Genomic DNA, 56,079 nt, shown 5'->3' with positions numbered 1-56,079 from the left:
GCAATCTTGGTCTGGCGGATTCGGTCGACGCCGGCTTCGTCAAGGCTGGAGAATTCGGAAGTGCCTGTGTCGCTCGCGTGCGGGGTGGGGTCCGCTGTTGCGCCGCCCATCCGGCAGCCTGCCAGGACCAGGATGCCGGTCAGGACAAGGAGCACGACGGCGGCCTGCCGCCTGGATCGCGGGGCGGGCGTCGCCGTCGGTGACGAAGGACGTGATTTCACGGATGTCTAGGGCTTGCCGGTGGAAGCGATGTTGGCCGCAGCGTCCGGGGTGTAGTACTTTCCGGCCAGGTGCACTGAATAGATGAACGTCATCCGGCCGGTGTCGTGGTTGGAAAGGATCTCGGCGGAAAATACTGTTCCGGTCTTGTTGCCCATGCCTGGGTACCACTCGTCCTTGCCGGATCCGTCTTTGAAATCGGGACCGATCTCTTCTGCCTCTTCCAGGGCAATGAAGCCTAGTTCGTTCGCCGCGCGCCGGATTTCCGGATTGGCGTCCTGGGCGTCCGGGTAGTTGATGAAGATATCGACGTGATCCACAATATTGTCCGCTCCGGGACGGATGCGGATGGTGTCCGTTTGCATTTCGACCACGCCGCGGGGGGTGGTCATGGTGACGTCGATCAGTTTGTCGGAATCTGTGGCAACCATGGCTCCGTCGGAGCCTTCTGCAAACCCGAGGGTAGACATGTCCATCGGCAAGTTGGTGAAGTCGAAGACTGCCCTCCGGCTGCTCTTGATGGCTTCGATGCCTTCGGAAGTGAATTGGGAGTTGCCGTTAGCCACGATCGGTTCCTTTTTGGTTGGGTCTGCACCAGGGATCACGCCGCAGCTAGTCAGTAGCGCTGCGATCAAGAGGGCGAGGACAAGGCGTGTCTTCACGGGGCACCCACGGCCTGACGGACTTCCTTCGGCACCATCCGGTACTCCTCCACTCGGTTGGGCATGGGATTCACCATCTCACCGTAGGGGTCCTCCTCGCCATGTAACCAATCCTCGTAAGCGCCAAGGGTGTCCTGCTCAATGAGGCTCCAGCGGTCTTCACGGTCGGAGATATTGCCATGGTGGACGTCGATGCCGGCGGGAGGAAATCTATTCATGTCGAAGTACGGGTCCGCCGCCGGGAACTGCTGGTAATAAGAGTTGGCACCTTCGATGCTTGGTTCGCCCAGCACGGTCATGGCCTCGGTGAAGACCACGCCGGTGGCGCGTCCGCGGATGTTGTCGTAGTCGTCAGCGATGATGTAATTCTGCTCCTGGTCGGCCATGTTAAAGGACGCCTGGTGGAGGGCCGTCTGCTGGTCGGGACTCAGTTGGTGGTAGCCCTCCGCTGTCGAATAGCGCGGAACGGAATCGATACTGGTCCACGCCTCGTTCATGCGCCGGCTGACAATACCCGCCTCCTCGAGTCGCTGGATTTCGGCCAACCCGCCTTGTTGGTAGGCGAAGTGCTGTGACCCGATATCGGAGAAGATTTCTTTCTGCATGGCCAGGAACGTCGTTTCGTAGAATTCCAGTTCAGCGGTGCTGAAATTGGCCAGTGCAGTGAGCGCGGCCTGCCTGACAGGGTCTGGTCCTGCCAGCAGGGGTGTGATGTCCGTGCCTGCCTGTGCCATGTTGTTGAGGAATGCAATGTCCTCGAAACCGGCGATGAACGTTGGCCCCACCTGGTTTGCCATGCCGATCCACTCCATTCGTGGATCATTCTTGTAGAGCTCGGCGTAGAAGGCATAAACCCTGTAGATGTCGGCGCGGTTGTGGTCCACGCCCCGGGACGGATCCCAGCGGTTGGGATCAATCCCAGCCTCCCGCATAGCGGACTCACCCCAGTACTGCTGAAGGAACTGGCCATAGCTGTTCGCCTTGCCGCCGGGACCGGTCGGCGCCATGGCGCCGGAGTCCACCAGGCCGTCCAGGACACTCTTTGCGGCATCGGCGTTCGACTGACTTTGCCGGACCCACTGCTGGAATTCCTCGGATTGCAGGTAGCTGTCGCGCTCCTCAGGAGTCATGCCGGCAAGCCTGTCCGTCAGTTCCCCGGCGGCGTTGCCAGGGGAATTTCCGCCGCTGACTGTGCCGGGTCCACCGCCTGAGCTGCTCCCTGGTGAACCTGCGCTGGCCCGGTCCTGCTGGGCTGCGTTCTCCAACAGCGCTTTCGAAGCCTGCTGGATGCCGGCGGCGGCGGTCCTGAGCGCCTTGGCATGGGTACTACTCCAATCGGCGCGGAACCGTGCCCCATCGTTGCCTTTCCACGGGCTGGAAGCGATGGAGCTGCCCAATTGTTGTCCCAGCTGGTCCATCCGGGTGGCGCCATTCGCAAGATCTTTCGCCAACTGACGCAGTTGCGCCACGTCAGCGCCGTAGAAATTCCCCGCCATTTTTCCCCCTGAATGGATTCCCGTTCCAGCCTAGCGGCAGAGGACACTGACGGGCGATGGGCAGGGCTCCCCACCGCAAGTACCAGCGCCCGGGCTCACCCCTGCAGCAGCCCGGTGGTGCGGTAGGAGATGACTTCGCGCAAGAACATGCTGGTGGAGGTGCGGACGATTCCCGGGCAGAGCCGGATCTCCTCGGACACGCGGTAGAGGTCGTCCGGGCTGGTGGCCACCACGCGGATCAGCAGGTCGGTGTCGCCGGCAGGGGCGTGGCATTCCAGGACCTCGGGGATCTTGCGAAGCGCCGCGATGGCTTCGTTGAGGTGGCTCTGGTCCAGTTCTGCACTGACGGCTGCAGCTACGCCGCGGCCCAGGGCTGCGGGGAGCACCCGGCTGCTGTTGTGACGGAGGGCGCCCGACGCCGTCATCCGCTCCAGGCGCGTCTGCACGGTCCCGCGCGCCAGGCCCAACCGCTGGGCAAGCACCATGATGGGGACGCGTGGGTCCTCGTCCAGGGCAGTGAGGATGCGCTTGTCCGTGGCGTCCAATTGCTGCAATCTGATCATTTCCTGTCGAGATGCGGAGCGGTTAGTAGTCAGATTGACTAACGAACCGCTTGCCGGTTGTGCCAACTGTATGGCGTCTGCTCAAATAGTGGCAACAAGGGCAGAGGCTACCGCCGATCCCCGCAGGCTACAGGAACCCCGGCACACCACCCGGAAACTGGACACCGCCTCCCGCAAGGAGGACGCCGCTGATTGACACTTGTTCACACCACGGTCATTCTGCACACACGGCAATAGCCCCTGAGCCACCGACGTCGGATCCCCGAAGTCATCGGTAGCTGAGGGGCTCTTGTGCTGTCCGGACTAGGGTTGATCCATGACCCCAGCCGGCCGCTTTGCCCCCAGCCCCTCCGGTGAACTGCATGTAGGAAACCTCCGCACCGCGATGCTCGCCTGGCTGTTCGCCCGGTCCGCCGGGCGCGACTTCCTGCTGCGCGTCGAGGACCTGGACCGCGCACGGGCCGGCGCGGAGGCGGAGCAGCTCCGCGATCTGGAGGCCTTGGGCGTGACGTGGGACGGCGCCGTCGTGCGCCAGACGGACCGCGGAGCCGTCTACGCCGAAACGATCGGGCGGCTGTCTGCCGCAGGCCTCACCTACGAATGCTTCTGCACCCGCCGCGAAATCCAGGAGGCGCCGTCAGCGCCACACGCGCCGCAGGGCGCCTATCCGGGCAGCTGCCGGGACCTCGATCCTGCTGAGCTGGAGTTCAAACGCTCCACCCGGCCAGCCGCCATCCGGCTCCGCGCCGAGGTAACGGAGTACACCGTGCGGGATGTGCTGCACGGCGATTTCACCGGCGTGGTGGACGATTTTGTCCTCCGCCGCAACGACGGTGTCACCGCTTATAACCTGGCCGTCGTGGTGGACGACGCAGCACAGGGCATCGACCAGGTGGTGCGGGGCGATGACCTGCTGCCATCCACGCCCAGGCAGGCATATCTTGCGTCGCTGCTTAATATTCCCGTTCCGGAATATGCGCACGTGCCGTTGGTGGTGAATTCCGACGGTGCCCGGCTGGCGAAGCGCGACGGTGCCGTGACGCTGGCCGACCTCGCCCGCGCGGGTGTTTCCGCAGTTGATGTCCGGGATCTCATCCTGCATTCCCTGGGGCTGCCAGCCGGGACGCTGGAACATGCACTGGCGGCGTTCCGGCCGGCGAGCCTCCCGCGGGGACCGTGGGTGTGGACCGGCCCCTAGAGCCTGTGCGTCGTTGGCTTCGCCTGGCTGGCGGTTCTGTCTTCGACTTGTGGGTGGCGATCGAGTTGGCCTCGTCCTGCCACGGCACGGAGGGGTGCGCCATGATGATCTGCAGTTCCGGGAAGTCGGCTGCGACCGCGTCCAGCAGGAGCGGGTTGGAGTACGCCAGTTTGATGCCATAGCCGTCGGGAAGGCCCACCATGAAGACCCTGCTCCGCAAGGCGGTGTGGGGCGACTCCGCGTAGGCTGAAGCCATGTCGGAACCCGAATTCACTGAAGCAAATCTCCCTCAACCGGGATTCACCGTCGAGACCGCGAAAGTCCTGGCCGAGGTGGCCCACAACCGGCAGAAAGACAAGCTCAAGCGGCCCTACCGTGACCATGTGATTGCGGTAGGTGATGCCCTGGCAGATTTCGATGACGATATCCGGATCGCCGGTTATCTTCATGACATTGCCGAGGACACTCCCATCACGCGGCAGGCGCTGCTGGATATGGGCGTTTCCGGGCGGGCAGTGGACATCATCGAGCGGGTCACCAACCGGTTGCACGACAATCCCGATGATTATCAGGCCGGAATGCACTTCATCGCCGAGGACCACGATGCAGCGTTGGTGAAGATCGCGGACAATGCCCACAATTCCCTGCCCGAACGGGTCAGGGCTCTGGCCGCGAAGTGGCCGGACAAGCCTCCCGTCACCAAGTACCGCGATGCCCGTCCGGTGCTGTACGCCGCCGTCGACGTCGAAGAAGTCCGCAGCATCCTTGCAAGGGTGAATCCCTGGCTGCTGGCGGAGCTGGATGACAGGTTGGACGAGGAAGACGACACGGACTACGAGAACCTGACGTACGACGACGCCCCAGTGGTTGAGCCCGCCGCGGTGGTCGAGCCCGTCGAGACCCCAGCACCGGCGGACACTACGACGAGCGTTGAGAAGTAGTCTCAGCCTCTAATTTTTCCAGAGCCCGATGCAGCCGCTCAGAGCCGTGGCGCTTCGATGATGATCGAAACGCCCAAGGCCAGCACGATGACCAGTAGGCACACCGGCACCGACGCGCCGGCTGCAGCCAGTCCAATTGAGCCGGCCAACGCCACCAGCACGCAGGCCGCCACGGTGATGATGGTGCGGTCCGCGTCGACCATCACGCTGTATAGCCACGTCAAGGAGAGCTTGAACAATGCCACGGGAACCGCGATGCTCGCGACGGCCGCTACCCCGCTGATGTGGGCTGCATGGTCAATGTAATAGGCAGCCACGCGCAGTCCAGCGCCCGTGGCTGCGATCGCCGCGAAGATAGGGATGTGGCCGTAGCCGAAGAGATACGACCTGTGCCGACGCAGATGGAGCGCGCGCCCCGCGGGCAGCATGAAGTAGATCCACCACATGCCGAAGGCCAAGGCCGTGCCTCCGAAGCCGACAAGGGCCGCGTCAAGGCTCCAGCCGTGATTTGCCACGATCGCCCGCAGGGTTTCAATCGCCCCGATGAGGCATTCACCCAAGGCGATGATGGCCAGCAGACCGTAGCGTTCGGCAATATGATGCGCGTGCCAGGGCGTCCGGGTCTTGCCTCGAAGCCCGCACCCACTGCGCCACAAGAGCCAGGCGCATTAGTACGTAACCTCCGACGATCACCCTGTTATCCACCTGCACTCCCTCCACGAGGGAGCGGAACATCGGCTCGATTCCCATGGCCAGGATCAGGACCCCGACGATCTGGACCATGGTGACCACTCGGAACACCCAGTCGTCGGTGTCGTAGGCGCTCGCGAACCACGTGAAGTTGATCCAGGCCCAGATCACGGCGAACATCGCAAAAGAGAACCCCAACAGTCCTGCGCGAAGTGGGCTTCTGCGATTTCGTGGGCAAACTGGCTGCTGGCCACCCCGAAGGCAATGACAAAGGTCAGGTCGAAAAAGAGTTCCAGCGGGGTGGCGGCACGGTGCTTTTCATGCGGATCCCGGCCGCCCATGCGGGAGAGCGAGCGCCGGAGGGGGTTCGAGGACATGGTTCAAAGATTACCGCCGGGGCGGTCGCCTGCTCTAGGGCGCACAGGGCTGCGGTTCACAAGCCACCGCCTGGGCCTTCCGGCGGTGGCTCTTCGAGGGTTTGCAGAAACGGGGCCCACCCCGGTAAGGCGCGCTCCAGCATGGTTATGCCTAAACTGGGCTCCCTCAAGGCGGCAGGTTTTTGTTCGAAATCGTCGGTGGGATCAGGACCATGCGCTCGCCGTAAGAGCGTGGCTGGCCAGATTGGTGGTTCCCAGTCGGGGTGTTCGCTGGCGTAGTGCCGTCCAGTCGGTGATCTCCAGCCGGGTGGTTCGTTTTTGGTGGCGGCGGTGGGTGTCCATGGCGTGGTGTGTCTGAGCCGGTGATGTTTAGGACACGGCGAACCGAGATTCTTGATACTGGTGGTGCCGCCGTGGGCCCAGGCGAGGATATGGTCGGCTTCGTTGTCCAGGGAGTGGTTGCTGCAGCCGGGGAACGGGCACTTCCCGTCCCGCAGCCTGAGCCATTGGCGTTGGGCTTTCGTGACGCGGTAGCTGGTCCGCCCGATTTCCAAGGGAGCACCGTCGCGTGGATCTGTCAGGACGCGGTGGAAGGACTCGGCGCCGTCGGCGATCAGTTGCCGGGCCATTGGCGGCGGGATCGGCCCGTATCCGTCCAGGGTGGCCGGTTCATCGGTGACACCCAGCAGGGAGAGCACCGGGACCGTGACGAGCACCTGCGCCCGCGGCGACGGAACACCCCCGATTAGTTCGCCAGATGGGTCACCGGTGTTGCCGAGGAGCCAAGCGGCGGCGATGTCGGCGCGGAGCTGGCTGAGAGTCCGGTCTTCGTCCGGGCCTTGGAGCGCTCTTGCCGCGCTGGTGGTGCGTTCCCAGATCCCCGCGGCCTGATCGGCGGGGAGGTAGGCGGAGAGCCAGGCCATGCCGTGGCGGTCCGGGGCGTACTCGAGCCGCCGATCCTGGAAGCTGCGGGTGTGGCGCTTTTCGATGCTGACCGGGTGGTGCCGTTCCCGCCAGATCCGGGCCTTGTGCCGGAACCGGCCAGGGACGAGCTCCCCGGCCGGGCAACCCCGGGCAGGGTTCACGGCGTCGGGGTCCAGGAAGTGCGCCTCGAGGGCTTGGGCGCCGGCAGGGTCCAGGTTCACGGTTTCGTCGACCATGATCCGGGCGTGTTGCCACGAAATCGTCCCGCCTTGCAGCGCGGACATCGTCAAAGGCAGGCTAGTGGTCAGGTCGTGGGCCTCAGCGAGCAGGGCACCGGCGGCGCGTTCGCTCACGGTCAGCACGCATGCCACCTCCGCGACCACTGCCATTTCCTGGGCGGCGTGGTCCTGCGGCGACGCCGCTGGCGATGCCATAGCCTGTCCCGCTTCGCTGTAACCGGCAGTCAGCCGGACCTTCAGGGCGGCCATTTTCGCGTCCATCCGGGAGGCCTCAGCCAGCCCGTCCAGGAAATCATCCGCCAACTGCCGCAGCGGGCCAGCATCACCGGACCCAGTCCTATCCGCCCCCCGCACAACGACAGCAAGCGCAGCGACACAAGCCTCAACGGCCTCCAACGCCTCCACTGCCGCTCTGCGTTCCATACTCAAAGCATCCCAGGACGCACTGACAATCACCGCGTGAATGAATGCCTATGTGCATAACTCTGCAGCCACGCGGAACCTCACGGCAGGATCCGGGCTTCCAGCCGGCCCACTCCGGCGAGCTGACCAGTTGCTTTCTGAGGCCGCGGCTGTCTGGGCCCCAAGTGTCCGTTCGCGTCGCAGCGCCGGGGGTTAGACCCGCCCCAACGCGTCGATGTCCTCAAGGAACAGTTCGTGGACCTCCTGGCTGACGGTGGTCCGGGTATCGCCGATCGCGTCGAGGTAGTCCTCCGTGCAGGGCCCCTTCCGGACCGCCTCGCGGACTGAAACACTGCCCCCGGAAGCCGCGCCGCCGTCGTCGTACACTGCCTTTTCCAGCGCGCGCTGGGAGGCGCTGCGGGCGGCGTACTCAATGTCCGCGGGGGAGAAGCCCTCGGTCCGTTCCACCAGCAGCTCCACGTCCACGTCGTCCACAACGGTGGCCGGGATGAAGCGCTGCCACATGGCTTCGCGGGCCTGGCGGTCAGGCAGGCCGATGGGGATGACGTAGTCGAACCGGCCGTGCCGCAGGAAGGCGGTGTCCAGCGCGCGGATGAAGTTGGTGGCGCACACCAGCAGGCGGCCGGGCTGTTCGCGGAACGCGGGGATGATCTTCAGGAGCTCGTTCGTGACGCCCTGCAGGGGCGACGGCGGTTCACCCGAGCGCTGGGAGGCGATCTCTTCCACCTCGTCGATGAACACCACGCAGTGCTCCAGCTCCGCGATCTCCAGGAACGTCTCGCGCAGGGCACCGGCGAGGCCCTTGGGATCGGAGGCCAGACGGGAAGGGAAAACCTCCACGAACGGCCACTCGAGCCGGGACGCGATGGCCTTCGCAAACGTGGTCTTGCCGGTCCCGGGAGGACCAAAGAGGACAACGGCGCGGGGCGGCACTACGCCGTATTCATCGGCGAGGTCGGCCTCCGCGAGGGGCAGAACCAGCCGGCGCTCCAGGAGTTCCTTTTCCTTGCGCATGCCGGCCACGTTTTCCCACAGGTCCCGGGCCAGGACCCGGCCACCCAGCTGGCCCAGCGCACCCAGCTCCTGCCGCTGGACGGGAATGGTCCGCTCGAAATAGCGCAGGTTCTTCTTGAGCGCGAAGCCGCGGCTGAGGAACGCCTCCACCCGGGTCTCGGCTTCGGGCATCAGGGCGGAGAGTTTGTTCAGGCCGTGCGGGGCCATGCGGTTTTCGACGGCGGCGAGCAGCGAGGTGCCTATCCCGCGCCCGCGGTATTCAGGCAGCGTGGCCAGGAAGACGATCCAGCCCTGGTCATGTGCGGCGCGCCCGACGGCGGCGCCCACCACCTGATCGCCCTGCACCGCTACCACCGCGTGGTCCTTCTCGCAGGATGCCAGCACCTCGGAGAGGGCATAGACGGGCTCCACATCGGTGGCCTTGAGCGACTCCCAGAGGTGCAGGATCCCGTCCAGGTCTGCCGAATGGAAATCCCTGATGCGCCAGTTGGTCATGCCGTGTCTCCCGGGTGGTTCGTCGTTGAACTGCACAGTTGAATCGCGCCGTGAGGTGCTCTGCTGAGCATAGGTGATCGCGCACCCGCGGGGGGTTGCGGGTGCGTTGCGTTACGCGATTGCAGGTTCGGGAGCTACGGCTTGGCCGTGTCCTGGCTCTTGGCTTTGAGACCCTTCCAGAGATGGTGCGTGCCGTGGCTGCCATCCGTGTGCACCACAAGGACCGGGCAGTCAGCATGTGAAACGCAGGCTGAGCTCACAGACCCCAGATGCATGCCCCGGAAACCGCCGTGCCCGCGGCGGCCGACCACAAGCATCGCGGCGCCGGCTCCTGCTTCGACCAGTTTGGCCGGCGCCGGGCCGCGGATCAGCTCCTGGCTGATGTCCTCGGGGGCGTCCGGTCCGAACGCTTTGTCGAGGCTCTCGGCCAGGATCTTGGCTGCGGCCGCTCGGAAAGCCTCGAAGTCCGGCGGAACGTAGCCGGCATACATCTGCGGAAAGTCCCAGCAGGCTACTGCATGAATGCGGGCGTCCAGGGCGGGCGCCAACCGGGCCGCGAAACGCAGCGCCTGTACTGAGGCATCCGAGCCGTCGACGCCTACAACAATCTTTGCTTCCGGGGTGTCCATCACGGTTCTCCTTGAAGGGTGGAAACGAACGACGACGGCACCTCGGGTCCTGTGCAAACGGTACCGGGTGTGCCGCCGTCGGACTCTGTTGCTTGGTCAGACCTTGACCGGGACGGGGTGGACCTCGTCCGCGGGGTGGCCCGCGCGCTCATGGATACGCCGTACGGCGTCCGCTGAGGGGGCATCGGACAGGCAGTAAACAAGACCTGACTCGGGATCGGCCCAGGCAGACTTGAACTCAACGCTCTCGTCGCTTTGAATGGCAAGATCGGCGTCGTGGGCCGCTTGAAGGGCTTCCTGAGTGATTCCGACCATATTCCGATGAACGTCCATGAATTCCGGCATGTTGCTGATGCTCCTTAACTGGGTTCGCCGTTGAAACAGCAGGATGTGGCTGACGTTAGACCAGCGCCTCTCAGCCGTCAAGAGGGCGCGTTGACTCATCAAAGATGCCCGCGTAGCTGCTATCGAAGAATCATTTGGTAATGCCCGCGTAGCGGCGCGTCTGCTGGGGTGGTATCCGCTGGCCCGGCACTGTGAGCCATGGAGCTTTCGATGAGCGAACGCAAGGCCGTCACGAAGACCACTGCCCTCCGATATGCCCGGTCGGACCGTGCGGCCAAGAAGACCATCCTGGACGAGCTGTGTGCCCTGACGCTTTGGCACCGGGACCATGCGCGTAAGGCGCTGCGGCAGGCGCTGGTGCTCAAGCAGGTCAAGTCCCGGCCGCCCAGGCCCGCGCTCTATGGCGAGGACGTGATCGAGGCGCTGCGGTTCTGCTGGGCCGTGCAGGGCACCCCGTGCGGGCGCCTGCTGGCCGCAGCGCTGCCGGATTTGGTGCCGCGGCTGCGCCGGTTCAAGGAGTTGGCGATCGAGGACGGGACGGCGGCGTTGTTGCTGAAGATCGCTCCGGCCACCATCGACCGCCGGCTCAAGGGTGACCGGGACAAACTCGATCCAAGGGGCCGCTCCCACACGAAGCCCGGAACACTGCTCAAGGACTCCATCCCGATGCGGACCTGGGCCGAATGGGACGATGCGGTGCCCGGCTTTGTGGAGATTGATCTGGTTGGCCACGAGGGCGGCAATTCCAGGGGTGAGTTCTGTTTCACCCTGACGATCACTGACATTTCCACGGGGTGGACCGAGACCCGGTCGGTGCGGAACAAGGCCCAGAAGTGGGTGTTCGCCGCGATCAAGGAAGCCACCGCGGCGTTCCCGTTCCCGATCCGGGGGATCGATTCGGACAACGGGAGCGAGTTCATCAATTGGGGGCTGCTGCGGTGGTGTGAACAGGAGCAACTGACCTTCACCAGGTCCCGGTCCGGGAACAAGAATGACGGCGCGCATGTGGAACAGAAGAACTGGCATGTTGTCCGGCAAACCGTCGGATACCACCGCTACGACACGGCGGCCGAACTGGAACTGCTGAACCGGATCTGGGCGTTGCAGGGGCGGCTGACCAATCACTTCGGACCCCAGCAGAAACTCGTCCAGAAGATCCGGACCGGCGCAAAGATCAGCAAGAAATATGACCGGCCGGCAACCCCGTACCAGCGGGTCCTGACCGACGAGGGCACGGTCCAGAAAGGTGTGAAGGCGAAGTTGAGGCGGGAGAACAAGCCCTTGAATCCGGCGGCAATCCAACGTCAGGTTCAAGCACTCTGCGCTGAACTTCTCACCCTCACCACGGCCAAGCAAGGCCCCAAGAGCCAACCACCCATCCGGGCACAATCAAATGATTCTTCGATAAACGCTACGCGGGCATCTTGACATGATTCCTCGGGGAGGGTTCCTGAGCGACGACGGCGCCACTTGAGGTTCCGTGGAATCAGAACCTCAAGTGCCGCCGTCGAGCGTTACTGGCGCCTTACTTCCTGAAGGTTTCCGCGGCCGGGTTGGCGATGACGGGGGCGGTGCCGGTGAAGCCCTGGCGGGTTTCGGCGATTTCACGGATGCGGGTGCGGCAGGCGTACCAGCCGACGACCATGAGGGCGGAGGCGATGGCCGTGACGAGCATGGTGAGGGGTGAGTCGATGAAGACCATGATCAGCACGCTGACGAGGAAGAGGAGGGAGAGGTAGCCGGTGTAGGGGGCGCCGAACATCCGGAAGGAGGGGCGTTTGAGCCAGCCTTTGTTTGCCCAGCGTTGGAGCTGGAGCTGGCAGAGGACGATGGTTGCCCAGGTCATGATGATGCCCACGGAGGCGACGTTCAGGACGATTTCGAAGGCCTGTGCGGGTACGAGGTAGTTCAGGGGGACGCCGAGGAGGGAGACTCCGGCGGTGATGGCGATGCCGCCGTAGGGGACGCCGGCTTTGTTCATGCGGCCCGCGAATTTCGGGGCGGAGCCGTTCACGGACATGGAGCGCAGGATCCGGCCGGTGGAGTACAGGCCGGCGTTGAGGGAGGAGAGTGCGGCGGTGAGGACCACGAGGTTCATGATGACGTCCACGCCCTGGATGCCGATGGATCCGAAGAATGTCACGAAGGGGCTGACGCCCTTTTCGTAGGAGGTGTAGGGCAGCAGGAGGGCGAGCAGGATGACGGAGCCGACGTAGAAGACGGCGATGCGGAAGACCACGGAGTTGATGGCCTTGGGCATGATCTTTTCCGGGTTCTGGGTCTCGCCGGCGGCGGTGCCGACGAGTTCGATGGAGGCGTAGGCGAACAGGACACCCTGCATGAGGATGATCATGGGGAGCAGGCCGTTGGGGAAGACGCCGCCGTTGTCGGAGAGGAGGCTGAGGCCCACTGGCTGGCCGTCCACGGGGGTGCCGAAGATGACGAAGTAGGTGCCCACGATGAGGAAGATGACCAGGGCGGCGACCTTGATGATGGCGAACCAGAACTCGAGTTCACCGAAGACCTTGACGGAGACGAGGTTAAGGGCGAGGACCACCACGAGGGCGATCAGGGCCCAGGCCCACTGCGGGACGGCGGACATCCAGGGGATGTAGTTGCCGAAGAAATTCATGTAGAGCGCGGCGGCGGTGATGTCCACGATGGTGGTGGTGGCCCAGTTGAGCCAGTAGAACCAGCCGGAGACAAATGCGGCCTTCTCGCCGAAGAACTCACGGGCGTAGGACACGAACGAGCCTGACGAGGGGCGGTGGAGGACCAGTTCGCCCAGCGCCCGCAGGATCAGGAACGCAAAGAAACCGCAGACGGCGTACGCGATGACCAGCGACGGGCCGGCGGCGTTGAGCCGGCCGCCGGCGCCGAGGAACAGGCCGGTGCCGATCGCGCCGCCGATGGCGATCATCTGGATCTGCCGCGGCTTGAGGTTCTTGTGGTAACCCTTGTCCTCCGCGTGCAGGGCCGATTCGGTGGCGTGCGCCTGGGGTGGGACCGTGTGGTCCGTGATGGGGGAATGTGTCATGGAGGTGTCCTTAGGGCTGTTTGCTGAGGTTCGCCAGGCGCTCAGGACTGAGGAGTTCCTGGAGCTGGGCGGCGGTGAGCAGGCCATGCTCGAGCACGAGCTCGGCCACACCCTTGCCGGTGGCGAGTGCTTCCTGGGCGATGGCGGTGGCGGTGGCGTAGCCGAGGTGGGGATTAAGGGCTGTGACCAGGCCGATTGACTGTTCCACGGTGAGGCGGAGGTGTTCGGTGTTGGCGGTGATGCCCCGGACGCAGCGTGCTGTGAGGGTGCGGCAGGCTGCTTCGAGGTGGGAGATGCTCTTGTGGAGGCTGTGGACAATGATGGGTTCGAAGGCGTTGAGCTGGAGCTGCCCGGCTTCGGCGGCCATGGTGATGGTGACGTCGTTGCCGATGACCTCGTAGGCCACCTGGCTGACCACTTCCGGGATTACCGGGTTGATCTTGCCGGGCATGATGGAGGAGCCGGACTGGACGGCCGGCAGGTTGATCTCGCCGAAGCCCGCACGCGGGCCGGAAGAGAGCAGGCGGAGGTCGTTGCAGATCTTGGAGAGTTTCACGGCCACGCGCTTGAGCACGCCGGACAGGTGCACGAAGGCGCCCACGTCCTGGGTGGCTTCGATGAGGTCGACGGCGGTGACCAGGGGGAGGCCGGTGACCTCGGCCAGGTGCCGGCAGGCTGCCTCGGCGTAGCCGGCGGGGGCGTTCAGGCCGGTGCCGATGGCTGTGGCGCCGAGGTTGATTTCGTGGATGAGCAGTTCCGCCTCTGCCAGGCGCAGCCGGTCCTCGCCGATGGTGATGGCGTAGGTGCCGAACTCCTGGCCCAGCGTCATGGGGACGGCGTCCTGCAGTTGGGTGCGGCCCATCTTCACGACGGTGCGGAATTCCAGTGCTTTGGCGGCGAAGGCCTCTTCGAGTTCGGCCAGTGCGTCCAGCAGTTCCCGGCCGGCGAAGATGGTGCCCAGTTTCACGGCGGTGGGGTACACGTCGTTGGTGGACTGGCTGAGGTTCACGTGGTCGTTGGGGTGCAGGCGGGCGTAGCCGCCTTTGGGGTGGCCGAGGATTTCAAGGGCCCGGTTGGCGATGACCTCATTCGCGTTCATGTTCGACGAGGTTCCGGCGCCGCCCTGGATCACGTCCACCACGAACTGGTCGCTGAGCTGGCCGTTCATGACGTCGGTGCAGGCCTGTTCGATCGCCTGGCCGCGTTCGGCATCCAGCAGTCCAAGTTCGCGGTTGGTGCGGGCGGCGGCAAGCTTCACGGCGGCCAGTCCCCGGACCAGGTGCATGTTCGAGGACAGCGGCTGCCCTGTGATGGGGAAGTTTTCCACCGCGCGGAGCGTGTGGACGCCCCAGTAAGCGTCGAACGGGACGTCCCGGTCACCCAGGAGGTCGTGCTCGGACCGGGTTTCCGGTACAGCATCCACGGTTCGCAGGTTGGTGCTCAGGTTGGTCATGAGGGTCCTCACAGGGCTACGTTGACGGGCGTGGACAGGAAATCTGTAGGCTGCAGCAGACCGATTTTGTGGCCGCCGCCCAGGACGGGGGCGGTGCCGACGCCGGCCAGCGGCGCGGTGTCCACGCCGAGGGATTTGAGTACGTGGACAGTAGCGGGCATCCGGGCGCGGTCCCCGCCGTCGGAAATCTTCACGGCAACTGCGCGGCCATCCGGCAGGCCTACCAGCTGCACACCTTCAAAGCCGTCCTTCGCCACCGCCCCCGGGAGTAGCCGCATCAGCTCGGTGACGTCCCGGCGCTCACCGGCCACCATGTCAGGGTGTTGCCGCATGGCGAGTCCGACGGCGGCTTCCGCGAGGAGCGGGGCGGTCCCGCCGTCGTCGGAGGTGCTGATTGGGGCCGCGGCGGCCGCGATGGTGCCGAAGGCGCGGGCCATGCCGCGGAGGGTGAGGGCGAACAGCGGTGTGCCGCAGCCATCCGTGCTGCGGGCGAAGGGCTCCTCGCCGGTCAGCTCGGCGACGGTGGTTCCGATCAGCTGCTGCAAAGGGTGGGACGGGTCGAGATAACCCTTGACCGGCCAGCCGTTGATGACGCACGTGGCGGCCATGGCGGCGTGCTTGCCGGAGCAGTTCTGGGTCAACTGCGTGGCGTGGAAGCCGGTGCGCAGCCAGTCCTCGCGTTCGCTGGTGCCATAGGGCAGGTCGGTGCTGTTCTCGAGGTCGCCCACGTTAAGCCCGTGCATGGTGAGGATGCGCTGGGTGCCGCCGCGGTGTTTGGCTCCGCCGGAGTGGCTGGCTGCGGTCAGGGCGAGCAGATCCGCAGGGAGGTTCAGGCCGGCGCGGACCATGGCTACAGCCTGCAGGGGCTTGAGGGAGGAGCGCGGGTAGAACGGGGCCAGGGGGTCGCCAGCTGTCGCCAGGATCGAGCCGTCCGCTGCCGTGGCGATGGCCGAGCCGTAGTGGACACTTTCCACGAGGCCGTCGCGGGTGGCGAGCACCAGGGGTGCGTGCCGGGGGAGCGTCCCGGATTCGGTTGCGGTCCGGGAGCCGCTTGCGGCGGTGCCGGTGGCAGCGGTCTGGGCAGCGGAAAGGGCAGGGGCTGGCATGGAGTCCTAGGGCTACTTGTTAAGGATGGAATCGAGGGCCACGCCCACGGCGCGCAGGTGTTCGGCCATGGCCAGGCTGGCGGCCTCGGCGGAGCCGGCTTCGATGGCTGCGAGGATCTGCTGGTGTTCGGTGTCCGACGCGTCCTGGCGGTCGGCCACCATGTTCAGGGTTTCTGACTGGAAGGCCAAGGCTCCCCGGATGTCTGCCACCACGCTGGCGAACACTTTGTTGCCGCTGGCGCGGGCGATGGCGGCGTGGAAGCTGGAGTCGAGGGCAACCCAGGATTCGGGGTCCGTTTCCGTGGTCATGGCGGCGACGATGTGCCGCAGCGTCTCGAGTTCCTCATCGGTCCGGCGCTGCGCGGCCAGTCCTGCTGCCGGAACCTCGATGTGCGGGCGGGCCTCGGTGAGGTCCCGGGCGGAGTAATGACCCAGGGTCAGGTCATTGGCAACCTTGTCGGCGACCACAAACGTGCCCTTGCCGGTTTTGGTGACGGTCAGGCCCAGGGCGGTGCAGGAGCGGAGTGCCTCGCGGATGACCGAGCGGCTGACACCGTACTGCTGCGCGAGCATCGCCTCGGAGCTGAGTTTGCCGCCCACGGCCGCGGTGCCGGACTCGATATCGGTGCGGATGGCGTTGAATACTGCTTCCGCCGCGCTGAGCCGGGCCAATGGCCGGGCTTCGGACGGATGGGCTTCGGACGGCTGGGCTCCGGGGGGCTGGTGTTCGGAGGGCTTCGCAGGATGTCCTGCTGTCCGGCTGTCTGACAGGTTCACGACTCAAATATGGCACGGGTCACAGTGCGTGTCAATGTGGTGCAGGATTTGTTGCTGTTGTTCCGGGAGGAGTGCGGTCGGCGTCGCGCCCCCAGGCCAACCATCGCTGTGAAGGCATCTTCATCCTTAATTCCTGGTGTGCATCGATTTAAATCAATCGCTTCTCTGCTTGTGAAGTTTCCTTGATTTCTAGGGGTGGAATGGTTCATGCTCTTAATTTTTGTCGATGCCCTGGTGAAAGTCTGGAACGTTGAAGCCTATCGAGTTTCCCGAGTTTCCTTTCAGCTCCCCACTGTCCAAGGCCATCGCTTGAGCGTTTCCGAGCTGACTTAGGGGACGGGACCACGCCTCCGGAGGTTTTCGCGCAGCTGCGATCGCTCTTCCAATTGCTCTCGAGCATCATGAGCGCGCGCATAGAGGGAAACCGGACCTCGATTGTGGACGCTGTTTCGGGAGTGCAATGGGCATTCCGTTACGACGACGTGAAACAGGGCGACGATGTTCAAGAGATTGTCCAGCTCCAGAAAGCAACGGCATTCGTTGATTCTGCGGTTGAGCGAGGGACGCCGTTGAGTCATGGCTTTGTGCGCGAACTTCATCGAATCGCCGTCGCGGGGCTGGAACGCGAAGGTGATCGGACCCCGGGTGCTTACCGGGTGTCCGACGTGACGATTAGTGGATCCGCCCATCGGCCTCCAGCCCACGGCGACGTCCACAGCAACATGACGGCTCTCCTTGATTTCATCAATGCGGAGATTGACCAGAACTATGAGCTCCTGAAGATTGCTCTTGCGCATCATCGTTTTGTGTGGATCCATCCATTCGGGAATGGAAACGGTCGCGTTGGTCGATTGCTGACGTATGCGGCGATGAGGCGGCAGGGCTTTTCAGACACCGGAGGCTACCGTGCTTTGAACCCCACCGCTGTCTTTGGCGAGAACCGGGATTTGTACTACGAGAGGCTGGAAGACGCCGACTCGCTCGAACCTGAATCCTTGATCCGTTGGTCCACCTACTTTTTGGAAGGCCTGCTTGCCGATCTCACGAGGTTGTCGAAACTTGGAAACAAGGGCTATGTGACGGATGCCTTGCTCGTTCCAGCAATCAATCGGGGGCTCCAGACAGCACGATTCACGACTGGGGAGGCCCACACGCTGACGATCATCGCCCACAAAACGGCGGTCAAGGCCATCGACCTTCAGCCAGCATTCTCCGGGTCGCCGGCCTCTCGCAGCCAGGACATCCGGAAGCTCCTGGACCGGGGAGTGATCGAGCCAATCGGTGACGGGAAGAGGACTTACCGGCTTCGCTTGGCACCGAGTGAGCTGACGCCACTTCTCGTTCGGGAACTCGACCGAGGGGGTTCTTGCCACGGATTCTCCGAGATTCCGAATAGTGCCTGCTGCTACGGCTGGCCGCCGTACGATTCAAGCGTAGGAATTCTCTGAAGGGCTGATCGGCACGATCGTGCCGTTCGGCCGTTTACATGAGCAAATGCGAAGGCTTAAGCTGACTGTGAGCTGGATTCGGAACGATCGTACCTATTGGAGTTGCTCATGGCCGACGCATTTGGGGATCAGTTGCCTTCAGAGGTCCGCTCGCGCCGCATATCGCTGGGCCTGACCCAACAGGACCTCGCCGACATGGCCGGGGTCTCGGAACGCTTCGTCAGGTTCGTTGAGCAGGGCAAGCCAAGCGTCCAGCTGGATTCCCTGCTGGCGGTCCTGGACACGCTGGGCCTGGAGCTCCGGATCACCACCAGGACCAGCAAGGGTGCACGCGCACTCGCAGGCCACGCCAGCGGTCAGGAACCACAGCGATGAAGCACCGCATCGCCGACATCTACAAGGCGGGCGTGCTCGCCGCGCGGCTTGAACGGCACGACGGCGGCACCCGGTTCAGCTACGTGGCGGCGTACCTCGCGAGCGGGGGACCCGCCGTCGCCAGTTCCCTTCCGCTCACCGGCGCCCCCGTCGATTCAGCGGCGGGGGCGGCGCCGCCCTATTTCACCGGCCTCCTGCCGGAAGGCCGCCGGCTCAACGCGCTGCGGCGGTCCATCAAGACGAGCGCCGACGACGACCTGTCCTTGCTGATCGCCGCCGGCGGGAACCCGGTGGGCGACGTCCAGATCGTAGGCCACGGCGAAGCGTTGGACCCGGACGAGCACGCTGTCCAGCTGGATCCCAAGCTGCCGGTTGACTTCGACAAGTTGCTCGGCGATCCGGACCTGATCGACCCCGTGGCGCTGGCCGGTGTGCAGGACAAGCTATCTGCCGGCATGATCTCGCTCCCTGTTGCCAGCGCCGGCAAGCGGTTCATCCTCAAACTCAACGCCCCCGAATTCCCGCACGTGGTGGAGAACGAGCTGGTGATGTTCCGGTATGCGGCCAGGCTGCGGATTCCGTTGAGCCGGGTCCGGCTGATCCGGGATGTCGCGGGCCGGCCGGGGCTTCTGGTGGAACGCTTCGACAGGGTGCCCATCTCCGGCGGCGGGCCGGACGACGTCCGGCGGCTGGCGGTGGAGGACGGGGCCCAGGTCCTGAAGCTCTACCCGGCGGACAAATACAACGTGGCTTATGGCCAGGTCTGCCATGCTCTGGCCGACTACTGCTCGGCGCCGCTCCCGGCACTCCGGAACCTGGCCATCCAGGGGGCGTTTGCGTGGCTGAGCGGCAACGGGGACCTGCACGCCAAGAACGTTTCTATGGTCCAGCAGCCGCACGGGGAGTGGACCATCGCCCCCGTCTACGACATTCCCTCCACCGTGGTCTACGGGGACAAGACCCTTGCGCTGACCCTGAACGGGAAACGGAGCGGGATCTCGCGCCGCCACTTTCTGGGCTGGGCCAAGGACCTGCGGCTCACCGATCGCACAGCCGCCCAGGTGGTGGAGCTCGCACTGAAAGCGTCAGGTCCGCTGATCACCGACCTGGAGACAGGCACCGCGTTCGCCGGGCTCGGAGGTCCGGAGAAGAACGACGGCGGCGGCTCGCCGTTCCCTGACATGGTCACCAGGGCGTGGGTGAAGGAGCTCAAGCACCGCAGGCGCTTGCTGGAAGGCTGAGGCACCCGCGGTGACTACCGACGTCGTGCGTGGCTAAAGGTGCTGGATGCCTGCCCGCTGCATGGCGTCCTTGTAGACGTCAACGCTCTTGGCGAGGAGATCCTCCTGTTTTGCTTCAGAAACAGCAAAGGCCCGCCCGCCTAGCGCGCTGGCCTTGTAGATCTTGATGCCGCTGTTCTTCAGGGAAGAATGGTAGGTCTTCTCGAAGAGGGTGAGGAACGTGGAGGCGTCCGTGCCGTGGGCGATGACTGCGGAGACACGGCGGTTGATCTTGAGGAACTGCCGGAAGGGCCGCAGACCGTCAGTCTTCTCCTGGACGTTCAGCGCCGACGGAAGCTCCGGATCCCGCACCCACGGGTACGCATTCCACGGCATCACATAGCGCGGATCAAGCTCGGCATGTTCGTAAATCTGGGTGGCGCGGCGGGCGGCTTCGTCGTCGTTGAAATGGGAGACGAAGCCGGATTCGGTGCCCTTGCCGGGACTGACGTGGAGGCTGACGATCCGGCATTCGTCCTCGTCGTGCACGGGGTCGATGTAGGGGACGACGGACCCTGGCTTCTTTTCCATCAGTTCATCGCAGAGCTGCGTTACCGCCGCGATGTTTGGTTCCTGTAGCATGGCCTTTTTTTCGTCCCAGTCAATCGTCACGATCTCTCCCTCAGCAGCACGGCGTCCAGAAACAGGCGTCTAAGCCCACTCTACGCTTTTGGACGTTTAGGTGCGCAGTGCAAGTTAGCTCCGGACCGGCGCCTGGCCGGGTAACGTCATCATGATGAACAGGAAAACGCTCAAGTCCGACGGCTTTGCCGGCTTCCGGAGCTTCGACAGCCTTGAGATCATGAGGGTTCCGCAGGGCACCGGGGTGTTCGCCGTTCTTCGGCCGAATGAGTTCGAGCCGCATTTCCTGAAGATCAGCACCGCCGGGACCTTCAAGAAAAAGAATCCAACCCTGCCGGCGGAAGCCATTCTGGCGGAATGGGTGGACGGCGCGGACATTCTCTATGTTGGCAAGGCCGGGCCGGGAAGCAAGGGCAACCGCGGCCTCCGGAATCAGATCAAGGAGTTCCTGGACTTTGGGAGGGGCAGGCCGCCGGGCCATTGGGACGGCCGGCTGATCTGGCAGCTGACCCACACGGATGAACTGATCATCGCGTGGAAAGAGTTGCCCGCCGAAGAAGTGAACCAAGCCGAGGCCGGGTATCACGCAGCCTTTGTTGCGGACCATGGCCGGCTGCCGTTCGCGAATCTCGTGCAGGCCAAAGTGCGGAACTAAGAGCCCTTGAGCCGTTCCATCTCACGGCGGTCTTTCTTGGTAGGACGCCCCGCGCCACGGTCCCGCTGAGGGAGCCCCAGCGCAGGTGCCACTGGCCTTGGCGGCGTGTGGTCAGTGAAGCAGTGTGAAGCGGCCTCCGCACCCACGCGTTTGGCGATCAGGCGGCGGACCTCGAGGGTGCGTTCGAAGCCGGACATCCGCACAGTCACTGTATCGCCAGTGACCAGCGTGGCCGAGGCCTTCGCCGGGCTGCCGTTCAGCCGCACATGCCCGGCCCGGCACGAAGCGGTGGCTGCCGAGCGGGTTTTGTAGGCGCGGATCGCCCACAGCCATGCATCAATGCGGACGCTGGCGGGGGAGGACGGAAGGCTGGTCATGGCTGGCACCGAGTATACGGTGTGACCGGTCAGGGGCAGCGGGTCAGGGGCCGGCCAGAGGAAGCCTGATCCTCATGGTGGTTCCGTCCGGGGCCGTGCTGGCGATCTCAACAGTCCCGCCAGCCGCGGTGGCGACGTCGCGGACAAGGGCCAGCCCGATGCCGAAGCTTCGCTGCGCCCGGGCTCCATCCGGGCGGGGGGTCCTGACGAACCGCTCAAAAATTCTGTCACGTTCGACGCCGGTGATCCCGCTTCCGGTGTCGGTCACGTCGATCACTGCGCTGCGCTGGCTCGCTGCCGTGGCGAGGGTGATGTGGCCCCCGGGCGGGGTGTGCGCGAGGGCGTTGTCGGCCAGCGCCAGCACGGCTCGGCGGAGACTGTTCTGATCGATTCGGACGAGCGGACGGCCGTCGTGGGTGACCGAGATGTCGATGTCCATGTCCTGGGCGATTTGGCGGACGCTGTCGGCCACAGCCGCCGTCACCGCGGCAATGTCTATTGGCTCAGCCGGCGCGTCCGCAGCGCCGCCGGTTGCGGCCAGCAGCAGCTCGTTGACGATGGCCGTCAGTGTTGAGGTGTCCTCCCGGATCCGCGCCAGGGCATGCTCCGGTTTCGAACCTGGAGGGGCGTCACGCTGGGCGAGCTGGATCCGCGCGTCCAGAATTGCCAGGGGCGTGCGCAGTTCGTGGCTGGCGTCCTGGACGAATCTGCGTTGCAGCGCCATCGCCTCACCCAGCGGGCGGATGGCACTGCGCGCGCTCAGCCAGCCGATCACGCCGGCAAACACGATCCCGGCTGCCCCTGCGATGACCAGGGCTTTGAGCAGGTCCTTGTAGTCCAGGTAGGCGTAGTCCGCCACCGAGCCCGCGTTGCCGGGCAGTTCAGGGTGGGACAGCTGATTCGTGAGATAGATTGCGGCTCCGGCCAGGAGGCAGATGACCATCACAGCGCAGGCCGCACTGATGCGCACGGCGATCCTGAGTGAGGCCTTGCGGAGGGTGGCCTGGTCCGGGTCGACCGTGGGCGCAGTGTTCTCATTCATGGCCGTCCCCGATCTGGTAGCCCACGCCGTGGACCGTGCGGATCACGTTCCTGGAAATCTTGCGGCGCAGGTGGTGGACGTAGGTGTCGATCACGCTTGGCTGGTCTGTGGGAGGGAAAACAGAGCGGATGAGCTCGTCCCGGCTGAAGACCCGGTCCGGTTCCATGGCCAGCGCGGCCAGCAGATCGCACTCTTTGGCGGTCAGCGTCACCAGCGGTCCGTAGACGGACCGGACGGAACGGGCGACGGCGTTCAGCTCCCAATCGCCGATGCCCACCGTTTGGTGCACCTGGGTGTAGCTGCGGGTCAGGGCGCGCAGGCGTGCCCCCAACTCCCCGGCGTCGAACGGTTTGGTCATGTAGTCGTTGGCGCCGGCGTCGAGGCCACGGACTTTCTCCTCCGTGTCGCCCAGCGCCGTGAGGATCAGCACCGGCGTCGAAATTCCGTTGTCCCGCAGCGCGGCAATCAGAGTGATGCCGTCCATGACGGGCAGCCCGCGGTCGACCACCATGACATCCCAGGGCTCCCCGAGCGCGACGCTCAAGCCAAGCCCTCCGTCGGCCACCAGCCTGATCCGGTAGTCGCTGTCAAGCAGTTCGGCGATAAGCGGCCCCAGGACGGGATCGTCCTCGACAAGGAGCAGGGACGGCCGCACATCTGTTGTCATGGGGCTATTCTTCCGTGGCCAGCACTTCCGCGGGCTCCTTTTCTGGTTCGTCCACAGGTTCGTTGACCGGGGTGCCCCGGTTCCTTCGGCGTTTGAGGAACTCAATGCCCCACGGGATGACGGAGACCAGGACCATAGCCACGGCAATCAGGTCGATATTGTTGGCGATGACATCGAAATGTCCCAGCCAGAACCCCAAGAGAATCACCGACGCGGACCACGCCACGCCCCCCACAAGGTTCCAGAGCGTGAATTTCCGGTAGGTGTAGTGGGCGATGCCGGCGGCCAGCGGGGCGTAGGTGCGGATGATCGGAACAAACCGGGCCAGCACGATCGCCGAGCCGCCGTGGCGGTGGAAGAACTCCTCCGTTTGGGTCAGATGGGAGGTCTTCAGGATCCGGGCATCATCTTTGAACCACCGGCGGCCAAACTTCCGGCCCAGCAGGTACCCCACCTGGTCGCCAGCCACCGATGCCGCGGCGACAACGCCGATCAGCACAGGCAGCGTCAGGTACAGCTGCTGGTGCAACAGGCCTGCCGTGAACAGCAGCGAATCTCCCGGCAGGAAAGGAAAGAGAACGCCGGATTCGATGAACACCATCCCGGCGATGACCGCCAGGGCAGCCGGTCCCAGGCCCTCCAGGAGACCGGCGGGATCGAGGGGTGAGGAAGCGGCAGCGGAGGCCGCCACAGTGGCCAGTGCATGAAACGTCTGCATGATGCCTTTCGTAGGGCAAGAACTGCTAGAGAAGGAACGGCCGGGTTGCCGCGTTGACGGGCAGGCGCTTCCAAGCCCGGGGCGCCAACCAGTTCCAGCACCCGGTCAGGAGCATCACGGCCGCGCTGCCGGCCAGAACTGACCCCACGACGTCGGACGGGTAGTGGACGCCGATGTACAGCCGCGACCATGCCACGGCGGCGGCCACCACCACACCGGCAACTGCCGCGAAATTCGCCCAGCGCGTCCCGCGGGCCAGGAAGTACACAGCGAACGCAAGCGTCACCGCGAAACTGACGTGACCGCTGGGAAAACTGTCAGCCCCGGTTTCCGGCGCCAGCGGGTCGAACAGCAACGCCGGATCCGGGCGCTGCCGGGCCACAAGGATCTTGAAGAATTCGCTCGCCACCCATCCGGACACGGCCACCAGGCCGAATGCCACAGCATTGACCGGCGCCCGGCGCACGAACAGCAAAACAAGGGCGACAACGGCGATCAGCAGCACCCCCACCACGGGGCCGAACAACAGGTTCAGGGCCATGGCGACGCCGGTCAGCAAGACAATGTGATGCAGGCTGAGGTTCTGGTCCACCCCCAGCTCGCCCGCGCTGATGCCGGGAACGTCAGTAACGGCGATGCCAAGGACGACGACGGCGGCGGCCAGGAGGATCCCCCACAGCACCCAGAGCCGGGCCTGTGGCAGCACCAGGAGCCGCGTCCTGCCACCATTATGGGCGGAGGCCGCGCGGTCTGATGGAAAACTTCGATCGTGGACGGTGTCAGGCATCAAATACTCCGGCTGGGTCTCTGCGGCCAGCTGGCCGCGTCCAGATAAGTCTGCGCCGCCCATTTTAAGGATTCCTTAAGAAGTGGCCTCAGGCCTGGCTTGCCGGGAGTTTTCAAAGGAAGGTCCACGATCCTTGGGCCGTGCCCCCACTCGAAGTTATTGTTGGCGCCTGGCAGATCGAGTGCTGGACCACATCACCACAGTTGCGGCGTCAGGCGCGGTCTGGTTCCCGGGCGCACTCCGGGACCAGCAGCTGGCCGGGGACCTCCTGTGGTTCATCTGCGAGATTGTGGACCTGCCGCTGATCATCCTGATGTTCATGCGGTTTTCGAAGAGCGACAAACGTGAAGCACGCAGCTTTGACGACCTCACCAGGAACTTGAAGACCTCACCGCGGAGCACCTCAGGCGCGGCCGCTAAGAGATCAGGGTTTCGGCAGCGGTGTCCATGTGCCTACGGATCGTTAGGGACTCCCACTCCAGAGAGAGGGGGCTACAGCTGCGGCTGCCGCAGGAACCCTTTCAGGCTCAGCGGCTCCCGGCCGGTCAGGGTCCGCACGTCGGGCGACAGTCCTGCCAGCTCGCCCGCGGCAATGGCCGTGTACGTGCTCACCCAGGCATCAACCTGCCACGACGGCGCCCCGTAGGGCGCCCGGGATGCGTAGGCTTCCTCCACCGATTCCGGGTGATAGGTGACGGTCCGCCCCGTTTCCGCGGTGAGGACTTCCGCAGCGCGGGCCAGCGACAGGCCCTCGGGCCCGCTGAGGTCGTAGGTGGTCCCCACATGGAGTGCGGGATCCCTCAGCACCGTCACGGCGGATCGGGCCACGTCCTCGCGGGCAACTGCAGAAACCGCGCCATCCCCAGCGGGCCCGCGGATTACGCCATCCTCACCAGTCAGGAGCGGCAGGAAGTCCAGGTAGAAGTTGTCCCGCAGGAACGTGAAGTCCATCCCGGACGCCCGGATCCGCTGCTCGGTGGCGTAGTGGTCCCGTGCATGCGTGAAGGTGGCCTCCGGGGCGGCGCCGTAGAACGACGTGTAGACAACATGCTGCACTCCGGCGGCTGTGGCGGCGTCGATGAAGCTGTAGTTCTGGGCCAAGCGGTCCTCGGCCTCCGCCGCGGATACCATAAACAGCGTCTTCACCCCCTCCAGAACCTGGCCGGCCAGCACGGTTTCCGCGTAGCTGAACACCAGCGGGACTGCGCCTTCGAGCTCCGGCGCCCGGCCGGCGTCGCGCACCAGCAGTCGCTGGGCCGTGCCGGCTTCGGCGAGCTGCCGGGCCACCATCCCACCCAAAAAGCCGGTGGATCCGGTCACAGCCAGGTCTGGCAGGGACATCACGGGTCTCCTACGCTTCGCGCGTGGCGGGGGACTTGGTCTGCGCCGGATCGCGTTCCGCCAGCGAGCCGATGGCGTCGTCGATCTTCTTCATGGTCTGCGGCTCCAGAGTCACACCCGCGGCGGCCACAGTGTCCGCTATCTGCTCCGGGCGGGACGCACCCACGATGGCCGAGGCCACGTTCGGGTTCTGCAGGACCCAGGCTACCGCGAGCTGCGGCATGGACAGGCCGGCTTCCGCGGCGATCGGTTTGACGTCCTGGACACGGGCCAGGACGTCGTCACGCATCCAGCGCTCGATCATCTTGGCGCCGCCCTTGTCATCGGTGGCGCGGCTGCCTTCAGGAGCAGGCTGGCCCGGTAGGTATTTTCCGCTCAGCACGCCCTGCGCCATGGGTGACCAGACGATCTGGGACACGCCCAGCTCCTCCGACGCCGGCACAACCTCGGCCTCGATGACCCGCCACAGCATAGAGTACTGCGGCTGGTTGGAGATCAGCTGGAAGCCCAGTTCCTTGGACAGTGCGTGGCCTTCGCGGAGCTGCCCGGCGGTCCACTCGCTGACGCCGATGTACAGCGCCTTGCCCTGCCGCACGATGTCCGCGAACGCCTGCATGGTCTCTTCCAGCGGAGTCTCGAAGTCGTAGCGGTGGGCCTGGTAAAGGTCCACGTAATCCGTCTGCAGCCTGCGGAGCGAGCCGTTGATCGAGTCCATGATGTGCTTGCGGGACAGGCCCAGATCGTTCTTGCCCTTGGGGCCGGTGGGGCCGTAGACCTTGGTGAAGATCTCCAGGGACTCGCGGCGTTCGCCCTTCAACGCCTCCCCGAGGACGGTTTCCGCTGCGGTGTTGGCGTAGACGTCCGCCGTGTCAAAGGTGCTGATGCCGGCGTCGAGCGCTGCCCGCACGCACTGCGTGGCGACGTCGTTCTCCACCTGCGAGCCGTGCGTCAGCCAGTTGCCGAACGTGATTTCTGAGACTTTAAGGCCGCTGTTTCCGAGATATCTGAATTCCATGGTTTCCACGCTAGCCGAGATGGTTGCTCCGGGTAAGGGCTTCCAGGAATGCGCGACGGCGGGACGGCGGCCCCGGCGTTCAGCGGCGGCGGAGGTCCGCGTACTCCAGGGACGGCACTATTGCCCCGGCGTCGCGCTCCACGAAGTTCGTCCCGGGCGGCACCAATTCGTCGATTGCATCCAGTACGGACTCGCCAAGGAGGGTGTCCGCGGCCTTGAGGTAGGCCCGGAGGTGCTCTTCGGTGCGCGGACCGATGATCACACTGCTGACGGCGGGGTGGTTCAGCGCGAACCCGATGGACAGTTCCACGAGTGAGACCTCCAGCTTGTCGGCCCGCCGTGCCAGCGCGTCCGCGGCAAGCAGCTTCCGCTCACTCGAAGGTCCGGAAATGTCGTAGCGTCCCGGGAGTGAATGCACTCTTGTTGGCGGTTTCCCGGCGTCCAGGACAAACTCGCCGGACAGCCAGCCCCCGGCCAACGGGCCGTACGCCAGCACGCCCAGGCCGTACTGCTGCGCAATGGGCAGGACATCGCGCTCGTTGCCGCGGACCAGCATCGAATACGGGGCCTGGTTGGCAACAGGCGGGATCAGGTGGTTGGTGGTGGCCAACCACTGCGCCTCCACGAGTTGCGCCGGGGTGAACACCGAGGTGCCGTAGTAGAGGATTTTTCCCTGCCGGATGAGGTCGTTCAGGGCGGTGATGGTCTCAAGCACGTCGGTGTTGTAGTCCGGCCGGTGCGCCTGGTACAGATCGATCCGGTCCGTCTGCAGCCTGCGGAGGCTGCCCTCCACCGCCTGCATGATCCAGCGCCGCGAGTTCCCGGAGTGGGCGGGGTTGGCGCTCATCTGGCCGTGGAACTTGGTGGTCAGGAACACGTCGTCCCGGCGGCCGCGGAGCGCGCGGCCCACCACCTGTTCGGACTCACCCTGGGAGTACACGTCGGCGGTGTCTACCGCGGTGATGCCGGCGTCAAGGGCGGTCTGGATGATGCGGATGCTTTCATCCGCGCCGGTGGGGGCGCCGCCTGTTGGGCCACCGCCCAGTGCGCTGCCCGGGCCCTCGCCGAAGTTCATGGTGCCCAGCGTGAGCGGGCTGATGGGCGTGCCTGACCGGCCGAACACGCGCAGTTCACTGAGGCTCATCCCCGGCTCCCCACAATCGGTGGTCCACGCGGATTGCTGTGGATCGTCACGACGCTACACAAATTCGGGGCCCGGCAGCGGGAATGTGCCATACTCCTTCGCTTTTCGTAGCAAGGGGTAATGCGGACCGGAGCAGTGACGGTTTGTGACGCCCGGGTGACGCCCTGTCCTCAGCGCCGGTCGGCAGGCAGCTTGGCCTTGAGGACGTTCGCGTGGCCGGACAGCGACACGAGCGAGCCGGTGTCCAGCAGGGAGAGCGGCGCGGGGGCGGGCGGCTTCGTGAAGGAACGGGCGGCCCCAAGGGCGGTGTTCTCATGGCTGGCGTTGTCGCGCCCAGGATTGTCCTGATGCAGCGCCGACTCCACCAACGGAGCCACCGCTTCCACTTTTGCCGCGGGGACGGAGGGGCCGGGAAGGTCGCGGACTGTGACCTTGATTTCCGGGGTGGCGGCACGGGCGCGCGCCATGGCCCGGGCATCCGCCTCGGCCACCGCGGTAGCCCAGTCCTCGGCGAGCACCGGCGGCTCCTTGCGGGCCGCTGTGAGCAGCGGGTGATGCTCCACCGCATCGTGGAAGCGCGGCCGGAGTTCGGATGGTTTCAGGAAGTTGCGGCCGTCTCGAAGGGCCTGGCGCCAGTCGTGCGGCGAGCTCACTACGGCCACGGCAGCCACACTGCGGGCGCGAACAGTGGACAGGGCTGCGCCTGCCATCGTCCGCAGCGGCCCGGCTTTCGCGCCCAGCGCCGCGGCGCGGGCCGGCTTTCCGGGAGTGGGGGCGGCAGCGCCGTCGTCGTGCGTTGCTTCGGGGGCGTCCGACGGCGGCCCGGGCTCCCCGGTCAGCCGGACCAGGGGGAGCGTTTTGTTTTTCGGGAGCCGCCCGGAGAGGGCCATCACGGTCAGCACAAGCAGCCGCCCGACGCCGGCAAGCACCAAGGTCAGGACCACCAGCAGGACCAGGCCCAGGAACATCAGGAGCGCCAGGCCGAGCGTGCCGAAAAAAGTCAGGTTGAGAGCGATCGTCGTCGAATCTCCCACGTCATCTCTCCTATCTGCCGGCGGCGGAGTCCGTCCCGGCGCCCATCACCACGGGCAACAGCCCTCCACCACCTTACGGACTATTTTTCGGTCCTGCCCCCGCGGGGCGGGGTGCGCGTGAGGTTGTTTCGAAGCTGTTACCGGATATGACGACGGCGCCTGCGCTTATAGTCGGAAGGGATCCACGAGGCCGCCGGAAAGCGGTCCGGACAACCCGCGACAGGAGCACCATGACCGAGAATCCGATCAACGCCGGCCCCTGCATTTGCCTGTCCGGCGAGTCTTACGCGGACTGCTGCGGGCGCTTCCACAACGGCGGTGCCGAAGCCGCCACGGCGGAGCAGCTCATGCGCTCCCGCTACACCGCGTTTGTCCTGCTCAACGCCGAATACCTCCGGAAAACCTGGCATCCGGATACCGCGCCTGCGGAACTGGAACTGGACCCAGCCATGGAGTGGCGCCGCCTGGACATCCTGTCCACGAACCGCGGCGGCCCGCTGGATACTGAAGGGACGGTGGAGTTCAAGGCCCATTTCCGGCACGGCGGCGAACGCGGAGTCCACCACGAAATCAGCCGCTTTGTCCGTGAGAACCGGCGCTGGTACTACGTCGACGCCGCCATGCCCGCCTAGCTCCCGTTGTACGTTTCGTCCGGGGTGAAGCCGGCGCGGTCCACCTTGCGGTGGAAGTGCATGCCCGCCAGGCCGCCGAGCACGGCACCCACCAGCGCGACCAGGGCAACCACGACGGCGGCAATGATGCTGGTGAGCGTCAGTTCGCCTTCGTTGATGGGGATCCGAGGGAAGCTGTTCAGATTGGCCAGGACGTTGAACTGCTGGCCGGCGACGATGCCCAGCAGCGCAATCACAACCGCAGCGATCAGCGCCCAGATCCACACCATAAAACCCTGCCGGGCGCCGTTGAACCGTGCCATCCGGCCGGCGACGTAGCCGCCGGAGTAGTAGGAGATGAGCAGGACCACCAGCAGGACGATGATGCCTACGAGCCCGACGGCGCCGTTTGTCGTCAGCTGGTTGACGGCCTCGTTCACGTCGGTGTTGTTCGCCAGCCCCACCGCGGTTCCCGCTGCGGCCACAAAGGCTGTGAGCAGGACGGCCATGCCGGTGGCGGCGAGCCAGCCGAAAAAGGCCGAGCCCACCTTGATGCCGCCGAACTGTTCCTTCTCCCTGGCTACGGCCGTTTGCTGGTCGGTCAGGCGCGCATCCGTCAGGCGTGGATCCAAAACCGGAGCGTCGGTCACCGGCGCCTGGGCTGCCGGGGCATAGCTCTGCTCGGCATAGCCCTCCTCGGCATAGGGCGCCGGCGTCTGATCGAAGGCGCGCGTGGGCTCGCCACTGGCGAAGCTTTGGTCACGAGCAGTTTCATTCCGTAGATTCTCGTTCCGCGTGGTCGGCGGAAATCTGTCCTCTGGGTCCGTTGGGTTGCTCATGGGTCATACTCAACCACTGCTGACCAGCGATAACAAGGATGCTTAGCAGTCGCTAGCGGTAGTTCCGGTGCAGGTTTTCCTTGGTGGACGCCCCTGGCGTGGCATCGGCGATCCACGGGCCGGTGCCCTCTGAGGGGTCCAGTACGCCCGCCTCGAGCCAGGTGTAGTCCCCGGCAAGGACCTTGCGCGAAAGGATGTGGTCGCCGTCGTCCGTGTTCCGCCACAGCTGGTCAAAATACTCGTCAATGCGGACGCGGGCCTGCTCGCAGTATGCCTCAGCCAGTTCGTAGGCACTGGCGCCACGTTCCGGCGTAGTGCGAAGGATCATCTCCGCCCGCGAACAGCATGCAGCCATGGCGAACAGTTCGGCGCCGATGTCCACCACCCTGCCCAGGAACGCCTGCTTGTACTCCAGCTTTGCCTGCCAGCGCCCCATGCCGTAGAACGTCTGGCGGGCCAGCCGGCGCGAGGACCGTTCCACAAAGCGCAACTGCTTGGCCAGCCTGCCGAAGTCGCTGTAGGACCGGGGGTCCATTCCGGCACCGGCCACGAGTTTGGGCAGCCACCGGGCGTAAAAACCTGAAGCCCCGACGGCGGCCCTCGCCTTGTCCTGCAGGCTCGCGTCCACGGACGCAAGGTCGCCGGCGGCGGCAAGGTGGGCGTCCACGGCTTCGCGCGCGATGAGGAGTTTCATGATCTCCGAGGAGCCCTCGAAGATCCGGTTGATCCGGAGGTCACGCAGCTGCTGCTCGGCCGGAACCGCGCGTTCGCCCCGGGCTTCCAGGGACTCCGCCGTCTCGAAGCCACGCCCGCCGCGGATCTGGACCAGTTCGTCGGCGATCCGGTAGCTGATCTCGGAGGACCACAGCTTGGCCAGGGCCGCCTCGATCCGCACGTCCTTCTGCCCGGCGTCGGCGAGTTCCGCGGACAGTTCGAAGACGGCGTCCAGGGCGAAGGCGGACGCGGCGATGAAGGCGATCTTCTTGCCCACGGCCTCGTGTTTGCCCACCGGCTGGCCCCACTGGGTGCGGGCGTTGGACCATTCCCGGGCGATCTTCAGGCTCCAGCGGCCGGACGCGACGCACAACGCCGGCAGGGAAAGCCGGCCTGTGTTCAGCGTGGTGAGGGCGATCTTCAGGCCCTGTCCCTCGCGGCCCAGCCTGTTTGCCGCGGGCACCCGCACCTGGTGGAACCGGGTGACGCCGTTTTCGATGCCACGCAGTCCCATAAAGGTGTTGCGGTTCTCCACGGTGATGCCGGGGGAATCCATTTCCACCACAAAGGCGCTGATGCCGCCCTTATGCTCGGTGCCGTCCGCATCGGTGTGGGCCGGCACCACGGCCATCACCACCACAAGTTCGGCAATCACACCATTGGTTGTCCAAAGCTTCACGCCGTCCAGGACGTAAGTCCCGCCGTCGTCCGTGGGAACGGCGGTGCTGCCCATCCGCGCGGGATCGCTGCCTACGTCCGGTTCCGTCAGGAGGAAAGCTGTAATGGCCCCGGCGGCGCAGCGCGGCAGGTACTCGCGTTTCTGCTCCGCCGTGCCAAAGACCTTCACCGGTTCCGGAACGCCGATTGACTGGTGCGCGGAGATCAGGGCGCCGATGCTCGGGTGGACACTGCCGATCAACGCCAGGGCCCTGCCGTAGTAGACCAGGGACAAGCCGAGTCCGCCGTACTCCTGCGGGATCTTCATGCCAAAGACGCCAAGGCCCGCCAGGCCCTGGAGGTACTCGTCCGGGATCCTGGCCTCGCGTTCGATCACGCGGCCGGACATGGTGCGGGCGTACTCGGTGAGGCGTTCCATAAAGGCTTCGCCGCGTTCCACGTCATCGGCCCTTGCCTTCGGCCAGGGATGGATGAGGCTGAGGTCGAAATTCCCCAGGTACAGTCCCTTGGCGAAGCTAGGCCGGTCCCAGTCAATCTCGCGGGAGGCTTCAGCAAGTGCCCGGGCGTCCGCTGCTGTGGCTTCGGGCCCGATATTGGCCGCGGCGACGGGGACTTCCGCGGCCGGTGCGTCGATGGCAGGAACTTCGGTGGCAGGTGGGTTCGTGGCGGGGCTGTCAGTGGCGGAGCTCATGGGGTATCTCCTCTGACCGGGATGGCCGGTTCAAGCCATGGATCCGCCGGGTTGGAGAACCCTTTAGCTGTCTCCCAACATTACCCGCGGGTAGCTTCCAGTGCTAGGGGATGGCTGGCCCTGGAAGTCCCCGGGGATCTCCACGGTGGAGGCGTGGTGGACCAGCCTCTCCCAGCCGTGGTTGATCCCGTGGACCACAGTCAGCAGCGTGGTGGCGGCGAGGAACCAGGCGAACTTGCCTACCCCCACCAGGACCAGGGCCAGGAAGCCCGCCGTCAGGACGAAGCCCACCAGGACCAGGGCAAACGCCAGGGTTCCGATAAACACCATGGTGCCGGTCTCCACTGCACTTAAGTCGAACTGCATTGTTCCCCCTGCTGCGCCGTTGCTTCGGTTGAGTTCAGTAGCACGAGCGTAGGGGTGCTTGGGCGCCCCAGCCAGACCTGCCCCGCCGTCACGGCGGGTTGATACGGGATCGCAATGCTACCGGGACGTAGGTCACGGAGCGGTCGCGGCGGCCCCGCGCTTCCCACAGGCAACGCGGGGTCACTTAGCGTCCATGTTGGCCCCCGCGATGGGCGCTAAGTGACCCCGCGTTGCTTGGGGAGGGGCTGCGTTAACCTTGTAGTTGGCAGTTTCCGCGATCCGCGCTGCCCAACCATCCCCCCAGCAGCTGAAGGAGAGTGCGTGCCCCGCTCCGCCAGGTCATCCGCTGACGCGATCAGTGCCCGGCTCCGGGACCTCGAACTCCTCACAAAGGGACCCGCCTGGGCCCTGACGCGCTCGGCGCCGTGGGTGATCGCGGTGCTGCAGGCATCCTTTACCCGCACCCGTCCGCAGCTTCCGCTCGAGGAGTTCCACGCCGACGTCGACTCCTTCCTTGAGCAGCTCCGGCGCCAGGAGCCCGGGCTGGGTGGTGCCGCCATCGGCACGTCGTCCGGCAGGAACTATGCGGACGAGTGGACACGCAAGCATTTCCTGACCCGCCGCAACCAGTCGGGGCAGATCGTTTACGAGGTCACCGAGCCGGCCGCCCGCGTGCTCGCATTCCTGGACAGCCTCTCCAGCGAGCGTTCCACGCTGAATGGTTCCCGGCTGGGCACCCTCCTGGGCGACGTGGAGAAGCTGGCCAATGAGACCAATCCGGACCAGAGTGCCCGGCTGGAATCCCTTGAGGACGAGATCGGGGAACGGCAGCAGCTGATCCAGGACATCAGCTCCGGCGACTTTGACGGCCTGCTGGACGACGATGAAGCCGTTGAAGCCGCCGGGAACATCCTGGACCTCGCCGCCAGCCTGCCCGCCGACTACAAAAAGATGCGCGACCGCATCGAGGAACTGGTGGGCGAACTGCGCAACCAGATTATCGAGGAGTCGCTCAGCAAAGGTGCCACCATGGCGCAGGTGCTCGACGCGGACAGGCGGCTGCGGCAGAGCCCCGAGGGCCGGACCTTCCGCTCCTTCACCGCTTTCCTCGAAGACCCGCAGCAGCAGCTCCGGTTCCGTTCGGCCATCGGCGAAGTCCTCAGCCGGCAGTTCGCCGACGACCTTTCGCCAGAGGACCGCGAGACCCTCAAGAACCTGGTGGCCGAGCTCCGCCACCAGCACAGCCAGATCCAGCGGATCTACGGCAAGCTCAGCGAAAGCCTGAACACATACGTCCAGAGCGACGACTTCCGCCAGTCCGTCCGCCTCCGGAAGGTCCTGCGCGAGGCCGAGCAGGCCATCAGGTCCCTGCCGTATGAACGCGAACGGCCGGGCCTGGTCCGCGGTCCGGTGCTGTTCAACGCCGGGTTCGAATCGTTGGCCATGGTCAAGCTCTACGACCCGGACGAGTTCGCCGTCCCGCCCAAGCTGGCCGACCCCATCGCCTTCAGCGACTCAGACCGCGTGCGCTCGCCGAGAACGGGCAAGGCGCGCCCCGACGCCATCCGGGCCGCCGTGGCCGGCGCGTCCACCCTGGCCGAGGCCTGGGTCCAGCTGCCGCAGGAGGAGCAGCACATCAACTCCATTCGCGGACTCCTCTCGTACGCCCTCCAGGATGGCGCGGCCTTTGACCGCGACGCCTGGGATGGCTTGGACTACGAACAGATCGACGGCACCACCCGCACGGCGTACCTGCCGGTGGTCACCCTCAAGAAGGACTGACGATGACTGAAGAAATTACGACGGCGGCACACCCGGTGGTCGAGCGCAGCGGCGGAGTCACGCCCCGCGACACGTTTGTGGACGGCGCGGCACTGTTTCCCGGCGATACCGGCGTTCTCTCCATGAAGGTGCGCCAGGCGCTGGTCAAGCTGCTCAAGGGTCCGTACGTTGACGGCGGCCGCGACGAGAAGCTGTGGTCCATGCTGCTGGACAACCAGATCATCCTGCGCAGCCGCCTGTCCGAGCTGTTCCTGACCCTGCAGCTGGACCACGAGCGCAAGATCGCCGTCCTGCGTCCGGTGGATCCTGAGGCGATCGGCGGCAGTAACCGATCGAGCATCCTGCGCCAACAGCGTGCGCTGAGCCGGGTGGAGACCATCGTGCTGCTCCGCCTGCGGATGCTGTTGGACCGCCACGTCACGGCCCAGACCGATGCCACCATCACCCGCGAGGAAATCGCTGACCTCGTGGCCCACTACCAGCCCGCCGGACAGCAGGACGCGCTGCGGGATTCCGACGTGGTCACCCGTGCCATCACCAAGCTCCTGGCCCGCCAACTGCTCCTCACCACGGGCCTGGATGATGTCTACACCATCTCCAATGCCCTCCCGCTGGCCCTCCCCTTCGAAAACATGGGCGACATCCCCGCCCAAATCGAGGCCCTGGTAGCAGCCACCACAGACCCCACGGGCACTGAAGCCCTGATAGAACTCGACAGCGACACTTCGCCAGAGGACGCTGGCGGCGCGATAGCCGATGACACCGAAGCGGAGGAAGCCAAGTGAGTATCGCAACCATGCTGCCGATGGGCGACCTCACGAATCCCGGCCAGATGCGCCTTGCCTTGGTGCAGGTGGTCAACTGGGGCACGTTCCATGGGGCCCACGCGATGCACGTGGACCGGAACGGAACGCTGCTGACGGGCAACTCGGGCGTGGGCAAGTCCACGCTGTTTGATGCCATGCTGAGGGTGTTTGATGCCCGGCCGCGCTCCAACGAGGCCGCGGCCCAGCGTGCCGGCGGTGCCGTGGAGGACAAGAGGACCACGTTCACCTACATGCGCGGCAAGGTGGGCGACAAAGCGGTGGGCGAAGGCTCGGCCAGCGCGTTCCAGCGCCCCGGTGCCACGTGGTCCGCCGTCGCACTGACGTTCGATAACGCCGCGGGCACCCGCATCACGGTGTCCGCCCTGTTTGACCTGCCCAAAAACGGCACGGAGTCCAGCGTCGGGCGCTTCTACCTGATCGACAGCAAGCCGCTGGACCTGCCGGCCATTGAGGACATTGCGGAGAAGCGCTTCACCAAAGCCGGGCTGGAAACGATCTTCCCGGACGCCCAGATCTTCGATGTCCACAAGGCCTTTGCGGAGCGTTTCCGCAGGCTCCTCGGCATCAGCTCGGACCAGGCCCTGCCCCTGCTCCGCGTGATCCAGGCCGGCAAGGGCCTGGGCGGCAGCGTCAATACGTTCTTCCGCGATCAGGTCCTGGACGCCCCCGCCACCCTCACCGCGGCGGATGACGTGGTGGAGGAATTCAGCAACCTCATGTCCATCCGGCAGCGGCTGGAGGATGTGCGGCAGCAGCGGGACCGGCTGGCCCCCGTGCCCGGGCTGAACAAGGAATACGCACAGTCGCTCCTGGACGCGAACCGGCTCCGTGAGCTGTCGGGCGAGGAGTTCGAAGCCTACAAGCAGCAGCTCGCGGTCACGGTCCACCAGAAAACCCTTGCCCGGTTCAAGGAGCTGGCCCAGGTGAAAGCCAAGGAGCTGGGCGCGGAACGCTCGGTCCGCGACGGGCTGGCCAAGGAACTGCGCCAGCTGGAGACCGACTACAACAACCAGGGCGGCAATGCGATCTCCGCGATCGAGCAGTCGCTGGACAACGCCAAGGTAGGGCTGCGGTTCCGCGAGCAGGTGGAGGAAGCGGCCCGAAAGGCGCTGTCCGACGCCGGCTTGCAGCTGGAGTGGACCGCTGAGGGTTGGGAACAGGCCCACGAGCAGGCTGCCGCCAGGTCGGCCGAGCTCAAGGATGACTCGCAGGCCCTGCAGGAGCTCCGCTTCGAAGCCTTCGACGGCCACGCCACCAAGAAGCGTGAGTTGGCGGCAGCCCAGCAGGAGCTGCTGTCTCTGAAGACGCGCAAGTCCCTGCTGCCGCCGTCGAGCATTGAAAACCGTGCGGCAATCGCTGCGGCCACCGGCGTTCCTGAAGACCGGATGCCGTTCGGCGGCGAGCTGATGGACCTCGCCGAAGGGGAGGAACAGTGGCGGCCGGCGGCGGAGCGCGCCCTCCGGAACCTCGCCACCACGTTGCTGGTCCCCGGCGAACATTTCGCTGCGGTGACCCGCTACCTCAACGACAACAAGGTACGCGGCGCCTTGCGCGCGGTGGACGTGTCCAAGCCGCTCGCGGGCGGCGCCCTCGCCGTGGAGGACGCGTGCGACGGCGACCTGCTCACCAAGCTGGACATCCTCGCCAGCGGCGCGGTGGCGGACGCCGGGGAATGGATCCGGGAGCGGATCGCCCTCGACCTCGCCTACCCGTGCGTCGAGGACCCCAATGAACTGGCCACCCTGGACAAGGGCATGAGCCTGGGCGGTGTGGTCAAACGCAACCGGCACACGGTAGAGAAGGACGACCGTTTCACCAGCCGCCAGGATTACGTGCTCGGGTTCGACAACGCCGCCAAGCTGGAGCTCGTGGCCGCCCAGGTGGAGGACCTGCAGCAGGAACTCGCCAAGGCCGCCGAGCTGGCCCAGAGCCGTGAAGAGTCGCACCAGGGCATGAGCCGGCAGCTCGATGCCCTCCGCCGAATCGCGGAGGACCACCGGCCCTGGGAACAGGTCTCAGCGGCCGTCGCCGCCGATGAACTCACCCGGATTGAACAGCGGCTCAAGGATGCCCTCGCGGCCCAGGCAGACCTGGAACCGCTGCGCGCCAACATCGAAACGGCGCGGCAGAAACACCAGGCAAGCACCGAAGCCGCAGCCGTCCTGCAAAGCGAATACAAGGCACTGGACCGGCAGCTGAGCGCCGCCGCTTCACTGCTGGAAGCCGCGCGTACCCGCCTGGAGCAGTCGCCGCCGTCGGACGCCACCGTCACCGCGCTGGAACCGTACTTCACCGACTTCGGCGACGTCAGCGAGATGCATGAGCTGGACAACCTGGCCAACCGCGTCCGGACCGCGCTGCTCGGGGAGCTGCACGCCGCCGAGACGCGCGGGCAGGCAACCTCCGAGCGGCTGACCCGGATCTTCGAGGGTTTTGTGCGCGAGTGGGGCTCCGCGATCTCCGCGGACCACGGCACCTCCATCGGTGCGGCAGGGGAGTTCGAAGGCCGCTACCACGCCATCATCAGCGACGGCCTTCCCGCCCAGGAGTCCGAGTTCCGGCAGTTCTTCAACCAGCGCACGCATGAATCCTTCAGCACGCTGCTGCACCTGCTGGACGAGGAGCGGCGGTCCATCACCAGCCGCATCCTGCCGCTCAACGGCATCCTGTCCGAGGTCAACTTCCATGAGGGCAGCTTTCTGGAACTGGACATCAAGCAGACCCTGCCGGCTACGGCCAAGCAGTTCAAGGACGCTATCCAGAACGCGCTGAAGGCCCGGCACACTCGGCCCGCCCGCGCGGGTTCCGGCCCGGAAACCGGGGGAGGCGACGACGCCGAGCTCACCGCCCGGTACAAGACCCTCGAAACGCTCGTAAAACGGCTCGGATCACCCACCCCGGAGGACAGGCGCTGGCGCGCCGAAGTGCTGGACGTCCGCGGGCACCTGTTCATCCAGTGCAAGGAGCACCGGGAGGTGACCGGGCCGGCGTCGGGCAAGAAGGGCGGCGGCAAGCGGACCGACGTTTACATGCACGCAGACACCGGCTCCATGTCCGGCGGCGAGCGGCAGCGCTTCACTGCGTTCATCATGGCCGCGGCGCTGAGCTACCAGCTGGGTATCGCCGAGCAGGGGTTCACCACTTACGGCACCGTGATGATGGATGAGGCATTTGTGCTGGCCTCGGAGGAGTTCGCCGGCGCCGGGATCAAGGCGTTGCACGAGTTCGGATTCCAGCTGTTGCTGGCCGCTCCGGAGAACGTGATCGACCTGTCCCGGCACCTGGGCTCCGTGACGGAGATCCTGCGGGACAAGCGCACCAACCGCTCCGGCGTGCTCACCGCCCCGGTGATCCGGCCCAGGCCCGGCGCGGAAGGTCAGTGGCGGTCCGAGGCGAACCCCGTGGACATCGTGCTCCGCTGACCCGGGCGCCGGCGGAGTGCCTATCCGGCAGCCGTGCAGGCGTCGATCTGGGCCCGGACGATTGCGCCGTAGTGTCCCACCAGCTCGTCGAAGTCCCAGCCGGCAATGACCTGTTGCTATTCGTTGCGTCACATAATTAATTACGCAATACAAAGCTTTTCTAATTATGAACAGGCTAGGCTACCCTTACTTAGGTTCGCATCATTCACCTAAGGAGTTCCGTGACTTCCCCCCTCATCTCCGGCCCGAGCGCCACCCGCCGCACGCTGTTCAAGTCAGCCGGCAAGGCAACGGCAGTTCTGGCCGCCGCGGCACTCACACTGTCCGCCTGCTCCACCGGCCCCGCGTCTTCCACGTCAGACGCCGGCACCTCCAGCTCCAGCAACTCGCAGTTCCCGGTCACCATCAAGCACGTCTTCGGTGAAACCACCGTCAAGGAACAGCCCAAGCGCGTAGTCACCGTTTCCTGGGTCAACGACGACGTTGCCCTTGCCCTCGGCGTTGTCCCGGTGGGCGTCCCCACGAACGAATGGGGCGGCAACGAGCAGGGCTCCACTCCGTGGAAGGACGCGGCGCTGAAAGAACTCGGCGCCGGCTTCGGTTCCGACAAGGCTCCGGTCCAGTTCTCCGAGGCTGACGGCATCAACTTCACCGAGATCGCCAAGCTCACCCCTGACGTCATCCTGGCCGCCTACTCCGGCCTGACCGAAGAGGACTACAAAAAGCTCAGCGAAATCGCGCCGGTGGTGGCCCACCCCGAGGTTGCTTACGGAACCTCATGGCAGGATTCAACCTCCATCATCGGCAAGGCGCTGGGCAAGGAGGCTGAGGCTACCAAGCTCATCGCCGATACTGAGGCCACCGTCAAGGCAGAAGCTGCCAAGTACCCGCAGATCGCCGGCAAAAGCTTCATCTACGGATACACCGATCCCTCGGACCTCACCGCCACGGGCTTCTACACCGCCAATGACAACCGTCCGAAGTTCCTCTCAGCCATCGGGATGAAACTGGCCCCGGTCGCCGAGAAGGCTTCCGCGGGCTCCAAGGACTTCTTCGTGCTGTGGTCCGCCGAGAAGGCCAACGAACTTGAGGCCGATATCTTCCTGAGCTCGGTTGAGGATGCCGCGACCGCTGTGGCCGTCAAGAGCGATCCCCTGCTGGGCCAGATTCCGGCCATCAAGAACGGCGCGTTCGTTGCCGATGCGGACAAGAGCCTGGTCCTGGCAATCTCCGCCTCCTCGCCGCTGAGCCTGCCGTGGGCGCTGGACACGTTCCTCCCGCAGCTGGCCACCGCCGCGGATGCAGTGAAGTAAGCACCGTTCCATGACGGAAAGTACGACGACGGCACCCGCCGGACTGCGCGAACGGACACTTGGGACCCCGATCGGGTCGCAACGAGGGCCTCAAGGGTCCGTTCGCGCCGCTCGATGGGCTAGCGCCGCTCGATGGGCTAGCGCCGTTCGATTGGCTGGCGCCGGCGGGAAGGCCAGAACCAGGCAGGCTGCCTGGCTGCTGGCCGCCGTCGTCGTACTTTCTTTGTTAGCCGCCGCTTCCTTGGCCATCGGCGCCAGGGGCCTTTCCCTGGCCACTGTGTGGCAGGCGCTCACCCAGTTCGACGCCGCCAACGGGGACCACGCCGTGGTCCACGCGCGCATCCCCCGCACCGTCCTGGGAATACTCGCCGGCGGTGCCCTGGGCCTGGCCGGCGCCGCGATGCAGGGCGTTGCCCGCAATCCGCTGGCAGATCCGGGCATCATGGGCGTCAATGCCGGAGCCGCGCTGGCCGTTGTCACCGGCATCTACCTTTTCGGCGTCACCTCCCTGAGCGGCTACATCTGGTTCGCTTTCATCGGTGCCGGAGCCGCCGCCGTCGTGGTTTACCTCGTCGCGTCCATGGGCCGGGACGGTGCGACGCCGGTCAAGCTAGCCCTCGCCGGAGCCGCCCTCAGTGCCGGGCTCTATTCCCTGATGAGCGTCATTCTCGTCTCCAGCCAGGACACGGTGGACCGCTTCCGCTTCTGGCAGGTGGGCGGAATCGCCGGCCGCGACTGGGCAGTGGTGCTCCCGGGCCTCCCGTTCCTGGCCGTCGGGGCACTTATTGTTCTTGGCACCGGCCGCATCCTCAACAGCCTGGCTTTGGGTGATGACATCGCCCGCGGCCTCGGCCAGCGTGTGGGACTGACCCGTGGAGTGACAGCCTTGGGCATCGTGCTGCTGTGCGGTTCCGCGACGGCATTGGCAGGGCCGATCGGCTTTGTTGGCCTGGTCATTCCGCACGCGGTCCGGTCGCTCACTGGCCCCGACTACCGCTGGATCCTGCCGTTCTCCGTGGTCCTCGCACCGGCACTTTTGCTCTGCGCGGACATTATCGGCCGCGTAGTGCTGCTTCCCGGCGAGGTTCCGGCCGGGATCATGACGGCACTCGTTGGTGCGCCGGTCTTCGTCTGGCTCATCCGCCGCGGAAAGGCGGCCGGGCTGTGACCCCCTCCACCGGGCGCGAACTGGCAGATAACGCCCTCAAAACCCCGAAAACAGGGGATTATCTGCCAGTTCGCGCACCCCTGATGGGCCGGACCATCCTGAACCGGACCGCCGCCCTGGCCCTCGGCGTCGTGATCATGTTCTCGGTGTACGTGCTCCTGGGCAGCTACACCGTGACTATCCCGGACTTTTTCAAGATCCTCATCGGACACCTGACCGGCGGTGAGAGAATCCCTGGCGCAAGCTTCATTGTCATGGAGAACAAGCTGCCCCGGGCCGTCATCGGAGTTATGATCGGTGCCGCGTTCGGCCTCTCCGGCGGCCTGTTCCAGACCATGCTCCGCAACCCGCTGGCCAGCCCGGACGTGATCGGCATCAGCTACGGTGCGAGCGCGGCAGCGGTCACCGCCATCGTGATCTTCGGCGCCACCGGGCCGGCCGTGTCCGGAGCGGCGCTTGGCGGCGCGCTGGGCATCGCAGCGCTGATCTACGCCATCTCCCGCGGACCGGCACTGGGCTCAGGCGGCGGCAACCGGGGGAACGCCGCGGGCAACCGGCTGATTCTGGCCGGCGTGGGCATCGCCGCCGCCCTGCACGCGGTGGTCAACTTCCTCATGACCCGCGCGGACATCCGCACGGCAGCCGACGCACTCGTCTGGCTCAACGGCTCCCTCAACTCCGCCAACTGGGACCGGGCGGGCATGCTCGCGCTGGCGCTGTTGGTCCTGGTCCCCGCCGTCATCGCCCTTGCCGGGCCGCTGCGCATCCTGGAACTCGGCGACGACGCCGCGGCCGGGCTGGGTATCCGTGTCGGGTTCACCCGCCTCGCCGTGGTGGTCACCGCCGTCGCACTCGCCGCGGTGGCGACAGCGGCTGCCGGGCCCGTCTCGTTCGTCGCCTTCCTGGCTGGCCCGATCGCCCGGCGCTTCACCCGTAAAGCCAGCCTCCCGGCGTCGGCCCTGGTGGGTGCGCTGATTGTCCTCACCGCCGACTACGCCGCGGCCAACCTCGCCCCCTTGCTGCTGGACGGCACCGTGCTGCCCGTCGGTGTTATCACCGGCGCGCTCGGTGCCCCGTTCCTGCTGTGGCTTCTGGTCACGGCCAACCGAAAGGATGCCTGACATGGCCGTTCTCAGCGCCCAGGACCTCACACTCAAATACGACCAGCGCTGCGTGGTGGACGGCCTCACGGCGGATATCCCCGAGGGCAAGGTGACCATGATTGTGGGCGCCAACGCCTGCGGTAAATCCACGCTCCTCCGCGGACTGTCCCGCCTCCTCAAACCGGCAGCCGGCGTGGTCACGCTGGACGGCAAGGACATCCACGCCCGCCCGGCCCGGGAACTGGCGCGCACCCTGGGCCTCCTCCCGCAGCACCCCACCGCGCCGGACGGCATCGCTGTCCGCGACCTCGTGGGCCGCGGGCGGTATCCGCACCAGGGCTTCTTCCGCAGCTGGAGCACCGAGGACGACGCCGCCGTGCAGCGCGCGCTCGAAGCGACAGAAACGCTGGAACTCGCTGAGCGGAACGTCGATGAACTGTCCGGCGGCCAGCGCCAGCGCGTCTGGATCGCCATGGCGCTGGCCCAGGAAACCGACGTGCTCCTGCTGGACGAACCCACCACTTACCTGGACCTGGCGCACCAGGTTGAAGTCCTGGACCTGGTCACGGATCTGAACCGCAAGCGCGGCACCACCGTGGCCATCGTCCTGCATGACCTGAACCTGGCGGCACGCTACGCGGACCATGTCATCGCCATGAAGGGCGGCGAGATCGTGGCCCTGGGCGACCCCATGACTGTTGTCACCGAAAGGCTGGTCCGTGACGTCTTCGGCCTTGAGTCCCGGGTGATTCCCGATCCCGTCTCGGGCACGCCCCTGATTATCCCCATCGGACGCCACCACACCACCGCAACCGAACTGGAGCTCGTTTCATGAAGACCCGCGACATCGCCGCCACCGAGCCCATGACCCTGGCTTTCGAGGTGACCGTTTCCTCGGTGCACGAGCTGAGCTCCAACTTCCGCCGGATCACCTTCGGCGGGTACTCGCTGCGGGACTTTGGCGTTAACGGCGACACCCTTGACCTGCGGATCAAACTGATGATCCCTTCCCTGGCAGAGGACGGCACGCAACTGCCCCTGCCGGTCTTCGAAATGGCGCAGGCCGGCTGGTACCGGGAATGGCTTGCCATGGACCCCGCCGTGCGCGGCTCCATGCGCACCTACACGGTCCGCCAGTCCCGGCTTGATGCCGTTTATCCGGAAATTGATGTTGACTTTGTGATGCATTTCGACGCCGACGGCCACGGTGGTCCGGCCGCGAATTGGGCCCTGAACGCCAAACCGGGCGATGCGATCACCATCATTGGCCCCAACAACCGTGCCGCCCAGTGCTACACCGCCGAGGTCTACGGCGGCATCGAGTGGCGGCCCGGAATGGCGGAGCGTATCCTGCTCGCCGGTGATGAAACCGCCATTCCCGCCATCTCCGCTATCCTCGAAAGCCTGCCGTCCTACATGACCGGCCACGCCTTCCTCGAAGTACCGGAGGCAGGCGACTTCCTCGACCTCAAGACGGACGCCGACATCGACATCACCTGGCTTCCCCGCGGTGCCGCCATCGGCCGCTCACGCCCGCACGGCGAGCTGCTCCAGGAGTCCGTCCGCCTTGCCGTTCCGGTGCCGGGCTGGGTGGGGATCAAAGCGTCCGACGGCGGCGCCGGCCCGGAGCCCGAGGACGTCAACGTGGACGTGGACATCCTCTGGGAGACGCCCGCGCGGATGGAGACAGCCGAAATCGAGGCCACCAAGAACCCCGCCATGCCCGCCGGCGCCATGCCCTTCTACGCCTGGATCGCCGGCGAGGCTGCCGTTATCAAGGACATGCGGCGCTATCTGGTGCGGGACGTGGGAATCGACCGGAAGCAGGTTGCCTTCATGGGGTACTGGCGCCGGGGGAAAGCGGAGGTCTAGCCGAGCGCGGGAACGCGCCTGGGGTTGAAGACGCCTAGCAGGTGTGGGAGTTTGCCCGTCCCGCCGAGGTACAGCACACCAAACTCCGGCTCGGTACGCCTCAACCGCTCAAATACAGCGAGAAACGAATCCTTCTGGCCCTTCCCCTACCACCGGGATCTTGATGAATCATCACCTTAACGAACCACGGTCGTTGCCACTCCCGAAAGTCAGGGTGTTGCAACGACCGCTGGAACTCGTCAGGTCCCGGTGGGTCTTTCTCATTTACTTCGTTGCCGCTCAGAGACTTGCGGCACCCCGCGAGTCGGCCCCGCGGCTATTCCAACCGTTCCCCGGCGAGCCCTCAGCCGGAGACGCCTGTCTTACCGGTAGACGCGGACCCAATCGACCTGCATCTGCGAGGGCTTGGTGGCGGAGCCGTCCGGGAACCAATCCAGCTGCAATGTCTGCTTCATGGCGACAGAGGGCTGGTGCGCCGGGTTCGTGTCAGTGAAGGTCTTTACTCCGTCGACGTATCCGGTGATGCCGGCCGGGGTCCACTCCACCGCGTAGTTGTGCCACTGTGTGCTATCGACGGGCGTCGCCGTTGTGGTCTGGAAATCCGCTCCACCACAGGCGTAGTGCAGGAAGAACCTCATCACGGTGGTGACTGTGCTGCCCTCGGCATAATCGATCTCGGCACAGTTCGGGGCACTGTTGTTGTTGAGGATCAGGACCGGGTGGTATTTCGGGTCCCGTGCATTGGTTTTCATGCGGGTTTCCCAGCGACCATACTTTTGCTGCGCGAACTTTGCCGACATGCCGCCTGTGGTGCCTGCGGCATCTCCGCTTACAGTGGCCACGTCGTTGGCGACTGACCAGGCCTGAGGACTGCGGATGCCTTTGCCTGCGTGCCCCGCACCGTTATAAACACTCCATTTTGTAGGGTCCGGTGCTCCGGTGTTGGAGAACTCATCTCCCGCCAGGACCGGGCCCCAACCGAAGGCGGTAGCTGCCTGCGCACCGTCACCCGTCGTCGCGAGACTCTGGCTGGCTGGGGGCGCCACCGTCGCCGGGGCCGCGGCAGGCGCGGGCGCCGGCGCCGAGGTGACGGCTGCCGCCGGGGTTGCCGCCGCCGCCGAAGCGGGGGTCTGGCCGCTGCTCGAAACCGTGGGCGCCGGAGATGCTGCGGCTGAAGACGCCGCGGCTGCGGTAGTTGGGGCTGCACTGGAAGGTGCCGACGCGCGGCCAGCCGAGGATGGGGCAGATGCCCCATTTGTAGTGGGGGCGACGCCGCACCCCGTCAAGGACAAAGCACCCATAGTCATTACGATGGCTATTTTTTTGAACAAGATACCCCTCCGGGCTTGGGACTTGAGCAAACGACTGTCGCAACTAAGCGATGGCGAGTGCGGAAAGCATCTATCGACCCCTTGGTAGGGCCGGAGCTAGCAGGCGCCGTCGATGGGCGCGTCGGGGCCCAGCGTTCGGGCGTCCGGGGCCCTGCATTAGGGCCAGCCGCAACGTTACCTGATCGTGATCTAAGCCCGCAAATATGTGACCAGAGGTTGTGCCACCTGGAGAGGGCTGGCAGTTTTCGCCGGTTCCCGCCGATTCTTGGGTAACAGGAGGTCGCAACTTATAGCTGTTTCCCGCGCCCGCCGGCGAACCGACACCTGTAAGAACCCAGCCACGCCAGAACAACTTGGCCGGTGATGCGCCCCAGGGAGGCCAGCGGCTCCGGCTCGATGGTCGGGTCACCTTCCAACGCTCGCTCATTTCTCACACGTTTTTCGCCAACGCTCCCTCTCATTCTGACGGCTGATTCCCAACGCCCCCTCACATTCTGTTGCTATCCGTTTACCTTGGCGTTTCTTTGGGTGGCTACTTTCGGTGGATGGGTTCTAATCCTTTGCTTCCGGACCGGGAGGGCAGGCGGGTATTTGTTGCTTTAGGGGACTCGTTTACCGAAGGTGTTGGGGACCGGGACGAGCGCCTCCCCAATGGCGTCCGGGGGTGGGCTGACCGGGTGGCCGAAAAGCTGGCCAAGGCCCAGCCCGGATGGGAGTACGCCAACTTGGCCATCCGGAGCAAGCGGCTCCGTCACATCATCAGCGAGCAACTTGAAGCGGCGCTTGCCATGGAGCCCACGCTCCTGACCCTCTATGCGGGCGGGAACGACATCCTGGACATCGGCACGGACATGGCCGCACTGATGGTCGACTACGAGAACGTGGTGGCCAAGCTCGCCGGAACCGGAGCCACGGTGGTCCTGTTCACGGGTTTCGACGTCAAGGTTTCGGCCCTCCTGGAGCCGCTGAGGAAGCGCAACACCAGCTATAACCAACAGGTGCGGGAGATCGCGGCCACGTATGGAGCAGTGCTGGTGGACTACTGGTGCCTGGACGCGTTCCATGACCGGCGGATGTGGGACGCTGACCGGCTTCACATGTCAAAGGCGGGCCATAAGTACCTCGCCGGGCAGGTGCTGGACCAGCTCGGCGTGCCGCACAAAATCCGCCCGAAGGACTGGGACCCGCAGGCTCGGCTCAGCCTGCGGGAGTGGGAGCAGCGGCAGCGGCGTTGGGTTAATGACTGGGTGCTGCCGCTCTTCGGCCGCAAAATCAGGGGCGTCACGCTTGGGGATACGCTGGCGCCGCGCTGGCCGGAACCCGTCAAGGTCCCGCGGAAGCGCGGGCTGAAGAAGCTGGCGGACAAAACCAGGGCAGAGGCGGAGAAGTCCTAGGTGTCCAGCAGGTTCTCGAAGCCCGGCGCCACCCTGTTGGCCGCGAACTCCATGATTTCGAATTCAGCCACTCCATTCGCGTAAAACGGGTCGTTGGCCAGGCTCGCCTCCAACGTTGGACGGTCCGCCCTGGACAGCAGCAACCCGCCCGTCCGGGGAACCTTGCGCCCGGCGGCGACAAAAACGCCGTCGTCAAAGGCCTTCTTCAGCCATTCAACGTGGCCGTCCAGATGGAACTCCACAATGTCTTCGGGCACCTTGTAGGTCAGCGACACAACATACATAGGGTCAGCCTACTCGGATGGGTCCACGGGAACTGGTGCGTCACTTGAACTCTCAACCACGCGCTGCTTCTAGAATGAACCCATGACCGAACCGCGCTGGCTCAATGCCGACGAACGCCGTGCCTGGCTGGCGTTGCTGAGCATCAACACCATGCTTCCCGCCGCCCTGGACACCCAGCTGCACACGGCCGGCAAGGTGTCATTGTTCGACTACAACGTCATGGCCATGCTGTCCGAAGCTGAGGGCCGATTCCTGCCGATGAGCCAGTTGGCCGCCCGCACCAGTTCGTCGCTGTCCCGGCTCTCGCATGTAGTCACCAAGCTGGAGAAACGGGGCTGGTTGGAGCGGCGGCCCCATCCAGGCGACGCACGCGTCACCACTGCCCACCTGTCCGACGCCGGCATGTCCACTTTGGTGTCTCTCGCACCGGGGCACGTGGAAGCGGTCCGCACCAAGTTCCTGGACGCCCTGACGGAGCGCGACATCCACGATCTGGCACGCATCGGCGAAAAGATCGTGGCCAGGCTTGACGATGACCACTGGATCCTCCGCGACACCGAAAGCCGGCCATAGGCCGTCGCCCTGACAGAGCCCCGTCTTGGTTGCTCCCGGCAACAGATGAAAGACTGACGCCATGGACTTTTCGACCCGGTATGTAGCGCTCGGCGACTCTTTCACGGAGGGGGTCGGGGATGCCGATCCCAGCCGGCCCAACGGCGTGCGGGGCTGGGCGGACCGCGTGGCGGAGCAGCTGGGCGCGTCGGATCCCGGCTTCGGCTACGCCAACCTGGCCATCCGCGGCAGGAAGCTCCGCCAGATCATGGCAGAGCAGGTGGACGCCGCCGTCGACCTTAACCCCACCTTGGTGACCATTTACGCAGGCGCCAACGACATTCTGCGGCCCAAGATCGACATCGACGATCTGCTGGCGGAGTACGACGCCGGCATCCGCAAGCTGGCTGCGATCGGCGCCACCGTGGTGATGTTTACCGGCTTCGACGCGCGAGGCTCCAAGGTTTTCAGCACCATGCGCGGCCGCACGGCCATCTACAACGAACTGGTCCGAGGCATCGCGGGGGATCATGGAGCGTTGCTGGTGGATTACTGGCGCTTCAACGAGTACTACGACTGGGGCATGTGGGCGCCGGATCGGATGCACATGTCCGCCGCCGGGCACGCCAACATGGCCAAACGCGTCCTCACCGTCCTGGAGCACGACCACTCGATCGAAGTCCCGCCCATGACCCCGGTGCCTGAGCTGAACCGGGCCGAAGCCGTCCGCGCAAACATCCGTTGGGTCCGCGAATTCGCCGGCCCGTGGGTGGTCCGCCGCGTCACCGGCAAGTCCTCGGGCGACGGCCTGGCGCCCAAGTACGCCCAGCTCACCCGCCTCTGACGCAACGCCCCCTTATACACCGCCCGAGCCCGGATTGGTCTTTAATTGCGTGAACTCGTAGACTTGGTAGGCGCTAAGTGCGCGGAGCGTGCGCAATTGCTCCGGTGGCCCGGTAATTTTCTCCAGGGTAGCCGGTAGTTAGGGGCTCAAGTTGCGTGACTAACCGTTCACCCTGATCACTTTGGGTCGCACTTAGCCGCATGATCCTGCAGCAGATATGCGGATCATTACATTCAATTCTTGAGGAGAAGTCATGGCAGCACACTGCCAAGTGACCGGAGCCGAGCCGGGCTTTGGGCACAGCATTTCGCACTCGCACCGTCGCAACAAGCGTCGGTTCGATCCGAACATCCAGAAGAAGCGCTACTGGGTTCCGTCCCTGCGCCGTAATGTCACGCTGCAGCTTTCTGCAAAGGGCATCAAGACCATTGACGTACGCGGCATCGACGTAGTCGTCGCCGCCATCCTTGCTCGGGGAGTGAAGCTCTAATGGCTAAGGACAAGGACGTACGTCCGATCATCAAGCTCAAGTCGACTGCGGGCACGGGTTACACCTACGTGACGCGGAAGAACCGTCGTAACGACCCGGACCGCATGGTTCTGAAGAAGTACGATCCCAAGATCCGTCAGCACGTCGAATTCCGAGAGGAGCGCTAAACACATGGCTAAGAAGTCAATGATCGCAAAGAACGAACAGCGTAAAGTCATCGTTGAGCGTTACGCTGCAAAGCGCCTCGAACTGAAGAAGGCTCTGGTTGACCCCAACTCGACCGACGAAGTTCGCGAAGCAGCACGCCTCGGCCTGCAGAAGCTTCCCCGCAACGCGTCGCCCGTCCGTCTGCGTAACCGCGACATCATCGACGGCCGTCCGCGCGGTACCTTCCAGAAGTTCGGTATCTCCCGTGTTCGCTTCCGCGACATGGCTCACCGCGGTGAGCTCCCGGGCATCACCAAGTCTTCCTGGTAATCCAGCACCGCTGATTCCAGCTGCTTGAGAAGGGCCGGCAACCGTTTGGTTGCCGGCCCTTCTGCGTTTAACAGCTGTTGCGGCGAGCGGTGTCGGCGGGTGTGCTGCAGCACACAGAAGTCACGTACGACGGCGGCGCCCGGCTTTGGGTGCCGATACCGGCTTTGGGCCCGGAACGGCGGGGTTTTGGGCCCTTGTGGGGGTGGATTTGCGGTGGGGGTTGGGTGGGTGTATTGTTTTCTAAGTCGCCGCGAGGGGAACAGCGAAGAGCTGGTTACCGCGGGCGGCCAAACCCCCTAATTCAAGACCAAATGTTGGTTGTTCTTTTGAGCGCCTCGGTTTGGTGGGGATGTGTTTTCTGCTGGTGCGGGTCCTGGAATATGGATTTGCATCGGGGCGGGAAACCGGGTAAGTTTGAAAAGTTGCTCCGGAGCGATCCACGGCCGATGAATGGTTGTGGTGGTGCCGGGTGTGTCTGTTGTTTGAGAACTCAATAGTGTGCCAAGTTTGTTGATACCAATTGTTTTATTGATTGGTTGTTTTGGCCAGGTCCGCCACCCCGTGGTTGGGTCTGGTTTTTACAGCTGGTTTCAAATTTTGCAGCCATTTTATCCCTGTTATTTCCGGGGTTGGTGGTTGTGTTCGTTTTTGTTTTACTTCAACGGAGAGTTTGATCCTGGCTCAGGATGAACGCTGGCGGCGTGCTTAACACATGCAAGTCGAACGATGATGCCAGCTTGCTGGTGGATTAGTGGCGAACGGGTGAGTAACACGTGAGTAACCTGCCCTTAACTCTGGGATAAGCCTGGGAAACTGGGTCTAATACCGGATATGACTCCTCATCGCATGGTGGGGGGTGGAAAGCTTTATTGTGGTTTTGGATGGACTCGCGGCCTATCAGCTTGTTGGTGAGGTAATGGCTCACCAAGGCGACGACGGGTAGCCGGCCTGAGAGGGTGACCGGCCACACTGGGACTGAGACACGGCCCAGACTCCTACGGGAGGCAGCAGTGGGGAATATTGCACAATGGGCGAAAGCCTGATGCAGCGACGCCGCGTGAGGGATGACGGCCTTCGGGTTGTAAACCTCTTTCAGTAGGGAAGAAGCGAAAGTGACGGTACCTGCAGAAGAAGCGCCGGCTAACTACGTGCCAGCAGCCGCGGTAATACGTAGGGCGCAAGCGTTATCCGGAATTATTGGGCGTAAAGAGCTCGTAGGCGGTTTGTCGCGTCTGCCGTGAAAGTCCGGGGCTCAACTCCGGATCTGCGGGGGGTACGGGCAGACTAGAGTGATGTAGGGGAGACTGGAATTCCTGGTGTAGCGGTGAAATGCGCAGATATCAGGAGGAACACCGATGGCGAAGGCAGGTCTCTGGGCATTAACTGACGCTGAGGAGCGAAAGCATGGGGAGCGAACAGGATTAGATACCCTGGTAGTCCATGCCGTAAACGTTGGGCACTAGGTGTGGGGGACATTCCACGTTTTCCGCGCCGTAGCTAACGCATTAAGTGCCCCGCCTGGGGAGTACGGCCGCAAGGCTAAAACTCAAAGGAATTGACGGGGGCCCGCACAAGCGGCGGAGCATGCGGATTAATTCGATGCAACGCGAAGAACCTTACCAAGGCTTGACATGAACCGGAAATACCTGGAAACAGGTGCCCCGCTTGCGGTCGGTTTACAGGTGGTGCATGGTTGTCGTCAGCTCGTGTCGTGAGATGTTGGGTTAAGTCCCGCAACGAGCGCAACCCTCGTTCTATGTTGCCAGCGCGTTATGGCGGGGACTCATAGGAGACTGCCGGGGTCAACTCGGAGGAAGGTGGGGACGACGTCAAATCATCATGCCCCTTATGTCTTGGGCTTCACGCATGCTACAATGGCCGGTACAAAGGGTTGCGATACTGTGAGGTGGAGCTAATCCCAAAAAGCCGGTCTCAGTTCGGATTGGGGTCTGCAACTCGACCCCATGAAGTCGGAGTCGCTAGTAATCGCAGATCAGCAACGCTGCGGTGAATACGTTCCCGGGCCTTGTACACACCGCCCGTCAAGTCACGAAAGTTGGTAACACCCGAAGCCGGTGGCCTAACCCCTTGTGGGAGGGAGCTGTCGAAGGTGGGACTGGCGATTGGGACTAAGTCGTAACAAGGTAGCCGTACCGGAAGGTGCGGCTGGATCACCTCCTTTCTAAGGAGCACCTACAGATCAGCTGCCTCATGTATGTGGGGTGGGGGGTTTGTCAGGAGTATATGCCCGTTGCGCAGACGCTAGTTCGCGGCGGGTGCTCAAGGGTGGAATATCAATGAATAGCGGCCGCTTGTTTTGCTCCTTGCCCAGTACGGATCCCCTCTTGAGGGTGTCCTGGAACGGTGTGGGTGTGGGGTGGGTGGTTTAGTGTTTGGCACACTGTTGGGTCCTGAGGCAACAGGGCCGGGGGATGGGGTCGTGGCTTTCGGGTTGCGGTTGTGTCTGTCGGGTTTGTTTGTTTCTGGTTTCCTGGCTGCATCGATCATGCGCGTTTGGCTCTTTTTGGGGCCTGTGTGTGGGGTGTGTGGTATGGGGTTGTTGTTTGAGAACTACATAGTGGACGCGAGCATCTTTTATAAGAAGCAATTTCCAAGAATATGAACCTGGATCTGTCTGCACCTTTGGGTGTGGGTGGTTTCCGTGGTTCTCTCGAAAATTAGCGTTTTTGATCTTTTGTGGTCAAGTTTTTAAGAGCACACGGTGGATGCCTTGGCATTAGGAGCCGAAGAAGGACGTAGGAATCTGCGATAAGCCTGGGGGAGTCGATAACCGGACTGTGATCCCAGGGTGTCCGAATGGGGAAACCCCGCCAGGGGCGCGAGCTGCCTGGTGACCCGCATCTGAACACATAGGGTGCGTGGAGGGAACGCGGGGAAGTGAAACATCTCAGTACCCGCAGGAAGAGAAAACAATAGTGATTCCGTCAGTAGTGGCGAGCGAACGCGGATCAGGCTAAACCGTTCCATGTGTGATAGCCGGCGGGCGTTGCATGGTCGGGGTTGTGGGACTTTCCGTACTGTCTCTGCCGGGACAGTGAGGTGTGATGTGCAGGCATAGGTGAACGGTCTTGAAAGGCCGGCCAGAGAGGGTGTGAGCCCCGTAACCGAAATGTTTTGTGCCGCCTGGAGAGTATCCCAAGTAGCACGGGGCCCGAGAAATCCCGTGTGAATCTGTCAGGACCACCTGATAAGCCTAAATACTCCCTAATGACCGATAGCGGACCAGTACCGTGAGGGAAAGGTGAAAAGTACCCCGGGAGGGGAGTGAAACAGTACCTGAAACCGTGTGCTTACAATCCGTCGGAGCATCTGCAGCTTGTCTGTATGGGTGTGACGGCGTGCCTTTTGAAGAATGAGCCTGCGAGTTAGTGTTACGTCGCGAGGTTAACCCGTGTGGGGAAGCCGTAGCGAAAGCGAGTCTGAATAGGGCGTTGCAGTGGCGTGATCTAGACCCGAAGCGAAGTGATCTACCCATGGCCAGGTTGAAGCGACGGTAAGACGTCGTGGAGGACCGAACCCACTTCAGTTGAAAATGGAGGGGATGAGCTGTGGGTAGGGGTGAAAGGCCAATCAAACTTCGTGATAGCTGGTTCTCCCCGAAATGCATTTAGGTGCAGCGTTGCGTGTTTCTTACCGGAGGTAGAGCTACTGGATGGCTAATGGGCCCTACAAGGTTACTGACGTCAGCCAAACTCCGAATGCCGGTAAGTGAGAGCGCAGCAGTGAGACTGTGGGGGATAAGCTTCAAGGTCGAGAGGGAAACAGCCCAGACCACCAACTAAGGCCCCTAAGCGTGTGCTAAGTGGGAAAGGATGTGGAGTTGCGAAGACAACCAGGAGGTTGGCTTAGAAGCAGCCATCCTTAAAAGAGTGCGTAATAGCTCACTGGTCAAGTGATTCCGCGCCGACAATGTAGCGGGGCTCAAGTACACCGCCGAAGTTGTGGATTTCAGATAATTAGCTAAGCCGCCCCCTTTGTGGGGTTGGTTCAGGCGTCTGGAGTGGTAGGGGAGCGTCGTGTGGGCAGTGAAGTCGCGGTGTAAACCAGCGGTGGAGCCTACACGAGTGAGAATGCAGGCATGAGTAGCGAAAGACGGGTGAGAAACCCGTCCGCCGAATGATCAAGGGTTCCAGGGTCAAGCTAATCTGCCCTGGGTAAGTCGGGACCTAAGGCGAGGCCGACAGGCGTAGTCGATGGACAACGGGTTGATATTCCCGTACCGGCGAAAAACCGTCCATGTTGAACAGGGGATACTAACCGCCCGATACCTGCCCGATCGCCCTTGTGGTGTGAGGGTTTTGGTGGAGCGCGGGACCTGATCCTGGGAGGCAAGCGTATTAACAGGTGTGACGCAGGAAGGTAGCCAAGCCGGGCGATGGTTGTCCCGGTCTAAGGATGTAGGGCGAACGGTAGGCAAATCCGCCGTTCATGATGCCTGAGATCTGATGGGACCCCCTCACGGGGGGATTTGGTGATCCTATGCTGCCGAGAAAAGCATCGACGCGAGGTTTTAGCCGCCCGTACCCCAAACCGACACAGGTGATCAGGTAGAGAATACTAAGGCGATCGAGAGAATTATGGTTAAGGAACTCGGCAAAATGCCCCCGTAACTTCGGGAGAAGGGGGGCCCCAACCTTGATGGACACTTGCTGTCCGGAGGGGATCGGGGCCGCAGAGACCAGGGGGAAGCGACTGTTTACTAAAAACACAGGTCCGTGCGAAGTCGCAAGACGATGTATACGGACTGACTCCTGCCCGGTGCTGGAAGGTTAAGAGGACCGGTTAGCCTTACGGCGAAGCTGAGAATTCAAGCCCCAGTAAACGGCGGTGGTAACTATAACCATCCTAAGGTAGCGAAATTCCTTGTCGGGTAAGTTCCGACCTGCACGAATGGAGTAACGACTTCCCCGCTGTCTCAACCATAAACTCGGCGAAATTGCAGTACGAGTAAAGATGCTCGTTACGCGCAGCAGGACGGAAAGACCCCGAGACCTTTACTATAGTTTGGTATTGGTGTTCGGAGTGGCTTGTGTAGGATAGGTGGGAGACGTTGAAGCCCGGACGCCAGTTCGGGTGGAGTCATCGTTGAAATACCACTCTGGTCACTTTGGACATCTAACTTCGGCCCGTAATCCGGGTCAGGGACAGTGCCTGATGGGTAGTTTAACTGGGGCGGTTGCCTCCTAAAAAGTAACGGAGGCGCCCAAAGGTTCCCTCAGCCTGGTTGGCAATCAGGTGTCGAGTGTAAGTGCACAAGGGAGCTTGACTGTGAGAGAGACATCTCGAGCAGGGACGAAAGTCGGGACTAGTGATCCGGCGGTACATTGTGGAATGGCCGTCGCTCAACGGATAAAAGGTACCTCGGGGATAACAGGCTGATCTTGCCCAAGAGTCCATATCGACGGCATGGTTTGGCACCTCGATGTCGGCTCGTCGCATCCTGGGGCTGGAGTAGGTCCCAAGGGTTGGGCTGTTCGCCCATTAAAGCGGTACGCGAGCTGGGTTTAGAACGTCGTGAGACAGTTCGGTCCCTATCCGCTGCGCGCGCAGGAAATTTGAGAAGGGCTGTCCTTAGTACGAGAGGACCGGGACGGACGAACCTCTGGTGTGTCAGTTGTACTGCCAAGTGCACCGCTGATTAGCTACGTTCGGATGGGATAACCGCTGAAAGCATCTAAGCGGGAAGCTCGCTTCGAGATGAGATTTCCATACACCTTGTGTGTGAGAGGCCCCCAGCCAGACCACTGGGTTGATAGGCCGGATGTGGAAGCGAGGACTAACGACTCGTGAAGCTGACCGGTACTAATAGGCCGATAACTTACACCACACACCACCCCCGTAAACCCATTTCAAAAGGGGTTTACACCACGGGGCGGTAAAAAGAAAACAAGACTGCTTGCGTCCACTATGTGGTTCCCAGACAACAAACCCGTCCACGGACGGCACGTTGCACAGGGAACAAAAACACAACACAATAACAACACCACACCTGCAACAACAATTGCAGGGCATGTTGTAACCAGATTTCCCACACACCCCCTTTTCGGGTGTGACGGGTCGAAGGGTTACGGCGGTCATAGCGTGGGGGAAACGCCCGGTCCCATTCCGAACCCGGAAGCTAAGACCCACAGCGCCGATGGTACTGCACCCGGGAGGGTGTGGGAGAGTAGGTCACCGCCGGAACATCATTACGGTCGAGAGCCTCCAGACACACGTCTGGAGGCTCTCCCACTTAACCACCACACC

Annotated in this window: 50 protein-coding genes, 3 rRNA genes and 2 pseudogenes (1 of these 55 only partly in view); 25 read left to right on the top strand and 30 right to left on the bottom strand. The window is 64.2% G+C overall.

Features of this window, described 5'->3' with window-relative positions:
• The 4 genes from ACQCSW_RS00275 to ACQCSW_RS00260 all read right to left on the bottom strand — a co-directional run.
• Positions 1-221: the 5' end (the start) of a hypothetical protein gene (locus ACQCSW_RS00275; protein ID WP_426988889.1), read on the bottom strand. 445 nt of this gene lie to the left of the window's left edge; 221 of the gene's 666 nt are visible here — the first part of the coding sequence; the start codon lies at positions 219-221; its stop codon lies beyond the left edge, outside the window.
• Positions 222-227: 6 nt separating this feature from the next.
• On the bottom strand, positions 228-785 hold the full coding sequence (locus ACQCSW_RS00270) for a hypothetical protein (RefSeq protein WP_426988888.1): 558 nt from the start codon (positions 783-785) through the stop codon (positions 228-230).
• 92 nt (positions 786-877) lie between these two features.
• The gene (locus tag ACQCSW_RS00265) at positions 878-2,377 is read right to left on the bottom strand and encodes a WXG100 family type VII secretion target (RefSeq protein WP_426988886.1); all 1,500 of its coding nucleotides are present in this window, start codon (positions 2,375-2,377) and stop codon (positions 878-880) included.
• Between the two features lie 95 nt (positions 2,378-2,472).
• Positions 2,473-2,940 (bottom strand): Lrp/AsnC family transcriptional regulator, encoded by a 468-nt coding sequence (locus ACQCSW_RS00260; RefSeq protein ID WP_426988884.1) that lies wholly within the window; start codon positions 2,938-2,940, stop codon positions 2,473-2,475.
• A 316-nt stretch (positions 2,941-3,256) separates the two neighbouring features.
• Here ACQCSW_RS00260 and gluQRS point away from each other — a divergent pair, with 316 nt between their 5' ends.
• The gene (gene gluQRS, locus ACQCSW_RS00255) at positions 3,257-4,138 is read left to right on the top strand and encodes a tRNA glutamyl-Q(34) synthetase GluQRS (RefSeq protein WP_426988882.1); all 882 of its coding nucleotides are present in this window, start codon (positions 3,257-3,259) and stop codon (positions 4,136-4,138) included.
• A gap of 43 nt (positions 4,139-4,181) precedes the next feature.
• On the opposite strand, the pseudogene ACQCSW_RS00250 reads toward gluQRS, so the two are convergent.
• Positions 4,182-4,334: pseudogene (locus ACQCSW_RS00250) on the bottom strand (amidohydrolase family protein); the annotation flags it as partial.
• A gap of 58 nt (positions 4,335-4,392) precedes the next feature.
• Between ACQCSW_RS00250 and ACQCSW_RS00245 the strand changes: the two are divergent.
• Complete coding sequence (locus tag ACQCSW_RS00245; protein WP_426988880.1) at positions 4,393-5,079, top strand: HD domain-containing protein; 687 nt, start codon at positions 4,393-4,395, stop codon at positions 5,077-5,079.
• Here the strand turns inward: ACQCSW_RS00245 and ACQCSW_RS00240 are convergent.
• The 5 genes and pseudogenes from ACQCSW_RS00240 to ACQCSW_RS00220 form a co-directional block, all read right to left on the bottom strand.
• Positions 5,057-6,146: pseudogene (locus ACQCSW_RS00240) on the bottom strand (low temperature requirement protein A). The gene ACQCSW_RS00245 and the pseudogene ACQCSW_RS00240 overlap by 23 nt on opposite strands.
• Before the next feature lie 56 nt (positions 6,147-6,202).
• Positions 6,203-7,732: a DUF222 domain-containing protein gene (locus ACQCSW_RS00235; RefSeq protein WP_426988878.1), complete on the bottom strand. Its 1,530-nt coding sequence runs from the start codon at positions 7,730-7,732 to the stop codon at positions 6,203-6,205.
• Between the two features lie 192 nt (positions 7,733-7,924).
• Complete coding sequence (locus ACQCSW_RS00230) at positions 7,925-9,241, bottom strand: ATP-binding protein (protein ID WP_426988876.1); 1,317 nt, start codon at positions 9,239-9,241, stop codon at positions 7,925-7,927.
• A 134-nt stretch (positions 9,242-9,375) separates the two neighbouring features.
• Positions 9,376-9,870, bottom strand: coding sequence for a universal stress protein (locus ACQCSW_RS00225; RefSeq protein WP_426988874.1), 495 nt, complete (start codon positions 9,868-9,870; stop codon positions 9,376-9,378).
• A 96-nt stretch (positions 9,871-9,966) separates the two neighbouring features.
• Entirely contained in the window at positions 9,967-10,215 is a 249-nt protein-coding gene (locus ACQCSW_RS00220) for an SCO4226 family nickel-binding protein (protein ID WP_111908398.1), read from the bottom strand.
• A gap of 210 nt (positions 10,216-10,425) precedes the next feature.
• On the opposite strand from ACQCSW_RS00220, the gene ACQCSW_RS00215 reads away from it, so the two are divergent.
• On the top strand, positions 10,426-11,643 hold the full coding sequence (locus tag ACQCSW_RS00215) for an integrase catalytic domain-containing protein (protein ID WP_426988871.1): 1,218 nt from the start codon (positions 10,426-10,428) through the stop codon (positions 11,641-11,643).
• A gap of 97 nt (positions 11,644-11,740) precedes the next feature.
• Here ACQCSW_RS00215 and ACQCSW_RS00210 read toward each other — a convergent pair whose 3' ends face one another.
• Genes ACQCSW_RS00210 through ACQCSW_RS00195 form a run of 4 tightly spaced genes read right to left on the bottom strand, consistent with a single transcriptional unit; the run spans position 11,741 to position 16,588 of the window.
• On the bottom strand, positions 11,741-13,252 hold the full coding sequence (locus ACQCSW_RS00210; RefSeq protein ID WP_426988869.1) for an amino acid permease: 1,512 nt from the start codon (positions 13,250-13,252) through the stop codon (positions 11,741-11,743).
• A gap of 10 nt (positions 13,253-13,262) precedes the next feature.
• The gene (locus ACQCSW_RS00205) at positions 13,263-14,705 is read right to left on the bottom strand and encodes an aspartate ammonia-lyase (protein ID WP_426988867.1); all 1,443 of its coding nucleotides are present in this window, start codon (positions 14,703-14,705) and stop codon (positions 13,263-13,265) included.
• An 8-nt stretch (positions 14,706-14,713) separates the two neighbouring features.
• The gene (locus ACQCSW_RS00200; protein WP_426988865.1) at positions 14,714-15,811 is read right to left on the bottom strand and encodes an asparaginase; all 1,098 of its coding nucleotides are present in this window, start codon (positions 15,809-15,811) and stop codon (positions 14,714-14,716) included.
• A gap of 12 nt (positions 15,812-15,823) precedes the next feature.
• A complete protein-coding gene (locus ACQCSW_RS00195; RefSeq protein WP_426988863.1) occupies positions 15,824-16,588 on the bottom strand; it encodes a FadR/GntR family transcriptional regulator in 765 nt (254 codons plus the stop codon).
• Between the two features lie 401 nt (positions 16,589-16,989).
• Here ACQCSW_RS00195 and ACQCSW_RS00190 point away from each other — a divergent pair, with 401 nt between their 5' ends.
• From ACQCSW_RS00190 to ACQCSW_RS00180, 3 genes are all read left to right on the top strand, one after another.
• Positions 16,990-18,036 carry a Fic family protein gene (locus ACQCSW_RS00190; RefSeq protein WP_426988861.1) on the top strand — a complete coding sequence of 349 codons (1,047 nt, stop codon included), beginning with the start codon at positions 16,990-16,992 and terminating at the stop codon, positions 18,034-18,036.
• Positions 18,037-18,144: 108 nt separating this feature from the next.
• Positions 18,145-18,411 carry a helix-turn-helix transcriptional regulator gene (locus tag ACQCSW_RS00185; RefSeq protein WP_426988859.1) on the top strand — a complete coding sequence of 89 codons (267 nt, stop codon included), beginning with the start codon at positions 18,145-18,147 and terminating at the stop codon, positions 18,409-18,411.
• Complete coding sequence (locus ACQCSW_RS00180) at positions 18,408-19,652, top strand: type II toxin-antitoxin system HipA family toxin (RefSeq protein ID WP_426988857.1); 1,245 nt, start codon at positions 18,408-18,410, stop codon at positions 19,650-19,652. The genes ACQCSW_RS00185 and ACQCSW_RS00180 overlap by 4 nt, the downstream gene beginning before the upstream one ends.
• A 33-nt stretch (positions 19,653-19,685) precedes the next feature.
• Here the strand turns inward: ACQCSW_RS00180 and ACQCSW_RS00175 are convergent, their stop codons facing one another.
• Positions 19,686-20,303 (bottom strand): uracil-DNA glycosylase, encoded by a 618-nt coding sequence (locus tag ACQCSW_RS00175; protein ID WP_426988855.1) that lies wholly within the window; start codon positions 20,301-20,303, stop codon positions 19,686-19,688.
• 121 nt (positions 20,304-20,424) lie between these two features.
• Here ACQCSW_RS00175 and ACQCSW_RS00170 point away from each other — a divergent pair, with 121 nt between their 5' ends.
• Complete coding sequence (locus ACQCSW_RS00170; RefSeq protein ID WP_426988853.1) at positions 20,425-20,928, top strand: hypothetical protein; 504 nt, start codon at positions 20,425-20,427, stop codon at positions 20,926-20,928.
• Here ACQCSW_RS00170 and ACQCSW_RS00165 read toward each other — a convergent pair.
• From ACQCSW_RS00165 to ACQCSW_RS00125, 9 genes are all read right to left on the bottom strand, one after another.
• On the bottom strand, positions 20,925-21,305 hold the full coding sequence (locus ACQCSW_RS00165) for an RNA-binding S4 domain-containing protein (RefSeq protein ID WP_058930777.1): 381 nt from the start codon (positions 21,303-21,305) through the stop codon (positions 20,925-20,927). The genes ACQCSW_RS00170 and ACQCSW_RS00165 overlap by 4 nt on opposite strands.
• Positions 21,306-21,348: 43 nt before the next feature.
• Positions 21,349-22,347, bottom strand: a complete 999-nt coding sequence (locus ACQCSW_RS00160) for a sensor histidine kinase (protein WP_426988851.1) — start codon at positions 22,345-22,347, stop codon at positions 21,349-21,351.
• On the bottom strand, positions 22,340-23,014 hold the full coding sequence (locus ACQCSW_RS00155) for a response regulator transcription factor (RefSeq protein ID WP_426988849.1): 675 nt from the start codon (positions 23,012-23,014) through the stop codon (positions 22,340-22,342). The genes ACQCSW_RS00160 and ACQCSW_RS00155 overlap by 8 nt, the downstream gene beginning before the upstream one ends.
• 4 nt (positions 23,015-23,018) lie before the next feature.
• Positions 23,019-23,732 (bottom strand): DedA family protein, encoded by a 714-nt coding sequence (locus tag ACQCSW_RS00150; protein WP_426988847.1) that lies wholly within the window; start codon positions 23,730-23,732, stop codon positions 23,019-23,021.
• Between the two features lie 25 nt (positions 23,733-23,757).
• Positions 23,758-24,582: a phosphatase PAP2 family protein gene (locus tag ACQCSW_RS00145; protein ID WP_426988845.1), complete on the bottom strand. Its 825-nt coding sequence runs from the start codon at positions 24,580-24,582 to the stop codon at positions 23,758-23,760.
• A gap of 429 nt (positions 24,583-25,011) precedes the next feature.
• A complete protein-coding gene (locus ACQCSW_RS00140; protein WP_426988843.1) occupies positions 25,012-25,860 on the bottom strand; it encodes an SDR family oxidoreductase in 849 nt (282 codons plus the stop codon).
• Positions 25,861-25,870: 10 nt separating this feature from the next.
• The gene (locus ACQCSW_RS00135) at positions 25,871-26,875 is read right to left on the bottom strand and encodes an aldo/keto reductase family protein (RefSeq protein WP_426988841.1); all 1,005 of its coding nucleotides are present in this window, start codon (positions 26,873-26,875) and stop codon (positions 25,871-25,873) included.
• A 79-nt stretch (positions 26,876-26,954) separates the two neighbouring features.
• Positions 26,955-28,019, bottom strand: a complete 1,065-nt coding sequence (locus ACQCSW_RS00130; RefSeq protein ID WP_426988839.1) for an aldo/keto reductase — start codon at positions 28,017-28,019, stop codon at positions 26,955-26,957.
• Positions 28,020-28,189: 170 nt separating this feature from the next.
• Complete coding sequence (locus ACQCSW_RS00125) at positions 28,190-29,053, bottom strand: hypothetical protein (protein ID WP_426988837.1); 864 nt, start codon at positions 29,051-29,053, stop codon at positions 28,190-28,192.
• 230 nt (positions 29,054-29,283) lie between these two features.
• Between ACQCSW_RS00125 and ACQCSW_RS00120 the strand changes: the two genes are divergently transcribed.
• Positions 29,284-29,685: a YchJ family protein gene (locus tag ACQCSW_RS00120; RefSeq protein ID WP_426988835.1), complete on the top strand. Its 402-nt coding sequence runs from the start codon at positions 29,284-29,286 to the stop codon at positions 29,683-29,685.
• On the opposite strand, the gene ACQCSW_RS00115 is transcribed toward ACQCSW_RS00120, so the two are convergent.
• The 3 genes from ACQCSW_RS00115 to ACQCSW_RS00105 all read right to left on the bottom strand — a co-directional run bounded on the left by ACQCSW_RS00115 (position 29,682) and on the right by ACQCSW_RS00105 (position 32,952).
• Positions 29,682-30,503: a hypothetical protein gene (locus tag ACQCSW_RS00115; RefSeq protein WP_426988833.1), complete on the bottom strand. Its 822-nt coding sequence runs from the start codon at positions 30,501-30,503 to the stop codon at positions 29,682-29,684. The genes ACQCSW_RS00120 and ACQCSW_RS00115 overlap by 4 nt on opposite strands.
• A gap of 52 nt (positions 30,504-30,555) precedes the next feature.
• On the bottom strand, positions 30,556-32,586 hold the full coding sequence (locus ACQCSW_RS00110) for an acyl-CoA dehydrogenase family protein (protein WP_426988831.1): 2,031 nt from the start codon (positions 32,584-32,586) through the stop codon (positions 30,556-30,558).
• Positions 32,587-32,649: 63 nt separating this feature from the next.
• Entirely contained in the window at positions 32,650-32,952 is a 303-nt protein-coding gene (locus ACQCSW_RS00105; RefSeq protein WP_426988829.1) for a hypothetical protein, read from the bottom strand.
• Positions 32,953-33,273: 321 nt separating this feature from the next.
• Between ACQCSW_RS00105 and ACQCSW_RS00100 the strand changes: the two genes are divergently transcribed.
• The 8 genes from ACQCSW_RS00100 to ACQCSW_RS00065 all read left to right on the top strand — a co-directional run bounded on the left by ACQCSW_RS00100 (position 33,274) and on the right by ACQCSW_RS00065 (position 44,439).
• Positions 33,274-34,734 (top strand): DUF3375 family protein, encoded by a 1,461-nt coding sequence (locus tag ACQCSW_RS00100; protein ID WP_426988827.1) that lies wholly within the window; start codon positions 33,274-33,276, stop codon positions 34,732-34,734.
• A 2-nt stretch (positions 34,735-34,736) separates the two neighbouring features.
• On the top strand, positions 34,737-35,519 hold the full coding sequence (locus tag ACQCSW_RS00095; protein ID WP_426988825.1) for a DUF4194 domain-containing protein: 783 nt from the start codon (positions 34,737-34,739) through the stop codon (positions 35,517-35,519).
• Positions 35,516-38,983 (top strand): ATP-binding protein, encoded by a 3,468-nt coding sequence (locus ACQCSW_RS00090; protein WP_426988823.1) that lies wholly within the window; start codon positions 35,516-35,518, stop codon positions 38,981-38,983. The genes ACQCSW_RS00095 and ACQCSW_RS00090 overlap by 4 nt, the downstream gene beginning before the upstream one ends.
• A gap of 221 nt (positions 38,984-39,204) precedes the next feature.
• Positions 39,205-40,296, top strand: coding sequence for an iron-siderophore ABC transporter substrate-binding protein (locus ACQCSW_RS00085; protein WP_426988821.1), 1,092 nt, complete (start codon positions 39,205-39,207; stop codon positions 40,294-40,296).
• Between the two features lie 10 nt (positions 40,297-40,306).
• Positions 40,307-41,464, top strand: a complete 1,158-nt coding sequence (locus ACQCSW_RS00080; RefSeq protein ID WP_426988819.1) for a FecCD family ABC transporter permease — start codon at positions 40,307-40,309, stop codon at positions 41,462-41,464.
• Positions 41,465-41,547: 83 nt separating this feature from the next.
• Positions 41,548-42,585 (top strand): FecCD family ABC transporter permease, encoded by a 1,038-nt coding sequence (locus ACQCSW_RS00075; protein ID WP_426990587.1) that lies wholly within the window; start codon positions 41,548-41,550, stop codon positions 42,583-42,585.
• A 1-nt stretch (position 42,586) separates the two neighbouring features.
• Entirely contained in the window at positions 42,587-43,402 is an 816-nt protein-coding gene (locus ACQCSW_RS00070; protein WP_426988817.1) for an ABC transporter ATP-binding protein, read from the top strand.
• Positions 43,399-44,439: a siderophore-interacting protein gene (locus ACQCSW_RS00065; protein ID WP_426988815.1), complete on the top strand. Its 1,041-nt coding sequence runs from the start codon at positions 43,399-43,401 to the stop codon at positions 44,437-44,439. Before ACQCSW_RS00070 ends, ACQCSW_RS00065 begins: the two co-directional genes overlap by 4 nt.
• Positions 44,440-44,801: 362 nt before the next feature.
• Here the strand turns inward: ACQCSW_RS00065 and ACQCSW_RS00060 are convergent, their stop codons facing one another.
• Both ACQCSW_RS00060 and ACQCSW_RS00055 read right to left on the bottom strand, forming a co-directional pair.
• Positions 44,802-45,239 carry a glycoside hydrolase family 16 protein gene (locus ACQCSW_RS00060; RefSeq protein WP_426988813.1) on the bottom strand — a complete coding sequence of 146 codons (438 nt, stop codon included), beginning with the start codon at positions 45,237-45,239 and terminating at the stop codon, positions 44,802-44,804.
• Positions 45,240-45,444: 205 nt separating this feature from the next.
• A complete protein-coding gene (locus ACQCSW_RS00055) occupies positions 45,445-45,717 on the bottom strand; it encodes a hypothetical protein (protein WP_426988811.1) in 273 nt (90 codons plus the stop codon).
• 598 nt (positions 45,718-46,315) lie between these two features.
• Here ACQCSW_RS00055 and ACQCSW_RS00050 point away from each other — a divergent pair.
• Positions 46,316-47,164 (top strand): SGNH/GDSL hydrolase family protein, encoded by an 849-nt coding sequence (locus tag ACQCSW_RS00050; protein WP_426988809.1) that lies wholly within the window; start codon positions 46,316-46,318, stop codon positions 47,162-47,164.
• On the opposite strand, the gene ACQCSW_RS00045 is transcribed toward ACQCSW_RS00050, so the two are convergent.
• Complete coding sequence (locus ACQCSW_RS00045) at positions 47,161-47,448, bottom strand: YciI family protein (protein WP_354252766.1); 288 nt, start codon at positions 47,446-47,448, stop codon at positions 47,161-47,163. The genes ACQCSW_RS00050 and ACQCSW_RS00045 overlap by 4 nt on opposite strands.
• 82 nt (positions 47,449-47,530) lie before the next feature.
• On the opposite strand from ACQCSW_RS00045, the gene ACQCSW_RS00040 reads away from it, so the two are divergent.
• The 8 genes from ACQCSW_RS00040 (at position 47,531) to rrf (ending at position 56,016) form a co-directional block, all read left to right on the top strand.
• Positions 47,531-48,022 (top strand): MarR family winged helix-turn-helix transcriptional regulator, encoded by a 492-nt coding sequence (locus ACQCSW_RS00040; RefSeq protein ID WP_426988807.1) that lies wholly within the window; start codon positions 47,531-47,533, stop codon positions 48,020-48,022.
• 61 nt (positions 48,023-48,083) lie between these two features.
• On the top strand, positions 48,084-48,845 hold the full coding sequence (locus tag ACQCSW_RS00035) for an SGNH/GDSL hydrolase family protein (protein WP_426988805.1): 762 nt from the start codon (positions 48,084-48,086) through the stop codon (positions 48,843-48,845).
• A 253-nt stretch (positions 48,846-49,098) separates the two neighbouring features.
• The gene (gene rpmB, locus ACQCSW_RS00030) at positions 49,099-49,335 is read left to right on the top strand and encodes a 50S ribosomal protein L28 (RefSeq protein WP_056342125.1); all 237 of its coding nucleotides are present in this window, start codon (positions 49,099-49,101) and stop codon (positions 49,333-49,335) included.
• Positions 49,335-49,502, top strand: a complete 168-nt coding sequence (gene rpmG, locus ACQCSW_RS00025) for a 50S ribosomal protein L33 (RefSeq protein ID WP_013602737.1) — start codon at positions 49,335-49,337, stop codon at positions 49,500-49,502. The genes rpmB and rpmG overlap by 1 nt, the downstream gene beginning before the upstream one ends.
• 4 nt (positions 49,503-49,506) lie before the next feature.
• A complete protein-coding gene (gene rpsN / locus ACQCSW_RS00020) occupies positions 49,507-49,812 on the top strand; it encodes a 30S ribosomal protein S14 (RefSeq protein ID WP_026266887.1) in 306 nt (101 codons plus the stop codon).
• Positions 49,813-50,470: 658 nt separating this feature from the next.
• Positions 50,471-51,994 (top strand): 16S ribosomal RNA (locus tag ACQCSW_RS00015).
• Between the two features lie 517 nt (positions 51,995-52,511).
• Positions 52,512-55,660: ribosomal RNA gene (locus tag ACQCSW_RS00010) — 23S ribosomal RNA — on the top strand.
• A 239-nt stretch (positions 55,661-55,899) separates the two neighbouring features.
• Positions 55,900-56,016: ribosomal RNA gene (gene rrf / locus ACQCSW_RS00005) — 5S ribosomal RNA — on the top strand.
• Together the 16S, 23S and 5S rRNA genes form the textbook arrangement of a ribosomal RNA operon.
• Positions 56,017-56,079: the final 63 nt, after the last annotated feature.

Source organism: Pseudarthrobacter sp. Y6 (assembly GCF_050156205.1).
Classification (GTDB): domain Bacteria; phylum Actinomycetota; class Actinomycetes; order Actinomycetales; family Micrococcaceae; genus Arthrobacter.
Note: the sequence above shows the minus strand (reverse complement) of the source record. Positions and strands in the feature narration are given on the sequence as shown.

What these genes read in the sequence shown, in the direction of transcription:
- ACQCSW_RS00200 (WP_426988865.1), bottom strand. Translation starts at nt 15,811, where the DNA reads ATGCCAGCCCCTGCCCTTTCCGCTGCCCAGACCGCTGCCACCGGCACC.
- ACQCSW_RS00265 (WP_426988886.1), bottom strand. Translation starts at nt 2,377, where the DNA reads ATGGCGGGGAATTTCTACGGCGCTGACGTGGCGCAACTGCGTCAGTTG.
- ACQCSW_RS00035 (WP_426988805.1), top strand. Translation starts at nt 48,084, where the DNA reads ATGGACTTTTCGACCCGGTATGTAGCGCTCGGCGACTCTTTCACGGAG.
- ACQCSW_RS00135 (WP_426988841.1), bottom strand. Translation starts at nt 26,875, where the DNA reads ATGGAATTCAGATATCTCGGAAACAGCGGCCTTAAAGTCTCAGAAATC.
- ACQCSW_RS00225 (WP_426988874.1), bottom strand. Translation starts at nt 9,870, where the DNA reads ATGGACACCCCGGAAGCAAAGATTGTTGTAGGCGTCGACGGCTCGGAT.
- ACQCSW_RS00205 (WP_426988867.1), bottom strand. Translation starts at nt 14,705, where the DNA reads ATGACCAACCTGAGCACCAACCTGCGAACCGTGGATGCTGTACCGGAA.
- ACQCSW_RS00140 (WP_426988843.1), bottom strand. Translation starts at nt 25,860, where the DNA reads ATGTCCCTGCCAGACCTGGCTGTGACCGGATCCACCGGCTTTTTGGGT.
- ACQCSW_RS00050 (WP_426988809.1), top strand. Translation starts at nt 46,316, where the DNA reads ATGGGTTCTAATCCTTTGCTTCCGGACCGGGAGGGCAGGCGGGTATTT.
- ACQCSW_RS00210 (WP_426988869.1), bottom strand. Translation starts at nt 13,252, where the DNA reads ATGACACATTCCCCCATCACGGACCACACGGTCCCACCCCAGGCGCAC.
- ACQCSW_RS00220 (WP_111908398.1), bottom strand. Translation starts at nt 10,215, where the DNA reads ATGCCGGAATTCATGGACGTTCATCGGAATATGGTCGGAATCACTCAG.
- ACQCSW_RS00070 (WP_426988817.1), top strand. Translation starts at nt 42,587, where the DNA reads ATGGCCGTTCTCAGCGCCCAGGACCTCACACTCAAATACGACCAGCGC.
- ACQCSW_RS00080 (WP_426988819.1), top strand. Translation starts at nt 40,307, where the DNA reads ATGACGGAAAGTACGACGACGGCACCCGCCGGACTGCGCGAACGGACA.
- ACQCSW_RS00075 (WP_426990587.1), top strand. Translation starts at nt 41,548, where the DNA reads ATGGGCCGGACCATCCTGAACCGGACCGCCGCCCTGGCCCTCGGCGTC.
- ACQCSW_RS00260 (WP_426988884.1), bottom strand. Translation starts at nt 2,940, where the DNA reads ATGATCAGATTGCAGCAATTGGACGCCACGGACAAGCGCATCCTCACT.
- rpmB (WP_056342125.1), top strand. Translation starts at nt 49,099, where the DNA reads ATGGCAGCACACTGCCAAGTGACCGGAGCCGAGCCGGGCTTTGGGCAC.
- ACQCSW_RS00245 (WP_426988880.1), top strand. Translation starts at nt 4,393, where the DNA reads ATGTCGGAACCCGAATTCACTGAAGCAAATCTCCCTCAACCGGGATTC.
- ACQCSW_RS00185 (WP_426988859.1), top strand. Translation starts at nt 18,145, where the DNA reads ATGGCCGACGCATTTGGGGATCAGTTGCCTTCAGAGGTCCGCTCGCGC.
- ACQCSW_RS00130 (WP_426988839.1), bottom strand. Translation starts at nt 28,019, where the DNA reads ATGAGCCTCAGTGAACTGCGCGTGTTCGGCCGGTCAGGCACGCCCATC.
- ACQCSW_RS00165 (WP_058930777.1), bottom strand. Translation starts at nt 21,305, where the DNA reads ATGACCAGCCTTCCGTCCTCCCCCGCCAGCGTCCGCATTGATGCATGG.
- ACQCSW_RS00235 (WP_426988878.1), bottom strand. Translation starts at nt 7,732, where the DNA reads ATGGAACGCAGAGCGGCAGTGGAGGCGTTGGAGGCCGTTGAGGCTTGT.
- rpsN (WP_026266887.1), top strand. Translation starts at nt 49,507, where the DNA reads ATGGCTAAGAAGTCAATGATCGCAAAGAACGAACAGCGTAAAGTCATC.
- ACQCSW_RS00170 (WP_426988853.1), top strand. Translation starts at nt 20,425, where the DNA reads ATGATGAACAGGAAAACGCTCAAGTCCGACGGCTTTGCCGGCTTCCGG.
- ACQCSW_RS00120 (WP_426988835.1), top strand. Translation starts at nt 29,284, where the DNA reads ATGACCGAGAATCCGATCAACGCCGGCCCCTGCATTTGCCTGTCCGGC.
- ACQCSW_RS00190 (WP_426988861.1), top strand. Translation starts at nt 16,990, where the DNA reads ATGAGCGCGCGCATAGAGGGAAACCGGACCTCGATTGTGGACGCTGTT.
- ACQCSW_RS00155 (WP_426988849.1), bottom strand. Translation starts at nt 23,014, where the DNA reads ATGACAACAGATGTGCGGCCGTCCCTGCTCCTTGTCGAGGACGATCCC.
- ACQCSW_RS00065 (WP_426988815.1), top strand. Translation starts at nt 43,399, where the DNA reads ATGAAGACCCGCGACATCGCCGCCACCGAGCCCATGACCCTGGCTTTC.
- ACQCSW_RS00160 (WP_426988851.1), bottom strand. Translation starts at nt 22,347, where the DNA reads ATGAATGAGAACACTGCGCCCACGGTCGACCCGGACCAGGCCACCCTC.
- ACQCSW_RS00105 (WP_426988829.1), bottom strand. Translation starts at nt 32,952, where the DNA reads ATGCAGTTCGACTTAAGTGCAGTGGAGACCGGCACCATGGTGTTTATC.
- ACQCSW_RS00215 (WP_426988871.1), top strand. Translation starts at nt 10,426, where the DNA reads ATGAGCGAACGCAAGGCCGTCACGAAGACCACTGCCCTCCGATATGCC.
- rpmG (WP_013602737.1), top strand. Translation starts at nt 49,335, where the DNA reads ATGGCTAAGGACAAGGACGTACGTCCGATCATCAAGCTCAAGTCGACT.
- ACQCSW_RS00180 (WP_426988857.1), top strand. Translation starts at nt 18,408, where the DNA reads ATGAAGCACCGCATCGCCGACATCTACAAGGCGGGCGTGCTCGCCGCG.
- ACQCSW_RS00060 (WP_426988813.1), bottom strand. Translation starts at nt 45,239, where the DNA reads ATGTCGGCAAAGTTCGCGCAGCAAAAGTATGGTCGCTGGGAAACCCGC.
- ACQCSW_RS00230 (WP_426988876.1), bottom strand. Translation starts at nt 9,241, where the DNA reads ATGACCAACTGGCGCATCAGGGATTTCCATTCGGCAGACCTGGACGGG.
- ACQCSW_RS00045 (WP_354252766.1), bottom strand. Translation starts at nt 47,448, where the DNA reads ATGTATGTTGTGTCGCTGACCTACAAGGTGCCCGAAGACATTGTGGAG.
- ACQCSW_RS00040 (WP_426988807.1), top strand. Translation starts at nt 47,531, where the DNA reads ATGACCGAACCGCGCTGGCTCAATGCCGACGAACGCCGTGCCTGGCTG.
- ACQCSW_RS00095 (WP_426988825.1), top strand. Translation starts at nt 34,737, where the DNA reads ATGACTGAAGAAATTACGACGGCGGCACACCCGGTGGTCGAGCGCAGC.
- ACQCSW_RS00145 (WP_426988845.1), bottom strand. Translation starts at nt 24,582, where the DNA reads ATGGGCGGCGCAGACTTATCTGGACGCGGCCAGCTGGCCGCAGAGACC.
- ACQCSW_RS00115 (WP_426988833.1), bottom strand. Translation starts at nt 30,503, where the DNA reads ATGAGCAACCCAACGGACCCAGAGGACAGATTTCCGCCGACCACGCGG.
- gluQRS (WP_426988882.1), top strand. Translation starts at nt 3,257, where the DNA reads ATGACCCCAGCCGGCCGCTTTGCCCCCAGCCCCTCCGGTGAACTGCAT.
- ACQCSW_RS00110 (WP_426988831.1), bottom strand. Translation starts at nt 32,586, where the DNA reads ATGAGCTCCGCCACTGACAGCCCCGCCACGAACCCACCTGCCACCGAA.
- ACQCSW_RS00150 (WP_426988847.1), bottom strand. Translation starts at nt 23,732, where the DNA reads ATGCAGACGTTTCATGCACTGGCCACTGTGGCGGCCTCCGCTGCCGCT.